Genomic DNA, 41,927 nt, shown 5'->3' on the forward strand with positions numbered 1-41,927 from the left:
TGACGGCGGAGTCCGCCCTGCCGGACGGGCACCGGCCGTCGGCACGCGGTCCACGCCGACAGCCCACGCCCCGTCCTCCTTCGTTCACGCCGCCCGTGGTGTCGGTAACGGCTCCGCGCGGTGCATCGATTCGTTCGCTCCGAGGTCGGTCAGGAGGGCCGACGCGGCGCGGTGGGCCGAGTGCAGGGCGCCCTGCACGGTGCTGGTGTCGCGGTGGTCGCCGCACACGTACAGGCCGGCCAGCAGGCGGACCGGGCGGCGCAGGTCGTGCGGTGGGCGCATCGCCGGGACCGCCTCGGCGGTGTGGTGGACGGCGAGGGTCTCCCAGCGGCGGGTGGAGGTGCCGTAGAGACGGGCGAGGTGCATGCGGACGGCGGTGTCCAGGTCGGACGGTGGTGGCCCGAGGACCGTGGAGGAGACGAGGGTGCGGCCCGCCGGGGCCCGGGTCGGGTCGACGCGGCTGACCACCGCCGTGTGCGCGACCGGGCCGCCCCGGTCCGCGTCGAGCAGCAGGGCCGCGCCGGTCGCCGGCGGCTGGTCCGTGGTGTGGTGGACCACCGTCACCGGATGGAAGTCCGGGACCCGCAGGCCGGGCAGCAGTCCGGCGGCGGCCCGGGCGTCCGTCGCGACCAGCACGGCCCGGCAGCGGATCTCGCCGTGCTCGGCGGTCGTCACCGAGGTCGTGGAGACCGAGGTGACCCGGACTCCGGTGCGCACCGTGCCCGGCGGCAGCGTCTGCGCGAGCAGCTCGGGCAGCGCGTCGGCCCCACCCTCCGGCACACACAGCCGGCCGCCCGCGAACGCCCGCAGCGCGAGGTCCGCACACCGGCTGGACGTGGTCAGCCCCGGGTCGCACAGCAGGGCGGCGAGCAGCGGACGCAGGAAGCCGTCGATCGTCCGGGCCGGCACCCCCCGGGCCGCGAGGGCCTGCCCGGCGGGCAGTTCGGGACGGGCCAGCAGACGGGCGACGGGCAGGTGCGCGATCCGGGACAGCGCGGCACCGAGCCGGGCCTGGTCGACGGCGCCGCCGAGCGGGACGGTCGCCCCGGCCTTCGGCACGGAGGCCGGCCGGGGAGCCGTACGCCCAGGAGCGCTTGCCAGGGCGCGCGCCGCGTAGAGCGCGCCCAGTGCGCTGCGTGCGCCCCCCGCGCCCCCCGCATTCCCGAACGGGCCGGCGCGATGGTGGCGGCCGTCGCTGTGCAACAGCACGCCCGGGGCGAAGCGCCGCAGCACGAGCCCGTCGAGGCCGGGTGTCAGCCGTAGTTCGGGATACGTCGTGGACAGCAGCTGTCCGATGCGGTCGAGCCGGAAGCCGTCGACCTTCTCGGTCGCCATCCGGCCGCCCACACACGGGGCGGCCTCCAGCACCGTGGTCCTCACTCCTGCGCTGGTCAGCCGATGTGCCGCGGACAGACCGGCGATCCCGGCCCCCACGATCACGACGTCCGCCTGGTACGCGTGCTCAAGCACGTGCCCCTCCTCGAGGTTGCGCGGCCGGTGGAGACGTCATGCCCCCAACTGCCTCCGGGAATACCCGAGTTCGGCATGAGGGTAGGACCGTGCCCGGTCGGCGGCAGTCGCGCATCGACAGGGCACGGTCGCACGACGGTCGCATACGGCCGCGCGGGTCACCTCGCCGCCCGGATCGCCTCCTCGATCCCCGGGAACGTGAACGCGAACCCGGACTCCAGCAGCCGCATCGGCAACACCCGCTGGCTGCCCAGCACATCGCCGGCCATCTCGCCGAGCACGGCCCGCAGCACCGGGGAGGGCACCGTGAACAGCGTCGGCCGGTGCAGCACCCGCCCCATGGCGGCGGTGATCTCACGGTTCGTCAGCGGCTGCGGGGCGGTCACGTTGAACGGCCCGGACAGCGTGTCGGTGTCGATGAGATGCCGGATCGCGGCCACCTCGTCGTGCAGCGAGACGAACGACCAGTACTGCCGTCCGTCGCCCATCCGCCCGCCGAGCCCGGCCTGGAACAGGGGGAAGAGCTTGCCCCACGCCCCGCCCTTGCGGGACACCACCAGGCCCGTCCGGGGGAACACGGTCCGGACACCCGCCGCCTCGGCCGGCGCGGCGGCCCCTTCCCACTCCACGCACAGCTCGGGCAGGAACCCCGTCCCGGGCGGCGCGTCCTCGTCGACGGTCCGGTCGCCGGTCTCGCCGTAGATGCCCATCGCACTGCCGTTGACGAAGACCCGCGGCGGCGTGTCCAGGGAGGCGACGGCCTCGGCGAGGGTCGTCGTGCCCAGCAGCCGGCTGTCGCGGATCCTCGCCTTGTACGCCTCCGTCCAGCGGCGCGAGCCCACGTTCGCCCCGGCCAGGTTGACCACCGCGTCACACCCGGCGAGGCCTGCCGTGTCGACGTACTTCCGCTCCGGGTCCCAGCGCACCTCGTCCCGCGCCCTGGGCTCCCGGCGCACCAGACGCACCACTTCGTGTCCGTCGGCGGTCAGCGACCGCGCCAGGGCTCCACCGATGAGACCGGACGCGCCGGCCACCGCGATTCGCGAACGTTCCATGAGGACCATCCTTGCTCAGCGGCCGGGAAAAACCCCGGTGGGGTCATCGAACGTCCGCCGTAAAGTGGCCGGCATGCCGGTTCCGAACATCCGCCACGCCACCCCCGACGACGAGGAGCCGCTGGGCCGCCTCGACCGCGAGACCTGGTCCCCGCTGCACGCCGTCACCCCCCGCCCGCAACCGCCGTACGACCCCTTCTTCAACGAGCGGTTCGGCCCCCGGGACCACCTCGTCGCGGAACTCGGCGGCAGCGTCGTCGGCTATGTCCGGCTCGGGTACCCGACCTCGCTCGTCTGCAACGCGCACGTCCGCCAGATCCAGGGACTGGCCGTCGCCGGGGCGGCGCGCGGTGCCGGCGTCGGCCGGGCGCTGCTGCGGGCCGCGCAGGAGGAGTCCCGGCGGCAGGGCGCCCGCCGCATCAGCCTGCGGGTGCTCGGCCACAACACCCCGGCCCGCCGGCTCTACGAGTCCGAGGGCTTCGTCGTCGAGGGCGTGCTGCCCGAGGAGTTCCTCCTGGACGGCGCCTACGTCGACGACGTGCTCATGGGCCGCGGTCTCTGACCCGGCCCCTGCCGGGTCGGAGGTTCAGGACGTCGTCAGCGCGCCCGTGTCCACCGGCGTCGTCGCGTCCGCCGCGTCCGCCGCGTCGGCGGCGACCTCGTCCGCCGTCAGCACGTACCCCGTCTCGGCGTCGGAGGTGGAGCGGGCGAAGACCACGCCGTAGACCTTGCCGTCGGTGGTGAGCAGCGGGCCGCCGGAGTTGCCGGGGCGGACCGTGGAGCGGATCGAGTAGATCTCGCGGGTCACGCTCGCGTCGTTGTAGATGTTCTGCCCGGTCGCCTTCACCCGGCCCGCGACCGTGGCCGCCTGGAGGTTCAGATCGCCGTCCTGCGGATAGCCGGCGACCACCGCCGAGTCGCCGCGCGTGGCGCTGTCGTCGAAGCGCAGAACGGGGGCGCTCAGCTCGGGGACGTACAGCACGGCCACGTCCTTGTCCGGGTCGAAGAGCACCACCCGGGCCTCGTAGGACCGCCCGACCCCGCCGATCCGGACGTTCGGGTCGTCGATGCCGGCCACCACGTGGGCGTTGGTCATCACGTGCCGCGGCGCGTACACGAAGCCGCTGCCCTCGCGGCCCTGGGTGCCCGAGACACCCTCGATCTTCACGGTGCTGAGCTTGGCGGCGTTGGTGGCGCTCGCGGTGACGCTGTCGCCGGTGGGCTCGGCGACCTCGGCCGTCGACTCGTTCTCGAACGGGTTGAAGACCTGGGGGAAGCCCGCCTCGGTGAGCGCCGAGGTGGCCCGCGAGAACCAGGTCGGTGTGGTGTCCGGCATGGTGTTCTGCACGGTGCCGAGCAGGGCCGAGTCCCGGATCGCGGTCGTGACCAGCGGCGACGAGGACGCCCCGAGGACGCTCGCGGCCACCCACGCCACCAGCAGCACGGCCACCGCGTTGGCCGCGGCCCCGCCCACCCCGTCGGCCACCCGCAGCGGCCCCTTCTCCAGCTCCCGGCGCAGCCGCAGCGCGAGCCGCCCCGCCAGCTCGTGGCCGAGCACGGCCGGGCCGAGGACGGTCAGGACCGCGGTCACCGTCGCCGTGGTGGTGCCCGGGGACACCAGGTCCATCACCCAGGGCAGTACCCACACACCGATGACCGCGCCGCCCACGAAACCGGCCAGCGAGACACAGCCGGCGACCAGGCCGCGCCGGTAGCCGGAGGCCGCGTAGGCGAGGATCACCAGCAAGAGCAGGATGTCGAGCAGGTCCACCGATCCGCCTTTCTCCAGGAACCCCTAGTACGCACGGGACGCGCCCAGTGATCAGCCACGCGCGCGTGGCGTCCGGAACCCGCCACGCGTGCGTGTACCCGGGAAAACGTCCCGGACCGGGACGATGGTTCCACCAGGTGGCACACCACACATCGCGGGCGGACCGGATCGGCCGGACAGTGGAGGGCATGCGTGTCCGAAGACCGACGGGCTCCCGGAGAACGCGCGCGGCACGAATACCGAGGCCCGCGCTCGTGCTGCTGGGCTGTCTGCCCGGCCTCGCCGCGGCCGTCGCGCTGGCCCTGTGCGCCCACGGGATCGAGAGCGCCGGGGCCGTGGGCGCCCGCCCGGTGGCGGCCCGCCCCGCGGTCGCCCACCCCGCCACCAGACCGCCCATCGTGCCCCGCTCGGCCTGGGACACACAGGAGGGCGGCCGAACCCGGCCGCCGCCCCGCTACGACGACAAGGTCGTCGCGGTGTTCGTCCACCACACCGACTCGCCCAACGCCTACGCCTGCGCCGAGGCCCCCCGCATCATCCGCTACCTCGCCGCCGGTATGACCGAATCCCGTCACTGGGACGACATCGGCTACAACTTCCTCGTCGACCGCTGCGGCACCATCTACGAGGGCCGCGCGGGCGGCGTCGACCGCCCCGTCACCGGCGCCCACACCCAGGGCTTCAACCACCGCACCACCGGCATCGCCGCCCTGGGCACGTTCACCGCCGGAGTGCCGGTCCCGAAGGTGATGACCGACTCGATCGCCGCCCTCGCCGCCTGGAAACTCGGCCTCGCCGACATCGACCCGCGCCGGACGGTCCGCCTGGTCTCCAGCAACGGCCTCAGCCGCTACGCCGCCGGCACCACCGCCGCCCTCCCCGCCCTGGCCGGCCACGAGGACGGCTACATGACCAGCTGCCCGGGCGCGGCCCTGAGCGCCCGCCTGCCCGAGATCAGGGACCTGGCGGCCCGTCTCCAGGGCAGATGACCGGCCCCGCCCGCCTCACAGGCTTCTCCCAGCGGACTCACCGATGCCCCAGAGACCGCCGCCCTATCGTCATGCACACGCACTGACTGGAGGTGGGGATCATGAACAACAGTCACCCGGGCACCCCCGACGGGAACACCACACGGAACACGGCCGGCCGGGCCAGGAACGCCCGCGGCCCCTGGGCGGTTCTCTGCGCGGTCGCGGCCGTCGTCCTGGGCCCGGCCGCCGTCACGGCGAACGCCCTCGAACAGGCCAACGCGGCGCCGATGCACCACGCGGTGAAGGCCGAGCACGCCCCGGCGTACATCCCGACGGACACGACCCGCCGCCGGACCGCGGCCTGAGCGGAAGCGGGAGCGGGAGCCCGAGCGGGAGTCCGCGCCCGAGGCCGAGGCCGAGCCCGAGCGGGAGCCCGAGCCCGAGCGGGAATCCGAGCCCGAGCGGGAGTCCGCGCCTCAGCCCCTGAAGCGCTCCCACACCTTGGGGAATCGTTCCGCCAGCACCGATTCGCTCTCCAGGTCGAGCGGGGAGCCCAGCGGCTCCGAGGGGGCGGGGGCGATGCCCAGGTCGGGGGCGACCGTGCCGGTGAGCTGCTCGTACGCCTCGTCGGCCGCGTAGCCGAGTTCCTCGCCGTCGCCGTCCAGCTCCTCGTCGAAGTCGTCGAGGAGTTCGGCGAGCGAGTCCGGGGCGTGCACCGCGCCCTCGTACACCTCGCGGCCCTGGCCGATCAGCCAGCAGCGGAAGAAGTCGAAGGCGTCGTCGCTCGCGCCGTCCAGCAGGACCCAGGCGGTGCCCCACAGGTCCCAGGTGTAGGCGCGGTTGTAGCGGGCCTCGAAGTGACGGGCGAAGTCGAGGACCATCTCCGGGTCCAGCCGGAGCAGCCGGTCCACGAGCAGGTCGGCCTGCTCCTCGGGGTCGCCCTCGGCGGCCACGCGAGTGGCGTCCACCAGCTCCCAGAACTCCGTCTCGTCCATCACGGGTCAAGCATCGGCCCTGCGGAGGTGGGGCGCACGTGGAGTGCGGCGGATTGTTATGTCCCGTACAGCGCGGCCAGTCGGGCCGCGTCCCCGGCGAACCGCGCCCGCAGACTCTCCGGCGCCAGCACCTCCGCCTCCGGCCCGAGCGCCGCGATCTGTGTGTGCGCGACCTCCTCCGACTCCACCGGGAGCGTCACCGTCACCCGCCCGTCCTCGTCCGGGGCACCGGCCGCCGCCAGCGCCTCCCGCACCGACCCGGGATCGAGGGCGTACGGCAGGGCCCGCACCCCGTCCCCGGACAGCCGCACCACGACCTCCGCCCGCAGGAGCGAGCGCGCGAACTGCTCGGCCCGCTCGTCCCAGAAGCCCGGCAGGTCGAACTCCTCGTCCCGGCTGAACCGCTCCTCGCCGGCCGTCACCGCGGTGAACCGGTCGATCCGGTACACCCGGTAGGAGTCGCTCTGCCCCGCCACCCTCGCGCACAGGTACCAGACCCCCGCCTTCAGCACGAGCCCGTACGGCTCCAGCTCGCGTTCCACCGCGGCCTCCCGGCCCCGGTAGCGCGCGCTGATCCGCCGGTCGTCCCACACCGCGTCCGCGACGGTGGGCAGCAGCTCGGGGGTCTTCGGCTCCTTGAACCAGTTCGGCGCGTCCAGATGGAAGCGCTGGGCCGCCGTGCGCGAGGCGTCGCTCAGGGACGGCAGAAGGGCCGCCGACACCTTCAGCCGGGCCGCCGAGGCCGCGTCCTCCAGACCCATCTCCCGCAGCGCACCCGGCACCCCGGACAGGAACAGTGCCTCGGCCTCGCCGCGGGCCAGGCCGGTCAGCCGGGTGCGGTAGCCGCCGATCAGGCGGTAGCCGCCGGCCCGCCCCCGGTCCGCGTACACCGGCACGCCCGCCTCCGAGAGCGCCGACGCGTCCCGGGTGACGGTCCGCTCGGACACCTCCAGCTCCCGCGCCAGCTCGGCGGCGGTCATGGAGGGCCGGGACTGGAGCAGCAGCACCATTTTGATCAGACGGGCAGCACGCATGGGTCCATGATGCCGGGGGTGCGCGGGCGGGTGCGGGCCGGATATGACCGGTCGCGCAGTTCCCCGCGCGGCAGAGCCGCACAGGCGACACAGCCCCGCGCCTCTGAACGCAGTGCACAGGGCTGGTCGCGCCCGCGCGGCAGAGCCGCAGGTCCAACACAGCCCCGCGCCCCTCAAAGACAGGTGCGCCTGAGCGGACCTGCCTTTGAGGGGCGCGGGGAACTGCGCGACCAGCCCCCACCGGTCCCGCAGCCGAACTACAACCCGTACTGCTCCCGCGCTTCCTTCACCGCGGTCGCCTTCACTTCGCCCCGCCGCGCCAGCTGGGCCAGCGCCGCGACGACGATCGACTCCGCGTCGACCCCGAAGTGCCGGCGGGCCGCGTCACGGGTGTCGGAGAGACCGAAGCCGTCGGCGCCCAGCGAGGACCAGTCCTGCTCGACCCACTGCGCGATCTGGTCGGGGACCTGCCGCATGTAGTCGGAGACCGCCAGCACCGGACCGTCGGCACCCTGGAGCGCCTGACGGACGTACGGCAGCCGCTCCTCGCCGCGCAGCAGGGCCGCGTCGGCCTCCAGCGCGTCGCGGCGCAGCTCGGTCCAGGAGGTCGCGGACCACACGTCGGCGGCCACGCCCCACTCCTCGGCGAGCAGCCGCTGTGCCTTCAGCGTCCAGTGGATCGCCGTGCCGGAGCCCAGGAGCTGGATGCGCGGGGCGTTGGCCGCCGCCACGTCCACGCCCGCCGACTCCGCCGTGTTGAAGCGGTACAGGCCCTTGACGATGCCCTCGTCGACGCCGGGGCCCGAGGGCTTCGCCGGCTGCGGCATCGGCTCGTTGTAGACGGTGAGGTAGTAGAAGACGTTCGGGTCCTCGTCCGGGGCCGCCTCGCCGTACATCCGGCGCAGACCGTCCTTGACGATCGCCGCGACCTCGTAGGCGAACGCCGGGTCGTACGACATCGCCGCCGGGTTGGTCGCCGCGATGACGGGGGAGTGACCGTCGGCGTGCTGGAGGCCCTCGCCCGTCAGGGTCGTCCGGCCGGCCGTGGCGCCGACCAGGAAGCCGCGGCCGAGCTGGTCGCCGAGCTGCCACATCTGGTCGGCCGTGCGCTGCCAGCCGAACATCGAGTAGAAGATGTAGAACGGGATCATCGCCTCACCGTGCGTGGAGTACGCGGTGGACGCGGCGATGAAGTCGGCCATCGAACCGGCCTCGGTGATCCCCTCGTTGAGGATCTGGCCGTTCTTGGCCTCCTTGTAGTACATCAGCTGGTCGCGGTCGACCGGCTCGTACGTCTGGCCCTTGGGGGAGTAGATCCCGAGGGACGGGAAGAGGCTCTCCATGCCGAAGGTGCGCGCCTCGTCGGGGACGATCGGCACCCAGCGTTTGCCGGTCTCCTTGTCCCGGACCAGGTCCTTGACCAGGCGGACGAAGGCCATGGTGGTCGCCACGTTCTGGGTGCCGGAGCCCTTGTCGAAGGAGGCGAAGGCCTTCTCGGCGGGGGCGGGCAGCGGCGCGAGCGCGTGTGTACGCCGGGCCGGGGCCGGGCCGCCGAGAGCCGCGCGGCGCTCCTGGAGGTAGCGGACCTCGGGGGAGTCGGCGCCCGGGTGGCCGTAGGGGACCACCCCGTCGACGAACTGGCTGTCCGAGATGGGCAGTTCCAGCAGGTCGCGCATCGTCTTGAACTCGTCCACCGAGAGCTTCTTCATCTGGTGGTTGGCGTTCTTCGACGCGAAGCCCTCACCGAGGGTGTGGCCCTTGACCGTCTGGGCCAGGATGACCGTCGGGGCGCCCTTGAACTCGACGGCCGCCTTGTAGGCCGCGTACACCTTGTGCGCCTCGTGGCCACCGCGGGAGAGGTGGAAACACTCCAGGATCTTGTCGTCGCTCAGCAGCTTCGCCATCTCGACGAGTGCCGGGTCCTTGCCGAAGAAGTCCTCGCGGATGTAGGCGGCGTCGCGCGTCTGGTACGTCTGCACCTGCGCGTCGGGTACCTCACGCAGCCGGCGGACGAGCGCGCCCGTGGTGTCGAGCTGGAACAGCTCGTCCCAGGCCGAGCCCCACAGCGACTTGACGACGTTCCAGCCGGCGCCGCGGAACTGGGCCTCCAGCTCCTGCACGATCTTGAAGTTGGCGCGGACCGGGCCGTCGAGGCGCTGCAGGTTGCAGTTGATGACGAAGGTCAGGTTGTCCAGGCCCTCGCGGCTGGCCAGGGCGAGGGCCGCCGTCGACTCCGGCTCGTCCATCTCGCCGTCGCCGAGGAAGGCCCAGACGTGGGACGCGGAGACGTCCTTGATGGCGCGGTTGGTCAGATAGCGGTTGAAGCGCGCCTGGTAGATCGCCGACAGCGGGCCGAGACCCATCGACACCGTCGGGAACTCCCACAGCCAGGGCAGGCGGCGGGGGTGCGGGTACGACGGGAGGCCGCCGCCCGCGGACTCGCGGCGGAAGTTGTCGAGGTGGTCCTCGGTCAGCCGGCCGTCGAGGAAGGCGCGGGCGTAGATGCCGGGGGAGGCGTGGCCCTGGATGTAGAGCTGGTCGCCCGAGCCGTCGGCCTCCTTGCCCTTGAAGAAGTGGTTGAAGCCCGTCTCGTACAGCCAGGCCGCGGAGGCGAAGGTGGCGATGTGGCCGCCGACGCCGTACTTGCTGCCCCGGCTCACCATGGCCGCCGCGTTCCAGCGGTTCCACGCGGTGATCCGGCGTTCCAGCTCCTGGTCACCGGGCGCGGACGGCTCGGCGGCGGTCGGGATGGTGTTGACGTAGTCGGTCTCGAGAAGCTTGGGCAGCGCGATGCCGGTGCCCTCGGCCCGCTCCAGGGTGCGGCGCATCAGGTACGCCGCGCGGTGCGGCCCGGCCGCCTTGGCGACCGCGTCCAGCGAGGCCTGCCATTCGGCGGTCTCCTCCGGGTCACGGTCGGGGAGCTGGTCGAGCGCGCTCGGCTGGATGGCCTTGGGGTCGGTCATGTCGCCGCCTTCCTCAGTCGAAGGGGGTTCCCTATGGCTTTTGGGGGTGCCCTTTGTCTTTGGCAGGACAGGGCGGAGGCTTGGGTGCAAGCCCGCCGTGACTCTAACTCCCTGATCGATGATCGATCAAAGGGTTGAAGGGGAAAACCTCTTGATCGCGACAAAGTAGGCACGGGGTGCCTCGGCCCAAGACACCGGGTGCCGTGGATTCTTGGAGTTTCCGCAGGTCGCGCGACGTTTGAGCAGGGTGCCGCTCAGGGTTCACGCCTGCGGCGCGCAGCCCAGCACATGCGCCTTCACGATCTCGGCGATCCGGGGATCCTGCCGACGGAACGCGGCCACCAGCTCCTCGTGCTCCTCCGCGTACGACTGCTGGACCGTGCCCAGCCAGCGGATCGACAGCGCGGTGAAGACCTCGATGCCCAGCCCCTCCCAGGTGTGCAGCAGCACCGAGTTGCCCGCCGCCCGGACCAGCTCGCGGTGGAAGCCCACCGTGTGCCGCACCTGGGCCGTGCCGTCCGACTCCCGGTCGGCCTCGTACAGCGCCGCGACATGCGGTTCCAGGGCCGAGCAGTCCTGCGCCAGCCGCCCCGCCGCCAGCTCCGCCGCGATGGCCTCCAGACCGGCCCGGACCGGATAGCTCTCCTCCAGGTCCGCCGCCGTCAGGTTCCGCACCCGGACGCCCTTGTTCGGCGCCGACTCGATCAGCCGCAGCGACTCCAGCTCGCGCAACGCCTCCCGCACCGGGGTCTGGCTGACCTCCAGCTCGGTGGCGATACGACGCTCCACGATCCGCTCGCCCGGCTTCCAGCGCCCACTGACGATCCCCTCCACGATGTGCTCGCGGATCTGCTCGCGCAGCGAGTGGACGACGGGCGCGGTCATGAGGGCTCCTTAGGGAGGGGCCGCCCATCGGCCCCGGGGGCGTTTGACCTTTAGACAATAAGGCCGCGGCCCCCGCGGGGAGGGGCGCACGGGGGCGCTTTCGCGCAGGTGAGACGAGACTTACACGCTCTCAGCTCGACGTCTTGTGTCAAGACGGGGAACCCCGGCGGCCCGATGGGTGTCGCGGTCGGCAGGGGGTTCCCGCGCGGGGCGCCCCTCGGCACGACTGGGGGACGGGTATGAACATCGGGGGATGGCGCCGGACGGCCGTGGTGGCCGTGATCGGCGTGCTCATGGGGGTGACGGGCTGCCAGCAGATGCCCACCCGGGCGCAGACGAGGCCGGGCGGCACGCCGGAGACCAGCGCCACGGCGGAGAGCACCGGCAGGGCGGAGATGGCCGGCATGGCGGGCACGGCCCGGGGAGACGGCACACCGTACGACGCCTGCGTCTTCGTGAAACCGGACGGCGCCCAGAGGTTCGGGCACGTCGGCTGGGGCTTCCGGATCACCGGGACCGGCCGCTGGGTGTACGGCGCGGTCGAGAACCCGAGCGGCCGGCTGTACACCCCGCCGGGCGGCGGCATCGGCGCCTGGGACGCGGAGGGGACGTACGCCCGGATGCTCCGCGAGATGTCCCGGGACACCCACTATCCGGGCAGGTCCGCGCACCCGTACAGCCGCTACCGCTGTACGTCCTCCCGGGCCGCCGACGTCCGGGCGGCCCGGGCGGCGATCCGTGCCGTCGCCGGGCGGGGCTTCCTCGTGGGCGTCGACCCGCGGACCGGGAAGCTCACCTCGCGGGACTGCCTGGACGCCACCTACGACGTCCTGAAGGCGTACCGCACCCAGCGGCTGCCGCGGGCGGCGAAGCCGGCGATCCCCAACGTGTGGGTGGAGTCGCTGGCCGGCTGGTCGGACCGGAAACTGACGCCCCGGTGAGACCGACGCCCCGCTGACACAGCGGTGCCCCCGCCCGGAGAGACTCCGGACGGGGGCACCGTACAAGCGGGATGCCGGACTACAGGCCGAGCTCGACCTCGAACTCGCCCGCCTCCAGGATCGCCTTGACCGCGGTCAGGTAACGGGCCGCGTCGGCGCCGTCCACCAGACGGTGGTCGTAGGAGAGGGTCAGGTACGTCATGTCGCGGACGCCGATGACCGTGCCCTCCTCCGTCTCGATGACGGCCGGACGCTTGACCGTGGCACCGATACCGAGGATCGCGACCTGGCCCGGCGGCACGATGATCGTGTCGAAGAGCGCACCGCGCGAACCGGTGTTGGAGATGGTGAAGGTCGCACCGGACAGCTCGTCCGGAGTGATCTTGTTGGCGCGGACCTTGCCGGCCAGCTCCGCCGTCGCCTTGGCGATACCGGCGATGTTGAGGTCGCCGGCGTGCTTGATGACCGGGGTCATCAGGCCCTTCTCGGAGTCCACCGCGATACCGACGTTCTCGGTGTCGAAGTAGGTGATCGTGCCTTCGCCCTCGTTGATCTTGGCGTTGACGGGCGCGTGCGCCTTCAGCGCCTGGGCCGCGGCCTTGACGAAGAACGGCATCGGCGAGAGCTTGACGCCCTCGCGGGCCGCGAACGCGTCCTTGGCCCGGCCGCGCAGCTTCATCAGACGGGTGACGTCCACCTCGACGACCGAGGACAGCTGCGCCTGCTCGTGCAGCGCCTTGACCATGTTGTCGCCGATGACCTTGCGGATGCGCGGCATCTTGACGGTCTGGCCGCGGAGGGGGGAGGCCTCCAGGGCGGGCGCCTTCTTCGCGGTGGCGGCCGGAGCGGCGGCGGCGGGAGCCGGAGCGGCAGCGGCGGCCTTCGCGGCCTCGGCGGCGGCGATGACGTCCTGCTTGCGGATACGACCGCCCACGCCGGTGCCCTTGACGGTGGCCAGGTCGACGCTGTTCTCGGCGGCGAGCTTGCGCACCAGCGGGGTCACGTAGGCGCCGTCGTCACCGGAGGTGGCGGCGGGAGCCTGCGCGGCCGGGGCGGCCGGAGCCGGAGCGGCCGGCGCGGGGGCCGGGGCAGCGGCCTGGACCGGAGCCGGAGCCGGAGCGGGCGCGGCCGGAGCAGCGGGCTCCGGGGCCGGAGCGGGAGCCGCGGGGGCGGGCTCCGGAGCCGGGGCAGGAGCCTCGGCGGCCGGAGCCGGAGCCGGTGCGGCGGGGGCCGGAGCGGCGGCCGGAGCCGCGCCCGGGGCGCCGATGACGGCCAGCTTGGCGCCGACCTCGGCCGTCTCGTCCTCGGCGACCGTGATCTCCAGCAGCACACCGGAGGTGGGCGCCGGGATCTCGGTGTCGACCTTGTCGGTCGACACCTCGAGCAGCGGCTCGTCGGCCTCGACGGAGTCGCCGACCGACTTCAGCCAGCGGGTGACGGTGCCCTCGGTGACGGACTCGCCGAGCGCGGGCAGGACGACGTCCGTGCCCTCGGCCGAGCCGCCGCCGGAGGCGGCCTCCGCGGTGGGAGCGGGCGCCGGAGCGGCCTGCTCGGTGGACGGGGCTGCCTGAGCCGGCTCGGGAGCGGGCTCAGGGGCGGGCTCGGCGGCCGGGGCCGGGTCGGCAGCGGGCGAACCCGTGCCGTCGTCGATGACGGCCAGTTCGGCGCCGACCTCGACGGTCTCGTCCTCGGCGACCTTGATGGACGCCAGGACACCGGCGGCGGGGGAGGGGATCTCGGTGTCGACCTTGTCCGTCGACACCTCCAGCAGCGGCTCGTCGGCCTCTACTCGCTCACCCTCGGCCTTCAGCCAGCGGGTGACAGTGCCCTCGGTGACGCTCTCGCCGAGCGCCGGAAGGGTTACGGAAACCGCCATGGTTTCGGTTGCTCCTTACGGAAAGTGCGGAAGTCTGTGTCGTCGCGGAGTCGCGCGGTCGCGGTGTCGACCGAGGGTCAGTCGTGCGAGTGGAGCGGCTTGCCGGCCAGAGCCAGGTGGGCCTCGCCCATCGCCTCGTTCTGAGTCGGGTGGGCGTGGATGAGCTGAGCGACCTCGGCGGGCAGCGCCTCCCAGTTGTAGATCAGCTGGGCTTCGCCGACCTGCTCGCCCATACGGTCGCCGACCATGTGGACGCCGACCACGGCACCGTCCTTGACCTGGACGAGCTTGATCTCGCCCGTGGTGTTCAGGATCTTGCTCTTGCCGTTGCCCGCGAGGTTGTACTTCAGAGCGACGACCTTGTCCGCACCGTAGATCTCCTTGGCCTTGGCCTCGGTGATCCCCACGGAGGCGACCTCGGGGTGGCAGTACGTCACCCGGGGGACGCCGTCGTAGTCGATCGGAACGGCCTTCAGACCGGCCAGACGCTCCGCCACCAGGATGCCCTCGGCGAAGCCGACGTGCGCGAGCTGGAGCGTGGGGACCAGGTCGCCGACGGCCGAGACGGTCGGGACGTTGGTGCGCATGTACTCGTCGACCAGGACGTAACCGCGGTCCATGGCGACGCCCTGCTCCTCGTAGCCGAGACCGGCGGAGACGGGGCCGCGGCCGACCGCCACGAGCAGCAGCTCGGCCTCGAACTCCTTGCCGTCGGCCAGGGTGACCTTGACGCCGTCGGCGGTGTACTCGGCCTTCGAGAAGAAGGTGCCCAGGTTGAACTTGATGCCACGCTTGCGGAACGCGCGCTCAAGAAGCTTGGAGGAGTTCTCGTCCTCGAGGGGAGCGAGGTGCTTGAGGCCCTCGATGATCGTGATGTCCGACCCGAAGGACTTCCAGGCGGAGGCGAACTCGACGCCGATGACACCGCCGCCCAGGACGATCGCCGACTTCGGCACCCGGTCCAGGACGAGGGCGTGGTCGGAGGAGATGATGCGGTTGCCGTCGATCTCCAGGCCCGGCAGCGACTTCGGCACGGAGCCGGTCGCCAGGAGTACGTGGCGGCCCTGGACACGCCGGCCGTTCACGTCGACGGAGGTCGGGGAGGACAGGCGGCCCTCACCCTCGATGTAGGTGACCTTGCGGGAGGCGATCAGTCCCTGCAGGCCCTTGTACAGGCCAGCGACGACGCCGTCCTTGTACTTGTGGACGGCCGGTACGTCGATGCCCTCGAAGGTGGCCTTCACGCCGAACTGCTCGCTCTCGCGGGCCTGGTCGGCGATCTCGCCCGCGTGCAGCAGGGCCTTGGTGGGAATGCAACCCCGGTGCAGGCAGGTACCGCCGACCTTGTCCTTCTCGATCAGGGCGACGTCCAGGCCCAGCTGCGCCCCGCGCAGGGCCGCGGCGTAACCACCGCTACCACCGCCGAGGATCACTAGGTCGAAAACGGTGCTGGCGTCGTTCGCCACGTCACGTCCTCCATGCATGTGCGCCACGCCGGTCTCCAGTGACCGGTCGGCGGCTGGTGTCCGGCCGCTCTTTGCTCTCGGCCCTTCGGTGGGGGCCCTGTCCTGCCGAGGCCCATCTTCGCACTTGTCGGCGCAGGACGAGACGCCGGGCTGGTGTGTGAGACGTCGCACTCCTCGCTCCCGCCACCTGTGCCACGGCAGGACGACGGGGCCCCGCCCTACCCGCGCGCGGGGCCCCGTCGCCGAAAAACGAGCGCGGACCTCAGCCCAGGTCGCCCACGGCGGTCAGCTCGGCCAGCCGCACCAGCGTCCGTACGGCCGTCCCCGTGCCGCCCTTCGGCGTGTACCCGAACGGCCCGCCCTCGTTGAAGGCCGGCCCCGCGATGTCCAGGTGCGCCCAGGTGATCCCCTCACCCACGAACTCACGCAGGAACAGCCCGGCGACCAGGCCGCCGCCCATCCGCTCGCCCATGTTGGCGATGTCGGCGGTCGAGGAGTCCATGCCCTTGCGCAGGTGCTCCGGCAGCGGCATCGGCCAGGCCGGCTCGCCGACCTCCTCGGCGGCCTCGTGCAGCGAGGAGCGGAACGCGTCGTCGTTGGCCATGATCCCGAACGTCCGGTTGCCCAGCGCCAGCATCATCGCGCCGGTCAGCGTCGCCACGTCCACGATCGCGTCCGGCTTGTCCTCGGAGGCCGCCCACAGCGCGTCGGCGAGGACGAGGCGGCCCTCGGCGTCGGTGTTGAGGACCTCCACGGTCTTGCCGCTGTACATGCGCAGCACGTCACCCGGCCGGGTCGCGGAGCCCGAGGGCATGTTCTCGGCCAGCGCCAGCCAGCCGGTGACATTGACCTCCAGGCCGAGCCGCGCGGCGGCGACGACCGCGGCGAAGACCGCCGCGGCACCGCTCATGTCGCACTTCATCGTCTCGTTGTGGCCGGCCGGCTTCAGCGAGATGCCGCCCGAGTCGTACGTGATGCCCTTGCCGACGAAGGCGAGGTGCTTCTTCGCCTTGGAGGAGGTGTACGACAGCTTCACCAGGCGCGGGCCCGCCGCGGACCCGGCGCCGACGCCGAGGATGCCGCCGTAGCCGCCCTTGACGAGAGCCTTCTCGTCGAGCACCTGCACCTTGATGCCGTGCTCCTTGGCCGCGGCCTGGGCGACGGCCGCGAACGCCTCCGGGTCGAGGTCGTTCGGCGGCATGTTGATCAGGTCGCGGGCGCGGTTCAGCTCCTCGGACACGGCCGCGGCCCGCTCGATCGCCGCCTTGTGGGCGCGGTCGCGGGGCTTGCCGCCGAGCAGGGCGGCCTCGGCGAGTGGACCCTTGGCGTTCTTGGCCTTGGCGTCGCTCTTGCCGCTGTCCTTGTAGGTGTCGAAGGAGTACGCGCCGAGCAGCACGCCCTCGGCCACCGCGCCGACGTCCGCGGCGTCCGTCAGAGGCAGCGCGAACGCGGCCTTCTTGGTGCCGGACAGGGTGCGGGCGGCCACGCCGGCGGCCCGGCGCAGCGCCTCCGCGCCGAAGCCGGAGTCCTTCGCGGGCTCGGCGCCCAGGCCCACCGCCACCACGAGCGGCGCCTTGAAGCCGGCCGGGGCGGGCAGCTTCGTCACCTCGCCCTCGGCGCCGGAGGCACCGAGGGTCTCCAGGACGTCGGCGAGCCGGCCGTCGTACGCCTTGTCCACGGCCTCGGCGCCCGGTGCGACGACCAGGTCCCCGGCCCGGGCATCAGTGCCCTTGGCAACACCGATCACGATCGCGTCGACCCGGAGGCCGGGCGCCGCTGCGGTGCTGAGAGTGAGAGCAGTCACGGTGGTGAGATCTCGCTTCCATTGAATTCTGGTGTGGCCGAAAACGGGTGGGTCGACCGGGCCCGAGAAGCGACCCTAGGCCTCTCCTGCGGCACGGTCTTCACCTGGGCAGGCACACACCCGTCATTCGTCTGGTTCCGGCGAGCGTACGCCTCGGTGCACGGTGCGGCTGCGGGCCGGGAGATCATCGTCGGGTACGTTGCCGCCCACCCTGGAGCCCACCCGGTGAGACGCCCCCTCCTGCTCGTAGCCCTGACGGTGCTGCTGGCGGCCTGCACGACCCCCTCCGACGACGACGGCGGCGGCGCCGACCGGGCGGGCGGTGACCGCTGGCAGCCCCGTCCCGGCGTCGCCTGGCAGTGGCAGCTCCGCGGCCGGATCGACACGAGTGTCGACGTTCCGGTCTACGACATCGACGGCTTCGACCAGCCGAAGGCGACGGTGACCGCGCTGCACCGCGAGGACCGCAAGGTCATCTGCTACCTCTCCACGGGCGCCTGGGAGGACTGGCGCCCCGACGCGAAGAAGTTCCCCGGGTCGGTGCTGGGCCGCGGCAACGGCTGGGAGGGCGAACGCTGGCTCGACATCCGCCGTACCGACATCCTGGAACCCCTGATGGCGGCCCGCGTCGACATGTGCCGCGACAAGGGCTTCGACGCGGTCGAGCCCGACAACATGGACGGCTACCGCAACCGCACCGGCTTCCCCCTCAAGGCCGCCGACCAGCTCCGCTACAACCGCCTGATCGCGAAGCTCGCCCACGACCGCGGCATGGCCGTGGGCCTCAAGAACGACCTGGACCAGATCCCGCAACTGGTCGGGGACTTCGACTTCGCGGTCAACGAACAGTGCGCCCAGTACGGCGAATGCGCCGACCTGTCGCCCTTCGTCGAGGCCGGCAAGGCCGTCTTCCACGTCGAGTACGAACTCCCCACCCGCCGCTTCTGCGCCGACTCCCGCCGCCTGAAGCTGAGTTCGATGCTCAAGAAGTACGAGCTCGGGGTGTGGCGCCGGGCCTGCTAGCGCCCCAGGACCAGTGCCACGAGCGCCACGGTGGCCGCCGTCTCCGCGAGAGCGCCGAACACGTCACCGGTCACCCCGCCGAACCGCCGGACGCAGTGGCGCAGGAGGAGTTCGGCGACCGCGAGAGCGGCGAGGACCGCGAGGGCCGTGCGCAGGGCGTCGTACGGTCCGAGGAGCCCCCCGGCGGCCGTCGACGCGAGCGTGACGGCGAGGGCGGCGAGGACCGCGCCCCGCACCGGGACCGCCCCCGCCACCGCCGCCCCCAGCCCCTCCGGCCGGGCGGCCGGCACCCCGGAGCGGGCGGCCAGGGTGAGAGACAGGCGGGCGGCGGTCGCCGAGACGACGGCGGCCACGGCACCCCGGGTCCACGAGTCGGCGTAGAGCTGCGACAACGCCGCCACCTGGGCGAACAGCACGAGGGCGAGGGTGATCACACCGAACGGTCCGATGTCCGACCGCTTCATGATCCGCAGCGCGTCCTCGGCGGGTCTGCCGCTGCCCAGCCCGTCCGCGGTGTCCGCGAGCCCGTCCAGGTGCAGCCCGCGGGTGAGCACGGCGGGTACGGCCACGGAGGCGACGGCGGCGAGCAGCGGCTCCGCGCCCAGGAGGAGCAGGAGCGCACCGAGTCCGGCCGCGCCCGCGCCGATCACCAGCCCGGCCGCCGGGGCGCACAGCATGCCGTCGCGGGCCGCCTTGCGGTCCCAGCGGGTCACCTCGACCGGGAGCACGGTGAGGGTGCCGAAGGCGAAACGGAGGCCGTCCTGCCAGGAGGGCGCGGGCGCGGGGGAGGGCGGCGGGGGCGTGGACACCGGCGCAGGTTACCCGGAGGTCGGGCGAGCGCCCCGCGCAGCCGCGGATAAAGTGCCTATATGGGACATTGGCTGGAGCGGAACATCGTCGAACCGGGCAAGCTGCCCCTGCTCCTGGCCCTCACCGCGTTCGTGCTCACCTTCCTGATCACCCGGATCGTCACCCGCATGATCCGGGCCGGCAAGGGCCCCTTCGGCAACGTCAGCGCCGGGGGAGTGCACATCCACCACGTGGTCCCCGGTGTCGTCCTCACCGTCCTCGGCGGCTTCGGCGCGGTCGCCAGCGGCCGGCACGGCTTCGGCTCGGCCGTCTTCGCGGTCGTCTTCGGCATCGGCGCGGGCCTGGTGCTGGACGAGTTCGCGCTGATCCTGCACCTCGACGACGTCTACTGGACCGAGGCGGGCCGCAAGAGCGTGGAGGTCGTGGTGCTCACCGCGGCCCTGGTCGGACTGGTCCTGTGCGGGTTCTCGCCCTTCGGGGTCGACGGCCTGGACCAGGACGAACTCCAGGACCGCGGCTCCGTCCTCATGAGCGTGGCCGTGAACTTCCTGTTCTCCCTCCTCGCCCTCGCCAAGGGGAAGGCCCGCACCGCGATCTTCGGCGTGATCGTCCCCCTCGTCGCCCTGGTCGGCGCCATCCGGCTGGCCCGCCCCGGCTCCCCCTGGGCCAAGCGGTTCTACCGCCGCCGCCCGCGCGCCCGCACCCGCTCGACCCTGCGCGCCTACCACCACGACCGCCGCTGGGCCGGCCCCCGCCGCAGACTTCAGGACCTGATCGGAGGCAAGCCGGACCCCCTGCCGCCCCGGGCCCTCGAACGCCCGTGACGCAGCGCGGAGACCCCGCACAGCACCAGCACCGCCGCGATCGCCGCCAGATGCTCCTTGCCGGCCAGGTTCTCCTTCAGGACCACCTCGACCACCATCGCCGCGACCACCACGCCCGCGGTGACGTACGCGCGGTAGCGCAAGCCCAGGAACACGGCCAGGCCCACCACGGCCGCCGACGGGCCGGTGTCCACCACGTGCGCGTCCGAGGCCGGCAGGCCCAGTGGGTGGCCGGGGCCCAGCCAGATGCCCACGCGCGCGTACAGCGTGCCGGCGAGCGTGGCGACGTACGCGAGGGTGAGCGTCCGCCACCGGCCCAGGCAGATCTCGGCGATCCCGAACACCAGCAGAACCTGCGCCAGGGCACCCCAGACGGGCAGGTCCAGAGCGGGCACGAACAGGGACAGGGGGGTGCGCAGCAGGGCGAGCCACAGCGGGTCCTCGGCACGCACCGCCCCGACGTTCTGCACGAACTGATAGCCCCAGGACCGGTTGTGCACGACGTGCAGGCCCGCCGTCAGACAGACCGCCGCGACCGACAGCGGGACCGCCCGCCACCGGCGCCTGAGCAGCGGCTCCCGCACGGTGACGTACAGCAGCCCCCATTCGGCCCGGGCCCAGCGGGCGAGCGTGTTCATCCGGTGGTCCTCGTCCCCGTCGGCTTCGGCAGCGCCGGCGCCTCCAGGAACCCTTCCGCGCGCGCCGACGCGAGGCCGATGCGCGGCAGGTCCGCGCTCTTCTCGAAGAGCAGGAACCGCGGCTCCCAGATGGGCCGGTACTTGGCGTTGGCGCGGTACAGCGACTCGATCTGCCACCAGCGGGAGAAGAAGGTGAGCAGCGAGCGCCACAGCCTCAGCACCGGCCCGGCGCCGAGACGCGCACCACGTTCGAAGACCGAGCGGAACATGGCGAAGTTCAGTGAGACCTGGGTGATCTGGATCTCGTGCGCTGCGCGCAACAGCTCGATGACCATGAACTCCATCAGGCCGTTGTCGCCGTCCCGGTCGCGCCGCATCAGGTCGAGCGAGAGCCCGTGCGGACCCCAGGGCACGAAGGAGAGCAACGCCCTCAACCCGCCCTCGGCGTCCGTGCATTCGAGCATCACGCACCGCCCGTCGCCCGGCTCCCCGAGCCGCCCCAGCGCCATGCTGAACCCGCGCTCGGTGGCCCCGTCCCGCCAGTCGTCGGCCCGCTCCAGCAGATACGCCAGCTCGGCCGCGGGAATGTCCTCGTGGCGCCGGACGCGCACGGTGTACCCGGCCCGCCGCACCCGGTTGTGGGCCTGCCGCACGGTCCGCATGGCCCGCCCCTCCAGCGTGAACTCGGCGACCTCGACGATCGCCTCGTCACCGAGTTCCAGGGCGTCCAGACCGTGCCGCGCGTACACCGTGCCCGCCTCCTCGCCCGCGCCCATCACCGCCGGGATCCAGCCGTGCGCCCGCGCCTGGGCGAGCCACGGCTCGATCGCGCCCGGCCACGCCTCCGGGTCGCCGAGGGGATCGCCGGAGGCCAGCGACACCCCGCCGATCACGCGGTAGGCGACGGCCGCCTTGCCGGTCGGGGACCAGACGACGCTCTTCTCCCGCCGCAGCGCGAAGTAGCCGAGCGAGTCCCGCTCGCCGTGCCGGTCCAGGAGCGCCCGCAGCCGCCGTTCGTCGTCCTCGGTGAGCGGGTCGACGGCACGCCGGGAGCGGAAGGCGGCGTAGAGGACGGCGAGGACCAGGGCCGTGCTGAGCACGTTGATCGTGACGTCGGCCCAGTTCGGGGTCGTGATGCCCGGGGAGCGGGAGCCGTCGGCGGCGACGGAGACCAGCCGCAGGGTGCCGTACCGCCAGCGTTCCGCGAAGGTCGAGGGGTCCCGCGCCTGGTTGGTGACGGTCACCAGGAGCGCCGCGAGCAGTGAGGACACCAGCAGCCCGCCGACGGCGACGGCCGCGGCGAGCTTCGGGTTGGACCGGTCGCCCTTCGCGTAGAACTCCCGCCGACCGGCCAGGAGCGCGGCGACGAACAGGGCGGTGAGGACGAGGGAGACCCAGTTCTGCGCGTACCGCCTGACCTCGGGGAAGGCCATCGCGACGGCGAACAGCGCGAGGAAGGGGCCGGCGAGCGCGAGGTTCAGGATCCACGCGGCCCGCTTCCGGCGCCGCATGGTGATCGCCAGGAACCCCGTGAACACCCCGGAGGCGAAGCCGGCGGTCAGCAGGTACGGCGTGAAGAAGTCCTCCTGGTTGTGCCGCCGCACGTCCTGCCCCAGCGAGACCCACACCGCACTGAGGAAGTTGACGAACGCGACGCCCCGCAGATACCAGACGGCCAGCCCGGCGGCCCGCCGCGAGGCGGGCGTCGACGCACGGGCCGCGGCGCCCGGCCGGACGGCCGCGTCCCGTACATCCGGAGGTCGGTCCTGTACCGCGGCAATTCGGACATCTCCCATGAACGGGGATCATGCCCTCTGCCCGCCGCGACGCCGTTCAGCCACGACCGAACCGGTCGAACGCTAGGCCTCGTTCTTCTCGGATTCCCCGGAGCCGCCCGGCTTCCCGGAGACACCCGGCTCCTCCGAGGTGCCCGGCTTCTCGGAGACGCCCGGCTCCTCCGAGGTGGCCGGCTTCCCGGAGGCGGCCGGCTGTTCCGAGGGATCCGGCATCCCGAAGGCGGCCGGCTCCTCCGAGGCATCCGGCTCCTCGGAGACGTCCACCTTCTCCTCGACGGCCGTCTTCTCTTCGAGGTCCGGCTTCTCCTCGGCGTCCGGCTTCTCGGGGAGTTCGGCGGCCAGGGCCGCCGCGGCCTGCACCAGCGGCAGCGCCAGCAGCGCTCCCGCTGCCTCCCCGACCGTCACCCCGTGGTCGAGCAGCGGCTCCAGCGCCATCCGGTCCAGCGCCTTGGCCTGTCCCGGCTCGCCGCTGTTCTGTCCGGCCAGCCACCAGTCCGGCGCCCGGAACGCGATCCGCTGCCCCACCAGCGCACAGGCGGCCACCACGACCCCGTCCAGGATCACCGGCATCTTCCGCACCGCGCTCTGCAGCAGGAAGCCCGTGAGCGCGGCGAGGTCGGCGCCGCCCACCGTCGCCAGCAGCTGCAACTGGTCCCCGAGCACCGGCCGGGCCCGCCGGAGCGCGTCCCGGATCGCCGCGCACTTGCGCATCCAGGCCAGGTCGTCGATCGCCTGCCCGCCCCGCCCGGTCACCACCGACGCGTCGGTGCCGCACAGCGCGGCGATCAGCGTGCCCGCCGCCGTGGTCCCGCCCACGCTCACATCGCCGAGCACGACCAGATCCGTACCGGAGTCGGCCTCCTCGTCGGCGACCGCGACCCCGGCGCGGAAGGCGGCCTCCGCCTCCTCCGCGGTCAGCGCGTCCTCGATGTCGATCCGCCCGCTGCCGCGCCGCACCCGATGCCCCGCGACCTCCGAGGGCAGTGCCTGGGGGTCGCAGTCCAGCGCCATGTCGACGATCCGTACCGGCACCCCGAGCCGCCGGGCGAGCACGGACACCGGCCGGCCGCCCTCCAGGACCTCGCGCACCAGCTCGGCGGCGCTGCCCGCGGGCCGTCCCGAGACGCCCAGTTCGGCGATGCCGTGGTCGCCGGCGAACAGCACGACCCGCGGCCGTTCCACCGGCCGTACCACCGCCGACGACTGCGCCGCGGCCAGCCACTCACCCAGTTCGTCCAGCCGTCCCAGCGCTCCGGGCGGCACGATCTGACGCTCCCGGCGCGCCTCGGCGTCGCGGCGCACCCCGCCGTCGGCGCGCTCGATCAGATCGGAGAAGTCGTCGAGATTCAGCGAGCTCATTCGCCGAACAGTACCGGCCCTGATCGAACACGGCGGCGCCACATCGCCACGACGACCGCGCGACGTCGTTGCACTCAAGATCGCCATCCCATACGTTCCGTTATGCGGTGAATTGTCGTACGTCTTCGGGAGTCGCCATGTCAGCATCCCCCGCGCCTTCCGTACGGCGCCTTCGCTCCACCGCCCGCGCGATGCTGCCCTTCTCCGAGCCGGAGAGCTGGCTGGACGTGGGCACCGGCGACGCCCGCTTCCCCGCGACGGCCAGAGAGGTCTTCCCCTACACCTCGTTCGACGGCCTGGACCGCACCCCCCGCGTCGAGGAGGCCCGCTGGGCCGAACGCGTCGAGGAGGCCCACATGGGCCGTCTGACGGACCCGCAGATCACCGCCCGGCTCCGGTCCCGCTACGACGTGGTCAGCGTCCTCCACCACCTGCCGCACACCGCCGACCTCCACGCGGAGGTCGCCGCGGCCCTGGCGGTGCTCCGCCCCGGCGGCCATCTCCTGCTCGAACTCCCCGACCCGCACTGCGCGTTCGCCGCACTCCTGGGCCCGCGATGGCACGCCCACACCCGGCCCGGGACCCCGCCGCTGACCCCGCTGGAGGACCTGCGCGCCGAACTGGAGTCCCAGGGCTGCACGATCGTCACCACGGACCGCGCCGCGGCGCACACCCCGCACGACCTCTCGTCCGCGCTGTCCCTGGTCCTGCCGAAGTCCTTCCCCTCCTGGGCGACCCGGTCCCTGCTGGCCGCGGCCAGGGCGACGGACCACACCCTGGCCCCGCTCCTGCGCCGCACCCGCTTCTCGAACACCTACCGGGTGATCGCCCGCAAGGCCGCGGCAGCGCGTGTCACCGGCGCCGCGTCAGCCGCGTAGCACCAGCGCCTGGCCCGCCACCACCAGCAGCACCTGCTCGCACTCGCCCGCGAAGGCCGCGTTGAGGCGCCCGAGTTCGTCCCGGTAACGCCGTCCGGACGCGGTGGCCGGGACGATGCCCGAGCCCACCTCGTTCGACACGGCGACGACCGTTCGCCGCGTCGTCCGCACCGCCTCCGTGAGATCCCGCACCCGCGCCCGCAGCGCCCGCGCCCCGCCGCCGGCCCACTCCGCGTCGTCCCACGCCCCGACCGCGTCCATCGCGTCCGTCAGCCACAGGGACAGACAGTCCACGAGCAGCGGCGGCCCGTCGTCCTTCAACAGCGGCGCCAGGTCGCAGGTCTCGGTCGTACGCCAGGATCCCGGCCGGCGCTCCCGGTGCGCGGTGACGCGCTCGGCCCACTCGCCGTCCCCGCCCCGGGTGCCGCCGGTCGCGACGTACAGCACGTCGGGGAAGGCCTCCAGACGCCGCTCGGCCTCCACCGACTTCCCGGACCGCGCCCCACCGAGCACCAGCGTCCGGCGCGGCACATCCGGTACGTCCCCGTAGGCGCCGACCGTCAGGGTCGTCCCGTCCGGCACGGCCCGTGCCCCGGCCGCCGCGAGCCGCCGCCGCACCTCGGGGCCCGAGGGCACGTCATGGTCCAGATGGACGGCGACGACGTCCGTCGTCGGCCCGAGCGCCCCCACGGCCCGCAGCCTGGCGAGCGCGTCCGGCCGCCCCACCACGTCGGCGAGGACCATGTCGTACGTCTCGGCGGACCCGTTCTCCAGCCCGGCCGGCGCGGCCCCCGGCGGCAGATACAGCAGCCGCTGCCCGTCGGGCCCCGTCACCGCGTAGCCCGTGCCGGGCGAGTCCATCGCCACCGCCCGCACCCGATGCCCCGTCAGCAGCGCCAACTCCCGGCCGTCCGGCACCCGGCCCGGCTGCGGCAGCCCGGCCGGCACCTCGACCGCCGGCCCGTCGTGCGGATGGGACAGCAGCACCTGCCCCACCCCTCCCAGCGACTGCCCCGCCCGTGCCGCCGCGAAGACCGCCCCGGGCGTCAGATCGAGCAGCAGCGCCCCGTCCACGAGCAACGAGGTCGCCGCCCGCGCATCCGTCCCGAGCGCGGCCGCACAGGCCGCGCAGGGACAGTCGGGGCGGGGCAGTCCAGAGGGACCGGCGGTACCGAGCAGAGTCACATCCACGCTCAGATTCTCGCCGGTGGTGGCACGTACCGCGCGCCTGGGGCTCCTCCTGAGGGGCGCGTCCCAAGGGGCGCGGGGAACCGCGCCGTCAGCCCCACCGGCCCGCACGGTGACGACGACCCGCAGTTTCTTCTTCTTCGATGCCTGACCCGGCGGAGCGAATAGGCTCCTGGTGTGCAATGTGCTCACACCAGGGAGGCGTACATGGCGGCATGGACGTGGCGGTTCGAGAAGTCCGACGGCACCGAGGTTCAGCCCGCGGTGGTGCCCGAGGAGTTCACCACGCAGGGGGACGCCGAGTCCTGGATCGGGGAGTACTGGAAGGAACTCCTCGAAGGCGGCGCCGACCAGGTGCACCTGTCCGAGGACGAGACGAAGATCTACGGGCCGATGAGCCTGCACGCCCAGGACGCGTAGCCCGCAGGGGCGGCCGGACACCGGCCGCCCCTGCCTCGCCGCCCGTCCGGCGAGATGATGCCTGTGATGCCTGTGATGTCCGTGTCACCGCACCCGGTGACGATTCCCGGCCTCGGATGCGGTCTAGCCGCCGGCCTCGACGCCCGCACGGCTCAGCCCCGCGCCCCGCACCCCACACAGGTGCAGCAGCGCGGCGACCCCCCGGTACGGATCCGTCCGCCCGGCCCGCTCCTCGGCCGCCAGCAGCGTCCCGACGTCGGCCGGGATGTCCGCCTCGTCGGCCGCGGTGTCCGTGAACACCCGGACGCCGTACCAGGCCTGCAACGGCGCCCCGATGCCCGCGAGGGTCGCGGTGAGCGTCGCCAGCCGGTCGGCCCGGACGTCCAGGCCCAGCCGGTTGGTGTATGCGGTGGTGTCGAAGGCGGCCAGCGCACCGGCCCAGTCACCCAGCAGCCCCGGCCGCATGGCCAGCGCGTCCGCGTTGCGCACGAGCAGCGACAGCAGCCCGCCCCGGGCGAGCATCCGGGCCAGCCCCGCCAGCAGCGGATCGGGCTCCTCGATGTACATGAGCACGCCGTGGCACAGCACCACGTCGAAGCTGCCCGGCAGGAAGTGCACCCCGGTGTCCCGGCCGTCGCTCTGCACCAGCCGCACCCGGTCCCGGATGCCCACCGGCTCGGCGGCCAGCGTCTCCCGGGCGGCGGCGATCATCCTGGGGTCCTGCTCGACGCCGGTGACCTGATGCCCGGCCCGGGCCAGCCGCAGCGCCTGCGTGCCCTGGCCCATCCCCACGTCGAGCACCCTCAGGCGCTGTCCCACCGGGAACCGCCCGGCTATCTGCTCATCGAGCTGCCGGGCCACCAGCTCCTGTCGTACGACGTCCCGCAGCCCGCCCAGCCGGTCCAGCCAGGCATCCGCCGCGCCCCCCGAGAACGGCGTAGTGCTCAGGGCCGCTCTCCACGCTTGACCTGCGGCTTGGGCAGCCGGAGCCGGCGCATCTGGAGCGAGCGCATCAGGGCGTAGGCCACCGCGCCGCGCCGGTTCTGGTCCGGGAAGCGCTCGGCCAGCCGCTTCTTCAGGCGGAAGCCGCTGAGCGCCGAGTCGAGCACGATCAGCACGATCACGACCAGCCACAGCAGCAGAGCGATGCTCTGCAGCGCGCCCACCCGCACCATGCTCAGCACGAGGATGACCACGGCCATCGGCAGGAAGAACTCGGCGATGTTGAACCGCGAGTCGACGGAGTCACGCGCGAACTTGCGCACCGGGCCCTTGTCACGGGCGGGAAGGTACCGCTCGTCACCCCCGGCGAGCGCCTGGCGCTGCTTGTCCAGCTGGACACGCCGCTCGTCGCGCTGACGCTTGGATGCCTCCTTGCGCGTGGTCGGCGTGTTGGCCACGCTGCGGCGCTGGGTCTGGGCCTCACTGCGCTTGGGCGTGGGCCGACCCTTCTTCGCCTGCGGGTCACGGGTCTGCTTGGAGTCGGTCAGGGGCGCCTTGTCGGCGGCCGGGGCCTTCTCATCCTTGGCACGGCTACGGAACACAAAACCCAAGGGTACGGGGTGCGGGGGCATGGACCCCAGCCCGGCGGGGAACGATCCGGCAACGCCGGTCGTCTGTAGGGAGGACAGGGAGCCCTGACGGTCACCTACTCCTTACGCCGGAGCCGGGCCTTGCTCAGTCGTCCTTGGGGATGAGCGCATCGGTCCCCGAACAGTGCGGTAATGGATGCAGGGCCCGTACTGTGGGTGCTGTTGCAGAGCTGGAGCCGGAAGTCGTCAGAAGGGGGCGCGCGAAGCCCATGAGCGGTGTCATGAAGCGTATGGGGATGATCTTCCGCGCGAAGGCGAACAAGGCCCTTGACCGGGCCGAGGACCCGCGCGAAACCCTCGATTACTCGTACCAGAAGCAGCTGGAGCTGCTGCAGAAGGTGCGTCGCGGAGTCGCCGACGTGGCGACCTCGCGCAAGCGCCTGGAACTCCAGCTGAACCAGCTGCAGTCCCAGTCGTCCAAGCTGGAGGACCAGGGCCGCAAGGCACTCGCGCTGGGCCGTGAGGACCTGGCCCGCGAGGCGCTGTCCCGTCGCTCCGCGCTCCAGCAACAGGTGACCGACCTGGAGACCCAGCACTCCACGCTCCAGGGCGAGGAGGAGAAACTCACTCTGGCGGCCCAGCGGCTCCAGGCCAAGGTCGACGCCTTCCGCACCAAGAAGGAGACGATCAAGGCCACGTACACCGCGGCCCAGGCACAGACCCGCATCGGCGAGGCGTTCTCCGGCATCTCCGAGGAGATGGGCGACGTCGGCCTGGCCATTCAGCGCGCCGAGGACAAGACGGCCCAGCTCCAGGCCCGCGCCGGCGCGATCGACGAACTGCTCGCCTCGGGCGCCCTGGACGACCAGTCCGGCATGCACAAGGACGACATCCAGGCCGAGCTGGACCGGCTCTCCGGTGGTACGGATGTAGAGCTGGAACTCCAGCGGATGAAGGCGGAGCTGGCCGGCGGCGGCACCGGGAAGCAGGCCATCGAAGGTGGCACGAGCCAGCAGCAGACCCCGCAGCAGCCGCAGGACACCCCGCGTTTCGACAAGCAGTGACGGCAGCGACCGCGACGACCGCGGCAACGACCCGCAGGGCCCACGCCTGAGGAGGGCGACATGATCGTACGGATCATGGGGGAGGGGCAGGTGAGGCTGGCCGACGGCCACCTCACCGAGCTGAACAAGCTGGACGACGAACTCCTGAGGGAGATGGAGAACGGCGACGGCCCCGGCTTCCGCGACACCCTGACAGCCCTGCTGTCCAAGGTCCGCGAACTGGGCGAGCCGCTGCCCGACGACTCCCTGGAACCGTCGGAACTGATCCTCCCGTCACCGGGCGCGACCCTGGAAGAGGTACGGGAGCTGCTGAGCGACGACGGCCTGATCCCGGGCTGAGTCCGAGCCGCACCTCTCATCCCCTGGACACACGTGAACACCCTCGACCGCGCCCGGCGCCACCTCAAAGCACACCCGATGGCGCTGGACGCGGCCCTCGCCGCCGGCGTCCTCGCCTGCATGGTGGCCGGCTCGTTCGTCGACCCGCACGGCGAGCACGACGTCAGCTGGAGCGTCCGCACCCCCGACCCGCTGAGCCTGGTCCTCATCGTGCTCGCGTCCGCCACCCTGGTGTTCCGCCGCCGCGCCCCGAAGACCGTCCTCGCCCTCACCGTCGGCTTCTCGCTCGTCGAGGCCGTCACCGGCGACCCCCGCGCCCCCGTCGCGATGGCCGCGGTCATCGCCCTCTACACCGTCGCCGCGTCCACCGACCGCCCCACCACCTGGCGCGTCGGCCTGCTCACCATGACCGTCCTGACCGGCGCCTCCATGCTCGCCGGCCCACTGCCGTGGTACGCCCAGGAGAACCTCGCGATCTTCGCCTGGACCGGCATCGGCGCCACCGCGGGGGACGCCGTCCGCAGCCGGCGCGCGTTCATCCACGCCATCAGGGAGCGCGCTGAGCGGGCCGAGCGCACCCGCGAGGAGGAGGCCCGCCGCCGGGTCGCCGAGGAACGCCTGCGCATCGCCCGCGACCTGCACGACGTGGTCGCCCACCACATCGCCCTGGTCAACGTCCAGGCCGGAGTCGCCTCCCACGTCATGGACAAGCGGCCCGACCAGGCCAAGGAGGCGCTGGCCCACGTACGGGAGGCCAGCCGCTCGGCGCTGAACGAACTGCGGGCCACGGTCGGGCTGCTGCGCCAGTCCGGCGACCCGGAGGCACCGACCGAACCGGCCCCCGGCCTGGTCCGGCTCGACGAACTCGTCGCCACCTTCCGCAACGCCGGGCTGCAGGTCGAGGTCGCCCGCGCGGACCACAACACCACCCTGCCCGCCGCCGTCGACCTGGCCGCCTACCGCGTCATCCAGGAGGCCCTCACCAACGTGCAGAAGCACGCCGGGACGGAGGCCAAGGCCGAGGTCAGCGTCGTCAGGGTGGGACCGAACATCGAGATCACCGTCCTCGACGACGGGGCCGGCGAGGACGACGACCCCGACAGCGGCGGCGGCCACGGCCTGCTCGGCATGCGCGAGCGGGTCACCGCCCTGCGCGGCACCCTGACCACCGGCCCTCGCTACGGAGGCGGCTTCCGCGTCCACGCGATCCTGCCGATCAAGACCCGCACGACCACCACGGGAAAGCCGGGGGAATCCGTATGACCATCCGTGTCCTGCTCGCCGACGACCAGGCACTGCTGCGCAGCGCCTTCCGGGTGCTCGTCGACTCGGAGCCCGACATGGAGGTCGTGGGCGAGGCGTCCGACGGGGTGGAGGCGGTGCGGCTGACCAAGGAGCAGCGGGCCGACGTCGTCCTGATGGACATCCGCATGCCGGGCACCGACGGCCTCGCGGCCACCCGCATGATCAGCGCCGACCCCTCGCTCGCCCATGTCCGCGTGGTCATCCTGACGACGTTCGAGGTCGACGACTACGTCGTGCAGTCGCTGCGCGCGGGCGCCTCCGGCTTCCTCGGCAAGGGGTCCGAGCCCGAGGAACTCCTCAGCGCGATCCGGGTCGCGGCGGGCGGCGAGGCGCTGCTGTCCCCGGCCGCGACGAAGGGCCTCATCGCCCGCTTCCTCGCCCAGGGCGACGCGGGGGACGACGACCGCGACCCGGCCCGCGCGGAGCGCCTGGCCGCGCTGACCGTGCGGGAGCGCGAGGTCCTGGTCCAGGTCGCCGGCGGCCACTCGAACGACGAGATCGCCGATCGCCTGGAGGTCAGCCCGCTCACCGTGAAGACGCACGTCAACCGGGCCATGGCCAAGCTGGGCGCCCGGGACCGGGCACAGCTCGTGGTGACCGCGTACGAGTCGGGCCTGGTACGCCCGAGGGCGGAGTGATCTCGACGCTCCCGTAGCGCCGCGGCCGGCACCGGCGAGGGCGGCTTCCTCGCCCAGCCGCTCGCGGTGGTCGTGATCGGCGACCTGATCACCTCGACCCTGCCGACCCTGCCGACCCTGCCGACCCTGCTCCTGGTCTCGACGCTCTGCGCGATGCCCGAACTCCGGAACTCCGCAAGGAGCGCCGGGCGAAGAAGCGCGCGGCGAAGAAGGGCGGCCTGCCCGCCCAACAGGCCAAGGCCTCCGTCGTTTTGCCGTTCCGTATCCTGTGGCTCGAAGGGCTTCACGGGGGAAGGGGATACCGGCGGTGCCACTGAACAAGGACGACCCGAAATCGGTCGGCGGCTACAAACTGGTCGACCGGCTCGGCAGCGGGGGCATGGGGATCGTCTACCGGGGCAGGTCGCGGTCCGGCCGTGACGTCGCCGTCAAGGTGGTGCACGCCCAGTACGCCCAGGACGCGGTCTTCCGGTCCCGGTTCCGGCAGGAGATCGAGGCCGTCCGCAAGGTGAGCGGCGCCTTCACCGCGCCGGTGGTGGACGCCGATCCCGAGGCGGTACGGCCGTGGATGGCGACCCAGTACGTGGCGGGCCGCTCGCTGGCCGAGCGGATCCGTGCCGACGGCGCGCTGCGCCCCGCGGAACTGCGGCAGCTGGCCCTCGGGCTGGTGGAGGCACTGCGGGACATCCACCGGGCCGGGGTCGTGCACCGCGACCTCAAGCCCGGCAACGTCCTGATGGCCGAGGACGGGCCCCGCGTCATCGACTTCGGCATCTCCCGCGCGGTCGAGAACCACAACACCCTCACCGAGACCGGCCAGATGATCGGCACCCCGCCCTTCATGTCCCCGGAGCAGTTCACCGACGCCCGCACGGTCGGCCCCGCCTCGGACGTCTTCTCCCTGGGCGCGCTGCTGGTGTTCTCGGTCACCGGGCGCGGCCCCTTCGACACCGACAGCCCCTATCTGACCGCCTTCCGGGTCGTCCACGAGGCGCCCGTGCTGGACGGCATCTCCCAGCCGCTGCGCGCGGTGCTGGAACGCTGTCTGAGCAAGGAGACCGCCGACCGGCCCGAACTCGACGAGCTGACGAAGCAGTTCGAGGACGCACTGCCCGAGCCGGACCCCCGTGACCCGCTCACGGTGGCCCTGCGGGTGAACGCGCCGGGGACCGCCGAGCCGACGTCCGCCGGGGCCGACCCGGTGGCGGTGACGTCGGCCGGGCGGATCCGCCGGTCCGGGCGGGGCCGCCGCCCGTTGCTGGTGGCGGTCGGCACGGTGGGCGCCCTGACCCTGGGCCTGCTGGGGTACGTGCGGTTCGGGCCGGGATTCCCGGACAGTACGCCGGCGGCGGCGGGCGCCGCCCCGTCGGCGGCCTCCCGGTGGGCGGCGGCGCCCACCGGCTTCACGTCCTGGCAGTCGACGGCGTTCAAGACGGCACCGCGGGGCGAGACCAAGGCGCTGGGCGTGGACAGCGGTGAACTAGGCGACATCAACTGCCACCGCTACGAGAACGCGGTCTACTGCGCGGGCAACAACATCCTTCCGGTACGTCTGGACGGCCGTACCGGCGAGACCGTGTGGCGCTCGGCCCTTACGGTCGTCGGCACCGGCGCGGGGCTGAACTCCTTCATGCTCCTCGGAGTGCGGGACGGCGCGGTGCTCGTCCGGCAGGTCGTGTACACACGGAGCACCGGGAACTCGACGGTCAGTGTCATCGCCCTCGACGTGGACAGCGGCGAGCGGCTGTGGAGCCGCGAGGTGAACGACACGAGCATCGACCTCGCCATGTCCGGCGACCTCGTCCTGACCCCCGACACCAGTGGCCGGACGCTGACGGCCCGTTCCGCGCGCACCGGCGCCGCCCGCTGGACCGCGCAGCTGCCCGCCGACCACTACTGCCAGTTCCCCACGGTGGGCTCCGGCCTGTACGAGCACTGCTTCCCGGCGGACGAGAGCCGGTCCGCCGAGCTCCTGGAACTGGACCGGAGTGACGGGTCGGTGGTCCGGCGTCTGAAGACCCCGTACACGACCGGTCTGCTCGGCGCCGTCGACGGCAGGCTGGCCTTCGCGGTCGGCACCACGGGACCGACGCGCCCCGAGGAACTGACGTTCGGCGAGATCGTGCTGGTCGACCCGGACACCGGCGCCCGCACCACGACGAAACTGGCGAAGACCTACGCGGGTGCGGTGACGCTGGCCGCCGACACCCTGTGGATCACCGAGGCCAACGGCCAGGTGACCGCCGCCTCCCCGCTGACCGGCGAACAGCTGTGGCAGACCAGGACCGGTGCCGAGGGCTCGGGCCGGCCCACGTACGACGCCCGCACCCGCACCCTGTATTTGGCCAGCACCAGCGGCCGGGTGGCGGCCCTCGACGCGCGCAAGGGCACGCTGCTGTGGGAGACGGGCGCGCACGCCGAGCAGCTCGCCAGCGGCGACGTGACCAAGTCCGAGGTGCTGCTGTACGGCGGCGCGCTGATCGCGAACACCCCGGACGGCACCGTCTTCAGCGTCGACCCCGCCCACCCCGACCGGGAGCCCGTGTCGGAGTGAGCGGGGGAGGCCCCGAGCCCTACGGCAGCGCCAGCATCCGCTCCAGCGCCAGCTTCGCGAACGCCTCGGTCTCCTTGTCGACCTCGATGCGGTTGACGAGGTTGCCCTCGGCGAGGGACTCCAGGGTCCACACCAGGTGGGGGAGGTCGATGCGGTTCATGGTCGAGCAGAAGCAGACCGTCTTGTCGAGGAACACGATCTCCTTGTCCTCGGCCGCGAAACGGTTCGCGAGGCGGCGCACGAGGTTCAGCTCGGTCCCGATGGCCCACTTTGAACCGGCCGGGGCGGCCTCCAGCGCCTTGATGATGTACTCGGTCGAGCCGACGTAGTCCGCCGCGGACACCACCTCGTGTTTGCACTCGGGGTGCACCAGCACGTTCACGCCGGGTATCCGGGCGCGGACGTCCTCGACCGACTCCAGGCTGAAGCGGCCGTGCACCGAGCAGTGGCCCCGCCACAGGATCATCTTCGCGGCGCGCAGCTGCTCCACGGTCAGCCCGCCGTTCGGCTTGTGCGGGTTGTAGAGGACGCAGTCCTCCAGGGTCATCCCCAGCTCCCGCACCGCGGTGTTGCGGCCGAGGTGCTGGTCGGGCAGGAACAGGACCTTCGTCGTCGAGGGCTCGCCCTGCCCGAAGGCCCACTCAAGGGCCCGCTCGGCGTTCGACGACGTGCAGATCGTGCCGCCGTGCTTGCCCGTGAACGCCTTGATGTCCGCGGAGGAGTTCATGTACGAGACGGGCACGACCTGCTCGGCTATGCCGGCCTCGGTCAGCACGTCCCAGCACTCGGCGACCTGCTCGGCGGTGGCCATGTCGGCCATCGAGCAGCCGGCGGCCAGGTCGGGGAGGACCACCTTCTGGTCGTCGGACGTCAGGATGTCGGCCGACTCGGCCATGAAGTGCACACCGCAGAACACGATGTACTCGGCCTCCGGGCGCGCGGCCGCGTCCTTGGCCAGCTTGAAGGAGTCGCCGGTGACGTCCGCGAACTGGATGACCTCGTCGCGCTGGTAGTGATGGCCGAGGACGAACACCTTGTCCCCGAGCTTCTCCTTGGCGGCGCGGGCCCGCTCGACCAGGTCAGGGTCGGAGGGCGAGGGCAGGTCGCCGGGACATTCGACGCCCCGCTCGCTCTTCGGGTCGGCCTCGCGGCCGAGCAACAACAGGGCGAGCGGAGTCGGCTGTACGTCGAGCTCCGTGGTCTGGGCGGTGGTCACGGCACGCACCCTTTCTACTTTTCTCTACTTTTCGTCGAACTGACGTTATCTATCATAACCCGCTTCACGTCACTTTGACGATCGTCATAACGTCGATGTGACGTGAATCCCGAAGCCGGACCGGAGGCCGCTGTTCGCTTCAGCGCGTGTGTGCGAGCATGAAGAGAGAAGAAGAGGAAAGACCCGCCCTCGGCCCGGAATGAATCCGCGGCCCCGACGGTTGCAACCGTCGGCAAGCAGTCTCCGTACAACCCGGGAGAGATGTAGATGTCCGTATCGGACGAGACCAGCACCGCCACCGACGGCATCATCCTGTCCGACGCCGCCGCGGCGAAGGTCAAGGCCCTGCTCGACCAGGAAGGCCGCGAGGACCTGGCTCTGCGCGTCGCCGTTCAGCCCGGTGGCTGCTCCGGCCTGCGCTACCAGCTCTTCTTCGACGAGCGTTCCCTCGACGGCGACGTCCTCAAGGACTTCGACGGTGTCAAGGTGGTCACCGACCGCATGAGCGCCCCGTACCTGGGTGGCGCGTCCATCGACTTCGTCGACACCATCGAGAAGCAGGGCTTCACGATCGACAACCCGAACGCGACGGGCTCCTGCGCCTGCGGCGACTCCTTCAGCTAAGCCTCCTGCCCGGCCTTCGGCCGGGCACCAGAGCTGGACAGCCGAGCGACGAGAAGGCGGCGGCCCCCTCCGACAGGGCCGCCGCCTTCGCGCATGTCCGGGCGCGCGCTACCGCGCCCCGGACGCCTCCGGGAGCCGCGCCCCCGCCTTCTGCAGCGGGACCTCCTTGCCGTCCACCCCCACGACCGTACGGCCGCCCAGCGGCGCGTCCAGCGGCACGGTCTGCTGGTACACCTTCGCGATCATGATGCAGACCTTGTCCGGCCAGGGCGTCTCGGTCACCGTGACCCTCACCTCGCCCGAACTGCTCTCGCTCGCCGTCGCCTTGTAGTCGGCGCACACCCCGCCCGTGAAGTTCACGGTCAGCTCGTTCCCCTCGGCCGTGTAGCCGTCCACCTGGACGTCCCGGGTGGCCGGCGCGGCCGTCGGCTCGTCACCCGGTGAGGCCGGGGGCACGGAGGGCGCGGTCGGCTCCACGGACGGCGTGGCCGAGGTCAGGTACTTCGGGTCGACCGCCGGATGCGTCACCGTGAACGCGTCCTGCGCGCCCGCCGCCCGCACCTCGAACAGCCAGGACGGCACCAGCGCCTGCCGCCCGTCCACCGACTGCGACGCCAGCCCGAACACGGCCTTCTCGACCGTGATCGTCTCCTTCTGCCCGGCCGTCGGCGTGGCGGCGGTCTCCCCGGTGGGCTCCGCGGCGGACCCGGTGGACCCGGTGGACTCCCCGCAGGGCGCCTCCAGCCGGTCCTTCAGCGGTACGGGGCTCGCACAGCCCCCGATGCCCATGCGGTGGTCGGAGCCGGTCCCCGCGGAGGTGTTCATCAGCCCCAGCGTCCTCTCCGCGCTCAGCACGGGGTACGTGTCCCCCTTCGCCGGCGTCCTCACCTGGCCGTTGCCGCCCACCACTTCGCCCTGGGCGCTGACGGTGACGCCGGTCGTCCAGCCGTACGTGGGCAGCCCGCCGACCACCGGATCGGCGTTCACGATCCGCTGGGCGCCCGCGGTCTGGCTCGCGTCCAGCTTCGCGTCGTCCTGGCCCAGCGCCTTCAGGACCGGCGCGGCCGCCTGCTTCGCGACCGCCTCGCTCACCGGGTCGGCGGCCGTGTCGGCGGGGGTGTCCGCACACACGGTCTCGCTCTGGCAGGCGTCCGGGCCCGGCGCGTACCGGTGGAACGTCCAGGCACCCGGCGCCTGCCGGTTCACCTGGAGGCTCGGCCCCGAACCGTCCTTCGCGCCGACCCGCCAGTCCTGCCCCTGGAGCACCGGCTTCCCGGCGACGCCGAGCGCCTTCGCCAACGCGGCCACCTGCTCCTCGCCGACCATGCCGGCCGACCGGTACACCGGCGCCGAGCCGGGGCCGTCCGGGAGTGTGCCGTCGTCGGCGCGGTAGGTGGCGCCGTACGGGTTGGGCTCACCGGGCGCGATGCCGTGGGAACCGGCGGCCTCGGAGTAGCCGTCGAGCGCGAGCGGCGGGGGAGTGCCGTCGCCGCCCGCCCCGGACGTCGTACGGCCCCCGGTGCCTCCGGTGGCCGTGGTGGTGAGGTACGCCCCACCGCCCCCGACCAACAGCACGGCGGCGGCGACGGAGGCGGCGACCAGGGTGGGGCGACGCCGGGGCGGGGCGTCGCCTTCGGAGTCGGCCGCATCGCCCCCGGCAACACGCTCAGGGGCAGGGTCCGAGACACCCTCCCGCGCGGAGGCGTCGGAAGGATCGGAGGCGCCGGAGACCGGGGAGACCTCGGCGGCCTCCGCAACCTCGGAGACCTCGGCGGTCTCGCCTTCGCCGTCCGCGTCAGGCGGCGTATCGCCGTCGGCGGCAGGCTCCTCCGCGCCGGGCGCCTCGACGCCGTCCTCCGCCTCGGCGCCGGCGGCCTCATGCTCCGCCTCGACGTCCGCAGCCTCGTCCTCCGCCTCGATGTCCGCGGCTTCCTGCCCTGCCTCTGCCTTCGCCTCGGCCGCTGCGTCCTCTTGCTCCGCCTCGGCCCCGGCGGCTTCCTGTTCCGCCTCGGAGTCCACGGCCGTCCGGTTCTCCGAGGCTTCCGCCTCCGGAGACTCCGCCGCTTCCTCCGAGGCGGACCGCCCGTCCGAAACGCGCGGCTCCCCGGCGGAGCCGTCGGCACCGTCCTTCGGGCCGACGTCGTCGTGGTCGGGTCGCTCGGTGTTCACCGCATCGCTCCTTCGGCTGCGCATCTGTCCCATGACCCTGACCCGACCCTGTCAAAGAGGTCGGCCCACGGGTCGTATCCCGCATCCCCTTTACGGGGGACGCCGATGGGACGCAGCGGGGGAGCGCGCGGTTCCCGTCACGCGCTGTCTAGTCGCCGTACTCCGACATCGCGTCGAGGAGCCGGGCCGAAGCGGACGGTACGGTTACGCCGTGGATGAGTGACGGGGAGACCGGAAGGGCAGTGATCCGGTCGGGGACCGCCCAGTGGGGAGCCATCCGCGCGCAGTCACCGCGCAGCGACGCCAGATCGCCGTCCGGGTCGGCCGCGACGGGTGCAGGGACTTCGAGGTTCGTCATAGCCGCACCGTAGACACGGTCGGGCCTGCGAAGAAAGATCTACTATCGGGTAGTTTTGGCGGCTTCAGAGGCTCCCGCCGACCCGGTAGCGTGAACTGTCAATCCGTCTCCCCACAGGAGAGTCAACGCCGTGCGCATCGCAGTCACCGGCTCCATCGCCACCGACCACCTCATGACCTTCCCCGGCCGATTCGCCGACCAGTTCGTCGCGGACCAGCTGCACACGGTCTCGCTCTCCTTCCTGGTCGACAACCTCGACGTCCGCCGGGGTGGCGTCGGCGCGAACATCGCCTTCGGGATGGGGCAGCTCGGCACCGCACCGATCCTGGTCGGCGCCGCCGGCTTCGACTTCGACGAGTACCGGGCCTGGCTGGACCGGCACGGCGTCGACACCGCCTCCGTGCGGATCTCCGAGACCCTGCACACCGCCCGCTTCGTGTGCACGACGGACGCCGACCACAACCAGATCGGCTCCTTCTACACCGGCGCGATGAGCGAGGCCCGCCTCATCGAGCTCAAGACCGTCGCCGACCGCGTCGGCGGCCTCGACCTGGTGCTCATCGGCGCCGACGACCCGGAGGGCATGCTCCGCCACACCGAGGAGTGCCGCTCCCGGTCCATCCCCTTCGGCGCGGACTTCTCCCAGCAGATCGCCCGCATGGGCGGCGACGACATCCGCACCCTGCTGGACGGGGCGGCGTACCTCTTCTCGAACGAGTACGAGAAGGGCCTCATCGAGTCCAAGACGGGCTGGACGGACGAGGAGATCCTGTCCAGGGTCGGCCATCGCGTCACCACGCTCGGCGCCCAGGGCGTCCGTATCGAGCGGGTCGGCGAGGAGCCGGTCGTCGTCGGCTGCGCGCAGGAGGAGCGCAAGGCCGACCCCACCGGTGTCGGCGACGCCTTCCGTGCCGGTTTCCTCTCCGGCCTCGTCTGGGGCGTCTCCCTGGAGCGCGCCGCCCAGGTCGGCTGCATGCTCGCCACCCTCGTCATCGAGACGGTCGGCACCCAGGAGTACCAGCTGCGCCGCGGCCACTTCATGGAGCGCTTCACCAAGGCGTACGGCGACGAGGCCGCCGCCGAGGTCCAGAAGCACCTCGCGTAACCGCGCGTACCGCTAGGAGAGCCGGCGGACCACATGGGCCGAGCCCTGGTCCGCCGGCTCCTCGCCCACGTACTCCTGCCCGCGCATCTCGCACCACGCCGGGATGTCCAGCCGGGCCGCCTCGTCGTCCGAGAGCACCCGGACGAGGCCGCCCACCGGCACCCCGCCGAAGACCTTCGCCAGCTCGATCACCGGGATCGGGCACCGCTTGCCCAGGGCGTCCACGACCAGCACGTCGTCCCGCACCGCCACGGCGGGAGCGGGCGCCCCCAGCTTCTCCCGCACCGCGGCCACCGCCCCCGGCAGCACGTCGAGGAACCGCTCGACGTCCCCCTCGGGCGTCCCGAGCGGCAGTGACACCCGGACGTTCCCCTCGCTGAGCACGCCCATCGCCCGCAGCACATGGCTGGGCGTCAGCGTGCTGCTCGTGCAGGACGATCCGGACGAGACGGAGAAACCGGCCCGGTCCAGCTCGTGCAGCAGAGTCTCCCCGTCGACATAGAGACAGGAGAAGGTGACGACACCGGGCAGCCGCCGCTCCGGATCACCGACCACCTCCACGTCCGGCACCAGCCGCGGCACCCGGGCCCGGATCCGCTCCGTCAGCTCCCGCAGCCGTACCGCCTCTTGTGCCGCCTCGGCCCGCACCGCCCGCAGCGAGGCCGCCGCCGCCACGATCGCCGGAATGTTCTCGAAGCCGGCCGCCCTCCCCGACTCCCGCTCGTCCACGGGCCCTTGGGGCGCGAACCGCACCCCCTTGCGCACGACCAGGAGCCCGACCCCCGAGGGTCCGCCCCACTTGTGGGCGCTGGCGGCGAGCAGCGACCAGTCGCCCTCCACCGGCCCCCACCCCAGCGACTGGGCCCCGTCCACCAGCAACGGCACCCCGGCCGCCCGGCACGCCTCGGCGACCCCGGCCACCGGCTGCGCGGTCCCCACCTCGTGGTTGGCGGACTGGAGGCACGCCAGCGCGGTGTCCGGCCGCAGCGCCTCCGCGTACGACTCCACGGTCACCGCCCCCGACCGCGACACCGGCACCTGCGTCACCGACCCGCCGTCCGCTTCGAACACCTCCGCCGAATGGAGTACCGAAGAGTGTTCGACCGAAGACACGATCAGGTGACGTCCGACGCGCCGCCGCCCCGCCAGCGCCCCCGCGATTCCGGTGTGGACGGCCCGCGTTCCGGACGCGGTGAAGAGGAGTTCGTCCGGCCGGCACCCCACCGATTCGGCGGCGGCCTCCCGTGCCGCGTCGAGCAGCATCCGGGCCCGCCGCCCCTCCCTGTACAGCCGTGCGGGATCCGCCCACCCTTCGTCGAGCGAGGCCAACAGGGCCTGCCGGGCAACGGGATGCAGGGGAGCGGAGGAGGCGGCATCGAAGTAGGACACACGGCAACGTTAGAACGTGCGCCCGCATCACAGCGGCGCGAAGCCGCGAGATGTGCGGCTCCGCCGCGTGGGCGCGACAAGCCGCGACGCACCCGCACCCGCCCCAACAAGCCGCAGACCCGAGCTATTAGGCGCCCATACCCACCCCATCAGAGTGACCCGCGACGCGTATGCCACCCTCCCCGCGAACCCCCGGAAGGCGTCGGCTAGGGTTTGGTCCGCATAAACATCCAAACCCCTGCCCGACGCAGGGCGGCGACCGGACCAGCGAGAAGGCCGCAGCTCAACCGCGCGGGCGAGACTCTCGGGAAGGCGCTACGTGAGTCCCAACGGCTCCGACCGCTCGCCGCGGCGCCCGATGCGGCGGAAGCTGCTGCAGGCAATGACCGCGGGCCTGGTCCTGGCGACCGCCACCGGTTGCACATACAAGGACTTCCCCCGCCTTGGTATGCCCACCCCGACCACAGAAGAGGCTCCGCGGATCCTCTCCCTGTGGCAGGGCTCGTGGGCTGCCGCGCTCGCCGTGGGCGTGCTGGTGTGGGGCCTGATCGTATGGAGTGCGATCTTCCACCGGCGCAGCCGCACCAAGGTCGAGGTCCCCCCACAGACCCGGTACAACATGCCCATCGAGGCGCTGTACACCGTGGTCCCGCTCATCATCGTCTCGGTGCTGTTCTACTTCACGGCCCGTGACGAATCGAAGCTCCTCAGCCTCAAGGAGAAGCCCGACGTCACCATCAACGTCGTCGGCTTCCAGTGGAGCTGGGGCTTCAACTACATCGAGCCCGTCGACGGTTCCACCGGCGACGCGGTGACCGACAAGAACCTGGACGCCATTCCGGACCGGTTCAAGGACGACTTCCCGGCGAACGCCGGCGGTGTCTACGACGTCGGTACGCCCGCCACGAAGAACCCGCAGACCGGGAACCCCGGACCGACCCTCTGGCTCCCCAAGGGCAAGACGGTCCGCTTCGTCCTCACTTCGCGTGACGTCATCCACTCCTTCTGGGTGGTGCCGTTCCTCATGAAGCAGGACGTCATTCCGGGCCACACCAACGCCTTCGAGGTGACCCCCAACAAGGAGGGCACCTTCCTGGGCAAGTGCGCAGAGCTGTGCGGCGTCGACCACTCCCGGATGCTGTTCAACGTGAAGGTCGTCTCCCCCGAGCGCTACGAGCAGCACCTCAAGGACCTGGCCAAGAAGGGGCAGACCGGTTACGTTCCCGCCGGCATCGCGCAGACGAGCCACGAGAAGAACCGGGAGACGAACAACCTGTGAGCATCCTCAACGAACCCCAGGGTGCCGCGGCGGCGGAGTCCCACTACGCGGACGAGCTGCCGGTCAGGCGCAAGCAGCCCGGCAATGTCGTGATCAAGTGGCTCACCACCACTGACCACAAGACGATCGGGACGTTGTATCTGGTCACGTCGTTCGCGTTCTTCTGCATCGGTGGCGTGATGGCGCTG

The 41,927-nt window shown here is 72.4% G+C and carries 37 protein-coding genes and 2 pseudogenes; 18 read left to right on the plus strand and 21 right to left on the minus strand.

What is annotated here, in order from left to right; genetic code table 11:
- Positions 1–84: 84 nt before the first annotated feature.
- Positions 85–1,470 (minus strand): NAD(P)/FAD-dependent oxidoreductase, encoded by a 1,386-nt coding sequence (locus ACZ5VD_RS05510; protein ID WP_468680886.1) that lies wholly within the window; start codon positions 1,468–1,470, stop codon positions 85–87.
- Positions 1,471–1,628: 158 nt separating this feature from the next.
- Positions 1,629–2,525 carry a TIGR01777 family oxidoreductase gene (locus ACZ5VD_RS05515; RefSeq protein WP_468549316.1) on the minus strand — a complete coding sequence of 299 codons (897 nt, stop codon included), beginning with the start codon at positions 2,523–2,525 and terminating at the stop codon, positions 1,629–1,631.
- Between the two features lie 73 nt (positions 2,526–2,598).
- Between ACZ5VD_RS05515 and ACZ5VD_RS05520 the strand changes: the two genes are divergently transcribed.
- Entirely contained in the window at positions 2,599–3,087 is a 489-nt protein-coding gene (locus ACZ5VD_RS05520) for a GNAT family N-acetyltransferase (RefSeq protein WP_468549317.1), read from the plus strand.
- A 24-nt stretch (positions 3,088–3,111) separates the two neighbouring features.
- On the opposite strand, the gene ACZ5VD_RS05525 is transcribed toward ACZ5VD_RS05520, so the two are convergent.
- On the minus strand, positions 3,112–4,296 hold the full coding sequence (locus tag ACZ5VD_RS05525) for a MarP family serine protease (RefSeq protein ID WP_468549318.1): 1,185 nt from the start codon (positions 4,294–4,296) through the stop codon (positions 3,112–3,114).
- Positions 4,297–4,484: 188 nt separating this feature from the next.
- Here ACZ5VD_RS05525 and ACZ5VD_RS05530 point away from each other — a divergent pair, with 188 nt between their 5' ends.
- Together ACZ5VD_RS05530 and ACZ5VD_RS05535 are read left to right on the plus strand one after the other, a co-directional pair.
- On the plus strand, positions 4,485–5,285 hold the full coding sequence (locus ACZ5VD_RS05530) for a peptidoglycan recognition protein family protein (protein WP_468680888.1): 801 nt from the start codon (positions 4,485–4,487) through the stop codon (positions 5,283–5,285).
- A gap of 101 nt (positions 5,286–5,386) precedes the next feature.
- The gene (locus ACZ5VD_RS05535) at positions 5,387–5,632 is read left to right on the plus strand and encodes a hypothetical protein (protein ID WP_468680890.1); all 246 of its coding nucleotides are present in this window, start codon (positions 5,387–5,389) and stop codon (positions 5,630–5,632) included.
- Between the two features lie 111 nt (positions 5,633–5,743).
- On the opposite strand, the gene ACZ5VD_RS05540 is transcribed toward ACZ5VD_RS05535, so the two are convergent.
- The 4 genes from ACZ5VD_RS05540 to ACZ5VD_RS05555 form a co-directional block, all read right to left on the minus strand.
- Positions 5,744–6,262 carry a DUF4240 domain-containing protein gene (locus ACZ5VD_RS05540; protein ID WP_468680976.1) on the minus strand — a complete coding sequence of 173 codons (519 nt, stop codon included), beginning with the start codon at positions 6,260–6,262 and terminating at the stop codon, positions 5,744–5,746.
- Between the two features lie 56 nt (positions 6,263–6,318).
- Complete coding sequence (locus ACZ5VD_RS05545; RefSeq protein WP_468680891.1) at positions 6,319–7,296, minus strand: helix-turn-helix transcriptional regulator; 978 nt, start codon at positions 7,294–7,296, stop codon at positions 6,319–6,321.
- Positions 7,297–7,553: 257 nt separating this feature from the next.
- Positions 7,554–10,259 (minus strand): pyruvate dehydrogenase (acetyl-transferring), homodimeric type, encoded by a 2,706-nt coding sequence (gene aceE, locus ACZ5VD_RS05550; RefSeq protein WP_468549322.1) that lies wholly within the window; start codon positions 10,257–10,259, stop codon positions 7,554–7,556.
- Positions 10,260–10,520: 261 nt separating this feature from the next.
- Positions 10,521–11,144, minus strand: a complete 624-nt coding sequence (locus ACZ5VD_RS05555) for a GntR family transcriptional regulator (RefSeq protein ID WP_468549323.1) — start codon at positions 11,142–11,144, stop codon at positions 10,521–10,523.
- 239 nt (positions 11,145–11,383) lie between these two features.
- Here ACZ5VD_RS05555 and ACZ5VD_RS05560 point away from each other — a divergent pair, with 239 nt between their 5' ends.
- Positions 11,384–12,085 carry a hypothetical protein gene (locus ACZ5VD_RS05560; protein WP_468680893.1) on the plus strand — a complete coding sequence of 234 codons (702 nt, stop codon included), beginning with the start codon at positions 11,384–11,386 and terminating at the stop codon, positions 12,083–12,085.
- A gap of 79 nt (positions 12,086–12,164) precedes the next feature.
- Here ACZ5VD_RS05560 and sucB read toward each other — a convergent pair whose 3' ends face one another.
- From sucB to ACZ5VD_RS05575, 3 genes are all read right to left on the minus strand, one after another.
- Positions 12,165–13,961, minus strand: a complete 1,797-nt coding sequence (gene sucB / locus ACZ5VD_RS05565; RefSeq protein ID WP_468680894.1) for a 2-oxoglutarate dehydrogenase, E2 component, dihydrolipoamide succinyltransferase — start codon at positions 13,959–13,961, stop codon at positions 12,165–12,167.
- A 77-nt stretch (positions 13,962–14,038) separates the two neighbouring features.
- Positions 14,039–15,427: a dihydrolipoyl dehydrogenase gene (gene lpdA, locus ACZ5VD_RS05570; RefSeq protein ID WP_468680897.1), complete on the minus strand. Its 1,389-nt coding sequence runs from the start codon at positions 15,425–15,427 to the stop codon at positions 14,039–14,041.
- A gap of 262 nt (positions 15,428–15,689) precedes the next feature.
- Complete coding sequence (locus tag ACZ5VD_RS05575; protein ID WP_468549327.1) at positions 15,690–17,231, minus strand: leucyl aminopeptidase; 1,542 nt, start codon at positions 17,229–17,231, stop codon at positions 15,690–15,692.
- 225 nt (positions 17,232–17,456) lie between these two features.
- On the opposite strand from ACZ5VD_RS05575, the gene ACZ5VD_RS05580 reads away from it, so the two are divergent.
- Complete coding sequence (locus ACZ5VD_RS05580; RefSeq protein WP_468680899.1) at positions 17,457–18,254, plus strand: endo alpha-1,4 polygalactosaminidase; 798 nt, start codon at positions 17,457–17,459, stop codon at positions 18,252–18,254.
- On the opposite strand, the gene ACZ5VD_RS05585 is transcribed toward ACZ5VD_RS05580, so the two are convergent.
- On the minus strand, positions 18,251–19,063 hold the full coding sequence (locus ACZ5VD_RS05585; protein ID WP_468680902.1) for an adenosylcobinamide-GDP ribazoletransferase: 813 nt from the start codon (positions 19,061–19,063) through the stop codon (positions 18,251–18,253). The genes ACZ5VD_RS05580 and ACZ5VD_RS05585 overlap by 4 nt on opposite strands.
- A gap of 60 nt (positions 19,064–19,123) precedes the next feature.
- Here ACZ5VD_RS05585 and ACZ5VD_RS05590 point away from each other — a divergent pair, with 60 nt between their 5' ends.
- Positions 19,124–19,888, plus strand: a complete 765-nt coding sequence (locus ACZ5VD_RS05590; protein ID WP_468549330.1) for a hypothetical protein — start codon at positions 19,124–19,126, stop codon at positions 19,886–19,888.
- On the opposite strand, the gene ACZ5VD_RS05595 is transcribed toward ACZ5VD_RS05590, so the two are convergent.
- From ACZ5VD_RS05595 to cobT, 3 genes are all read right to left on the minus strand, one after another.
- Positions 19,828–20,526: a hypothetical protein gene (locus ACZ5VD_RS05595; protein WP_468680904.1), complete on the minus strand. Its 699-nt coding sequence runs from the start codon at positions 20,524–20,526 to the stop codon at positions 19,828–19,830. The two genes, ACZ5VD_RS05590 and ACZ5VD_RS05595, sit on opposite strands and share 61 nt — an antisense overlap.
- Complete coding sequence (locus tag ACZ5VD_RS05600) at positions 20,523–22,322, minus strand: phosphatidylglycerol lysyltransferase domain-containing protein (protein ID WP_468680908.1); 1,800 nt, start codon at positions 22,320–22,322, stop codon at positions 20,523–20,525. Before ACZ5VD_RS05600 ends, ACZ5VD_RS05595 begins: the two co-directional genes overlap by 4 nt.
- Before the next feature lie 63 nt (positions 22,323–22,385).
- On the minus strand, positions 22,386–23,681 hold the full coding sequence (cobT, locus tag ACZ5VD_RS05605; RefSeq protein ID WP_468680910.1) for a nicotinate-nucleotide--dimethylbenzimidazole phosphoribosyltransferase: 1,296 nt from the start codon (positions 23,679–23,681) through the stop codon (positions 22,386–22,388).
- Between the two features lie 137 nt (positions 23,682–23,818).
- Between cobT and ACZ5VD_RS05610 the strand changes: the two genes are divergently transcribed.
- Positions 23,819–24,559: a class I SAM-dependent methyltransferase gene (locus ACZ5VD_RS05610; RefSeq protein WP_468680913.1), complete on the plus strand. Its 741-nt coding sequence runs from the start codon at positions 23,819–23,821 to the stop codon at positions 24,557–24,559.
- Here ACZ5VD_RS05610 and ACZ5VD_RS05615 read toward each other — a convergent pair.
- Positions 24,548–25,750 (minus strand): bifunctional adenosylcobinamide kinase/adenosylcobinamide-phosphate guanylyltransferase, encoded by a 1,203-nt coding sequence (locus ACZ5VD_RS05615; protein ID WP_468549335.1) that lies wholly within the window; start codon positions 25,748–25,750, stop codon positions 24,548–24,550. The two genes, ACZ5VD_RS05610 and ACZ5VD_RS05615, sit on opposite strands and share 12 nt — an antisense overlap.
- A gap of 204 nt (positions 25,751–25,954) precedes the next feature.
- On the opposite strand from ACZ5VD_RS05615, the gene ACZ5VD_RS05620 reads away from it, so the two are divergent.
- Positions 25,955–26,167, plus strand: a complete 213-nt coding sequence (locus tag ACZ5VD_RS05620) for a hypothetical protein (RefSeq protein ID WP_468549336.1) — start codon at positions 25,955–25,957, stop codon at positions 26,165–26,167.
- A gap of 123 nt (positions 26,168–26,290) precedes the next feature.
- Here the strand turns inward: ACZ5VD_RS05620 and ACZ5VD_RS05625 are convergent, their stop codons facing one another.
- Together ACZ5VD_RS05625 and ACZ5VD_RS05630 are read right to left on the minus strand one after the other, a co-directional pair.
- On the minus strand, positions 26,291–27,028 hold the full coding sequence (locus ACZ5VD_RS05625) for a class I SAM-dependent methyltransferase (RefSeq protein ID WP_468549337.1): 738 nt from the start codon (positions 27,026–27,028) through the stop codon (positions 26,291–26,293).
- An 83-nt stretch (positions 27,029–27,111) separates the two neighbouring features.
- On the minus strand, positions 27,112–27,741 hold the full coding sequence (locus tag ACZ5VD_RS05630; RefSeq protein ID WP_468549338.1) for a DUF3043 domain-containing protein: 630 nt from the start codon (positions 27,739–27,741) through the stop codon (positions 27,112–27,114).
- A 254-nt stretch (positions 27,742–27,995) separates the two neighbouring features.
- Between ACZ5VD_RS05630 and ACZ5VD_RS05635 the strand changes: the two genes are divergently transcribed.
- The 6 genes and pseudogenes from ACZ5VD_RS05635 (at position 27,996) to ACZ5VD_RS05660 (ending at position 33,599) form a co-directional block, all read left to right on the plus strand.
- Complete coding sequence (locus tag ACZ5VD_RS05635; RefSeq protein ID WP_468549602.1) at positions 27,996–28,763, plus strand: PspA/IM30 family protein; 768 nt, start codon at positions 27,996–27,998, stop codon at positions 28,761–28,763.
- Between the two features lie 60 nt (positions 28,764–28,823).
- Entirely contained in the window at positions 28,824–29,102 is a 279-nt protein-coding gene (gene pspAA, locus ACZ5VD_RS05640) for a PspA-associated protein PspAA (protein ID WP_468549339.1), read from the plus strand.
- Between the two features lie 33 nt (positions 29,103–29,135).
- Entirely contained in the window at positions 29,136–30,365 is a 1,230-nt protein-coding gene (locus tag ACZ5VD_RS05645) for a sensor histidine kinase (RefSeq protein ID WP_468680916.1), read from the plus strand.
- On the plus strand, positions 30,362–31,045 hold the full coding sequence (locus ACZ5VD_RS05650; RefSeq protein ID WP_468549341.1) for a response regulator: 684 nt from the start codon (positions 30,362–30,364) through the stop codon (positions 31,043–31,045). Before ACZ5VD_RS05645 ends, ACZ5VD_RS05650 begins: the two co-directional genes overlap by 4 nt.
- A 30-nt stretch (positions 31,046–31,075) precedes the next feature.
- Positions 31,076–31,362: pseudogene (locus ACZ5VD_RS05655) on the plus strand (hypothetical protein); the annotation flags it as partial.
- On the plus strand, positions 31,353–33,599 hold the full coding sequence (locus tag ACZ5VD_RS05660) for a protein kinase domain-containing protein (RefSeq protein ID WP_468680918.1): 2,247 nt from the start codon (positions 31,353–31,355) through the stop codon (positions 33,597–33,599). The pseudogene ACZ5VD_RS05655 and the gene ACZ5VD_RS05660, both read left to right, overlap by 10 nt.
- 19 nt (positions 33,600–33,618) lie before the next feature.
- Here ACZ5VD_RS05660 and nadA read toward each other — a convergent pair whose 3' ends face one another.
- Positions 33,619–34,815: a quinolinate synthase NadA gene (nadA, locus tag ACZ5VD_RS05665; RefSeq protein ID WP_468549343.1), complete on the minus strand. Its 1,197-nt coding sequence runs from the start codon at positions 34,813–34,815 to the stop codon at positions 33,619–33,621.
- A gap of 267 nt (positions 34,816–35,082) precedes the next feature.
- On the opposite strand from nadA, the gene ACZ5VD_RS05670 reads away from it, so the two are divergent.
- Complete coding sequence (locus tag ACZ5VD_RS05670; RefSeq protein WP_468549344.1) at positions 35,083–35,439, plus strand: iron-sulfur cluster assembly accessory protein; 357 nt, start codon at positions 35,083–35,085, stop codon at positions 35,437–35,439.
- Between the two features lie 108 nt (positions 35,440–35,547).
- Here ACZ5VD_RS05670 and ACZ5VD_RS05675 read toward each other — a convergent pair whose 3' ends face one another.
- Complete coding sequence (locus tag ACZ5VD_RS05675) at positions 35,548–37,608, minus strand: hypothetical protein (RefSeq protein ID WP_468680920.1); 2,061 nt, start codon at positions 37,606–37,608, stop codon at positions 35,548–35,550.
- A gap of 148 nt (positions 37,609–37,756) precedes the next feature.
- The gene (locus ACZ5VD_RS05680) at positions 37,757–37,966 is read right to left on the minus strand and encodes a hypothetical protein (protein WP_468549345.1); all 210 of its coding nucleotides are present in this window, start codon (positions 37,964–37,966) and stop codon (positions 37,757–37,759) included.
- 130 nt (positions 37,967–38,096) lie between these two features.
- On the opposite strand from ACZ5VD_RS05680, the gene ACZ5VD_RS05685 reads away from it, so the two are divergent.
- Entirely contained in the window at positions 38,097–39,071 is a 975-nt protein-coding gene (locus ACZ5VD_RS05685) for a carbohydrate kinase family protein (protein WP_468549346.1), read from the plus strand.
- A gap of 12 nt (positions 39,072–39,083) precedes the next feature.
- On the opposite strand, the gene ACZ5VD_RS05690 is transcribed toward ACZ5VD_RS05685, so the two are convergent.
- Positions 39,084–40,460 (minus strand): aminotransferase class V-fold PLP-dependent enzyme, encoded by a 1,377-nt coding sequence (locus ACZ5VD_RS05690; RefSeq protein ID WP_468680922.1) that lies wholly within the window; start codon positions 40,458–40,460, stop codon positions 39,084–39,086.
- A 319-nt stretch (positions 40,461–40,779) separates the two neighbouring features.
- Between ACZ5VD_RS05690 and ctaC the strand changes: the two genes are divergently transcribed.
- Both ctaC and ACZ5VD_RS05700 read left to right on the plus strand, forming a co-directional pair.
- The gene (gene ctaC / locus ACZ5VD_RS05695; protein WP_468549348.1) at positions 40,780–41,739 is read left to right on the plus strand and encodes an aa3-type cytochrome oxidase subunit II; all 960 of its coding nucleotides are present in this window, start codon (positions 40,780–40,782) and stop codon (positions 41,737–41,739) included.
- Positions 41,736–41,927 (plus strand): annotated as a pseudogene (locus ACZ5VD_RS05700) (aa3-type cytochrome oxidase subunit I); the annotation flags it as partial. The gene ctaC and the pseudogene ACZ5VD_RS05700, both read left to right, overlap by 4 nt.

Source organism: Streptomyces sp. NPDC032822 (assembly GCF_055578825.1).

Excerpts from the sequence above, each read along its gene's own strand:
- ACZ5VD_RS05620 (WP_468549336.1), top strand. The coding sequence starts at position 25,955 with ATGGCGGCATGGACGTGGCGGTTCGAGAAGTCCGACGGCACCGAGGTT.
- ACZ5VD_RS05610 (WP_468680913.1), top strand. The coding sequence starts at position 23,819 with ATGTCAGCATCCCCCGCGCCTTCCGTACGGCGCCTTCGCTCCACCGCC.
- ACZ5VD_RS05515 (WP_468549316.1), bottom strand. The coding sequence starts at position 2,525 with ATGGAACGTTCGCGAATCGCGGTGGCCGGCGCGTCCGGTCTCATCGGT.
- ACZ5VD_RS05680 (WP_468549345.1), bottom strand. The coding sequence starts at position 37,966 with ATGACGAACCTCGAAGTCCCTGCACCCGTCGCGGCCGACCCGGACGGC.
- ACZ5VD_RS05630 (WP_468549338.1), bottom strand. The coding sequence starts at position 27,741 with ATGCCCCCGCACCCCGTACCCTTGGGTTTTGTGTTCCGTAGCCGTGCC.
- ACZ5VD_RS05670 (WP_468549344.1), top strand. The coding sequence starts at position 35,083 with ATGTCCGTATCGGACGAGACCAGCACCGCCACCGACGGCATCATCCTG.
- cobT (WP_468680910.1), bottom strand. The coding sequence starts at position 23,681 with ATGAGCTCGCTGAATCTCGACGACTTCTCCGATCTGATCGAGCGCGCC.
- ACZ5VD_RS05590 (WP_468549330.1), top strand. The coding sequence starts at position 19,124 with ATGGGACATTGGCTGGAGCGGAACATCGTCGAACCGGGCAAGCTGCCC.
- aceE (WP_468549322.1), bottom strand. The coding sequence starts at position 10,259 with ATGACCGACCCCAAGGCCATCCAGCCGAGCGCGCTCGACCAGCTCCCC.
- pspAA (WP_468549339.1), top strand. The coding sequence starts at position 28,824 with ATGATCGTACGGATCATGGGGGAGGGGCAGGTGAGGCTGGCCGACGGC.
- ACZ5VD_RS05650 (WP_468549341.1), top strand. The coding sequence starts at position 30,362 with ATGACCATCCGTGTCCTGCTCGCCGACGACCAGGCACTGCTGCGCAGC.
- ACZ5VD_RS05555 (WP_468549323.1), bottom strand. The coding sequence starts at position 11,144 with ATGACCGCGCCCGTCGTCCACTCGCTGCGCGAGCAGATCCGCGAGCAC.
- ACZ5VD_RS05600 (WP_468680908.1), bottom strand. The coding sequence starts at position 22,322 with ATGGGAGATGTCCGAATTGCCGCGGTACAGGACCGACCTCCGGATGTA.
- sucB (WP_468680894.1), bottom strand. The coding sequence starts at position 13,961 with ATGGCGGTTTCCGTAACCCTTCCGGCGCTCGGCGAGAGCGTCACCGAG.
- ACZ5VD_RS05545 (WP_468680891.1), bottom strand. The coding sequence starts at position 7,296 with ATGCGTGCTGCCCGTCTGATCAAAATGGTGCTGCTGCTCCAGTCCCGG.
- ACZ5VD_RS05595 (WP_468680904.1), bottom strand. The coding sequence starts at position 20,526 with ATGAACACGCTCGCCCGCTGGGCCCGGGCCGAATGGGGGCTGCTGTAC.
- ACZ5VD_RS05535 (WP_468680890.1), top strand. The coding sequence starts at position 5,387 with ATGAACAACAGTCACCCGGGCACCCCCGACGGGAACACCACACGGAAC.
- ACZ5VD_RS05560 (WP_468680893.1), top strand. The coding sequence starts at position 11,384 with ATGAACATCGGGGGATGGCGCCGGACGGCCGTGGTGGCCGTGATCGGC.
- ACZ5VD_RS05635 (WP_468549602.1), top strand. The coding sequence starts at position 27,996 with ATGATCTTCCGCGCGAAGGCGAACAAGGCCCTTGACCGGGCCGAGGAC.
- ACZ5VD_RS05520 (WP_468549317.1), top strand. The coding sequence starts at position 2,599 with ATGCCGGTTCCGAACATCCGCCACGCCACCCCCGACGACGAGGAGCCG.
- ACZ5VD_RS05530 (WP_468680888.1), top strand. The coding sequence starts at position 4,485 with ATGCGTGTCCGAAGACCGACGGGCTCCCGGAGAACGCGCGCGGCACGA.
- ACZ5VD_RS05540 (WP_468680976.1), bottom strand. The coding sequence starts at position 6,262 with ATGGACGAGACGGAGTTCTGGGAGCTGGTGGACGCCACTCGCGTGGCC.